Annotated in this window: 46 protein-coding genes; 30 read left to right on the top strand and 16 right to left on the bottom strand. The window is 73.6% G+C overall.

Translation table 11 applies throughout. The features are described from left to right. Complete coding sequence (locus ACFQTY_RS00230; protein ID WP_378095586.1) at positions 1–2436, top strand: heavy metal translocating P-type ATPase; 2436 nt, start codon at positions 1–3, stop codon at positions 2434–2436. A gap of 203 nt (positions 2437–2639) precedes the next feature. Here ACFQTY_RS00230 and ACFQTY_RS00225 read toward each other — a convergent pair whose 3' ends face one another. Together ACFQTY_RS00225 and ACFQTY_RS00220 are read right to left on the bottom strand one after the other, a co-directional pair. Then, the gene (locus tag ACFQTY_RS00225) at positions 2640–3764 is read right to left on the bottom strand and encodes a sensor histidine kinase (RefSeq protein ID WP_378095583.1); all 1125 of its coding nucleotides are present in this window, start codon (positions 3762–3764) and stop codon (positions 2640–2642) included. Next, positions 3761–4486: a response regulator gene (locus ACFQTY_RS00220; RefSeq protein ID WP_378095580.1), complete on the bottom strand. Its 726-nt coding sequence runs from the start codon at positions 4484–4486 to the stop codon at positions 3761–3763. The genes ACFQTY_RS00225 and ACFQTY_RS00220 overlap by 4 nt, the downstream gene beginning before the upstream one ends. Positions 4487–4675: 189 nt before the next feature. Here ACFQTY_RS00220 and ACFQTY_RS00215 point away from each other — a divergent pair, with 189 nt between their 5' ends. The 4 genes from ACFQTY_RS00215 (at position 4676) to ACFQTY_RS00200 (ending at position 7475) form a co-directional block, all read left to right on the top strand. After that, on the top strand, positions 4676–5014 hold the full coding sequence (locus ACFQTY_RS00215; protein WP_378095577.1) for a glutaredoxin: 339 nt from the start codon (positions 4676–4678) through the stop codon (positions 5012–5014). Continuing rightward, on the top strand, positions 5007–6005 hold the full coding sequence (locus ACFQTY_RS00210) for a cytochrome c biogenesis CcdA family protein (protein ID WP_378095574.1): 999 nt from the start codon (positions 5007–5009) through the stop codon (positions 6003–6005). The genes ACFQTY_RS00215 and ACFQTY_RS00210 overlap by 8 nt, the downstream gene beginning before the upstream one ends. Next, positions 6002–6628, top strand: coding sequence for a peroxiredoxin family protein (locus ACFQTY_RS00205; protein ID WP_378095571.1), 627 nt, complete (start codon positions 6002–6004; stop codon positions 6626–6628). Before ACFQTY_RS00210 ends, ACFQTY_RS00205 begins: the two co-directional genes overlap by 4 nt. A gap of 103 nt (positions 6629–6731) precedes the next feature. After that, positions 6732–7475 (top strand): TetR/AcrR family transcriptional regulator, encoded by a 744-nt coding sequence (locus ACFQTY_RS00200; protein WP_378095567.1) that lies wholly within the window; start codon positions 6732–6734, stop codon positions 7473–7475. Here ACFQTY_RS00200 and ACFQTY_RS00195 read toward each other — a convergent pair. From ACFQTY_RS00195 to ACFQTY_RS00175, 5 genes are read right to left on the bottom strand one after another with little or no spacing between them, the layout of a single operon-like run. Then, positions 7456–7731 (bottom strand): ferredoxin family protein, encoded by a 276-nt coding sequence (locus ACFQTY_RS00195; protein WP_291760752.1) that lies wholly within the window; start codon positions 7729–7731, stop codon positions 7456–7458. The genes ACFQTY_RS00200 and ACFQTY_RS00195 overlap by 20 nt on opposite strands. Positions 7732–7736: 5 nt before the next feature. Beyond that, positions 7737–9053: an FAD-dependent oxidoreductase gene (locus ACFQTY_RS00190; protein ID WP_378095564.1), complete on the bottom strand. Its 1317-nt coding sequence runs from the start codon at positions 9051–9053 to the stop codon at positions 7737–7739. Next, on the bottom strand, positions 9050–9985 hold the full coding sequence (locus tag ACFQTY_RS00185; protein ID WP_378095561.1) for an electron transfer flavoprotein subunit alpha/FixB family protein: 936 nt from the start codon (positions 9983–9985) through the stop codon (positions 9050–9052). The genes ACFQTY_RS00190 and ACFQTY_RS00185 overlap by 4 nt, the downstream gene beginning before the upstream one ends. A gap of 19 nt (positions 9986–10004) precedes the next feature. Next, a complete protein-coding gene (locus ACFQTY_RS00180) occupies positions 10005–10790 on the bottom strand; it encodes an electron transfer flavoprotein subunit beta/FixA family protein (protein ID WP_378095558.1) in 786 nt (261 codons plus the stop codon). 33 nt (positions 10791–10823) lie between these two features. Next, a complete protein-coding gene (locus ACFQTY_RS00175; protein ID WP_337974217.1) occupies positions 10824–11966 on the bottom strand; it encodes an acyl-CoA dehydrogenase family protein in 1143 nt (380 codons plus the stop codon). A 248-nt stretch (positions 11967–12214) separates the two neighbouring features. Here ACFQTY_RS00175 and ACFQTY_RS00170 point away from each other — a divergent pair, with 248 nt between their 5' ends. The 3 genes from ACFQTY_RS00170 to ACFQTY_RS00160 all read left to right on the top strand — a co-directional run bounded on the left by ACFQTY_RS00170 (position 12215) and on the right by ACFQTY_RS00160 (position 16717). Then, entirely contained in the window at positions 12215–13792 is a 1578-nt protein-coding gene (locus ACFQTY_RS00170; RefSeq protein WP_378095554.1) for an acyl CoA:acetate/3-ketoacid CoA transferase, read from the top strand. A gap of 68 nt (positions 13793–13860) precedes the next feature. Then, the gene (locus tag ACFQTY_RS00165) at positions 13861–15141 is read left to right on the top strand and encodes an OFA family MFS transporter (protein WP_378095552.1); all 1281 of its coding nucleotides are present in this window, start codon (positions 13861–13863) and stop codon (positions 15139–15141) included. Positions 15142–15217: 76 nt separating this feature from the next. Beyond that, a complete protein-coding gene (locus ACFQTY_RS00160; protein ID WP_378095549.1) occupies positions 15218–16717 on the top strand; it encodes a class I adenylate-forming enzyme family protein in 1500 nt (499 codons plus the stop codon). Between the two features lie 50 nt (positions 16718–16767). On the opposite strand, the gene ACFQTY_RS00155 is transcribed toward ACFQTY_RS00160, so the two are convergent. After that, on the bottom strand, positions 16768–17268 hold the full coding sequence (locus ACFQTY_RS00155; RefSeq protein ID WP_378095547.1) for an FBP domain-containing protein: 501 nt from the start codon (positions 17266–17268) through the stop codon (positions 16768–16770). A gap of 747 nt (positions 17269–18015) precedes the next feature. Here ACFQTY_RS00155 and ACFQTY_RS00150 point away from each other — a divergent pair. From ACFQTY_RS00150 to ACFQTY_RS00140, 3 genes are read left to right on the top strand one after another with little or no spacing between them, the layout of a single operon-like run. Next, on the top strand, positions 18016–19371 hold the full coding sequence (locus tag ACFQTY_RS00150) for a magnesium transporter MgtE N-terminal domain-containing protein (RefSeq protein WP_378095544.1): 1356 nt from the start codon (positions 18016–18018) through the stop codon (positions 19369–19371). After that, positions 19368–20681, top strand: a complete 1314-nt coding sequence (locus tag ACFQTY_RS00145) for an Nramp family divalent metal transporter (RefSeq protein WP_378095540.1) — start codon at positions 19368–19370, stop codon at positions 20679–20681. Before ACFQTY_RS00150 ends, ACFQTY_RS00145 begins: the two co-directional genes overlap by 4 nt. Positions 20682–20727: 46 nt before the next feature. Further along, positions 20728–21324, top strand: a complete 597-nt coding sequence (locus ACFQTY_RS00140) for a GNAT family N-acetyltransferase (RefSeq protein ID WP_378095537.1) — start codon at positions 20728–20730, stop codon at positions 21322–21324. A 98-nt stretch (positions 21325–21422) separates the two neighbouring features. On the opposite strand, the gene ACFQTY_RS00135 is transcribed toward ACFQTY_RS00140, so the two are convergent. After that, positions 21423–23891, bottom strand: coding sequence for a GH36-type glycosyl hydrolase domain-containing protein (locus ACFQTY_RS00135; protein ID WP_378095534.1), 2469 nt, complete (start codon positions 23889–23891; stop codon positions 21423–21425). Positions 23892–24159: 268 nt separating this feature from the next. Here ACFQTY_RS00135 and dcd point away from each other — a divergent pair, with 268 nt between their 5' ends. The 3 genes from dcd to ACFQTY_RS00120 all read left to right on the top strand — a co-directional run bounded on the left by dcd (position 24160) and on the right by ACFQTY_RS00120 (position 26409). Continuing rightward, positions 24160–24735, top strand: a complete 576-nt coding sequence (gene dcd, locus ACFQTY_RS00130) for a dCTP deaminase (RefSeq protein WP_291760780.1) — start codon at positions 24160–24162, stop codon at positions 24733–24735. Positions 24736–24751: 16 nt separating this feature from the next. Beyond that, on the top strand, positions 24752–25861 hold the full coding sequence (locus ACFQTY_RS00125) for a hypothetical protein (protein WP_378095531.1): 1110 nt from the start codon (positions 24752–24754) through the stop codon (positions 25859–25861). A gap of 71 nt (positions 25862–25932) precedes the next feature. Next, entirely contained in the window at positions 25933–26409 is a 477-nt protein-coding gene (locus ACFQTY_RS00120) for a hypothetical protein (protein ID WP_378095528.1), read from the top strand. Positions 26410–26474: 65 nt separating this feature from the next. Here the strand turns inward: ACFQTY_RS00120 and ACFQTY_RS00115 are convergent, their stop codons facing one another. Then, positions 26475–26855 (bottom strand): TfoX/Sxy family protein, encoded by a 381-nt coding sequence (locus ACFQTY_RS00115; protein ID WP_378095525.1) that lies wholly within the window; start codon positions 26853–26855, stop codon positions 26475–26477. Positions 26856–26933: 78 nt separating this feature from the next. On the opposite strand from ACFQTY_RS00115, the gene ACFQTY_RS00110 reads away from it, so the two are divergent. Beyond that, complete coding sequence (locus ACFQTY_RS00110; RefSeq protein WP_378095522.1) at positions 26934–27518, top strand: NUDIX domain-containing protein; 585 nt, start codon at positions 26934–26936, stop codon at positions 27516–27518. Between the two features lie 73 nt (positions 27519–27591). Here the strand turns inward: ACFQTY_RS00110 and ACFQTY_RS00105 are convergent, their stop codons facing one another. After that, positions 27592–29484 carry an ABC transporter ATP-binding protein gene (locus ACFQTY_RS00105; protein ID WP_378095518.1) on the bottom strand — a complete coding sequence of 631 codons (1893 nt, stop codon included), beginning with the start codon at positions 29482–29484 and terminating at the stop codon, positions 27592–27594. A 119-nt stretch (positions 29485–29603) separates the two neighbouring features. Here ACFQTY_RS00105 and ACFQTY_RS00100 point away from each other — a divergent pair, with 119 nt between their 5' ends. Continuing rightward, a complete protein-coding gene (locus ACFQTY_RS00100) occupies positions 29604–30131 on the top strand; it encodes a MarR family winged helix-turn-helix transcriptional regulator (RefSeq protein ID WP_378095515.1) in 528 nt (175 codons plus the stop codon). A gap of 405 nt (positions 30132–30536) precedes the next feature. Beyond that, positions 30537–31301 (top strand): alpha/beta hydrolase, encoded by a 765-nt coding sequence (locus tag ACFQTY_RS00095; RefSeq protein ID WP_378095512.1) that lies wholly within the window; start codon positions 30537–30539, stop codon positions 31299–31301. Positions 31302–31316: 15 nt separating this feature from the next. Here ACFQTY_RS00095 and ACFQTY_RS00090 read toward each other — a convergent pair whose 3' ends face one another. Next, positions 31317–31769 (bottom strand): MarR family winged helix-turn-helix transcriptional regulator, encoded by a 453-nt coding sequence (locus tag ACFQTY_RS00090; RefSeq protein WP_378095509.1) that lies wholly within the window; start codon positions 31767–31769, stop codon positions 31317–31319. Positions 31770–31836: 67 nt separating this feature from the next. Here ACFQTY_RS00090 and ACFQTY_RS00085 point away from each other — a divergent pair, with 67 nt between their 5' ends. Then, positions 31837–32205: a VOC family protein gene (locus ACFQTY_RS00085; protein ID WP_378095506.1), complete on the top strand. Its 369-nt coding sequence runs from the start codon at positions 31837–31839 to the stop codon at positions 32203–32205. Between the two features lie 115 nt (positions 32206–32320). Beyond that, on the top strand, positions 32321–33766 hold the full coding sequence (locus ACFQTY_RS00080) for a DUF222 domain-containing protein (RefSeq protein WP_378095503.1): 1446 nt from the start codon (positions 32321–32323) through the stop codon (positions 33764–33766). 137 nt (positions 33767–33903) lie between these two features. Here the strand turns inward: ACFQTY_RS00080 and ACFQTY_RS00075 are convergent, their stop codons facing one another. Continuing rightward, on the bottom strand, positions 33904–34641 hold the full coding sequence (locus ACFQTY_RS00075) for a TetR/AcrR family transcriptional regulator C-terminal domain-containing protein (protein ID WP_378095500.1): 738 nt from the start codon (positions 34639–34641) through the stop codon (positions 33904–33906). A 300-nt stretch (positions 34642–34941) separates the two neighbouring features. Between ACFQTY_RS00075 and ACFQTY_RS00070 the strand changes: the two genes are divergently transcribed. Beyond that, a complete protein-coding gene (locus ACFQTY_RS00070) occupies positions 34942–35664 on the top strand; it encodes a DUF4386 domain-containing protein (RefSeq protein WP_378095497.1) in 723 nt (240 codons plus the stop codon). A 199-nt stretch (positions 35665–35863) separates the two neighbouring features. On the opposite strand, the gene ACFQTY_RS00065 is transcribed toward ACFQTY_RS00070, so the two are convergent. Continuing rightward, positions 35864–38401 (bottom strand): (Fe-S)-binding protein, encoded by a 2538-nt coding sequence (locus ACFQTY_RS00065; RefSeq protein ID WP_378095492.1) that lies wholly within the window; start codon positions 38399–38401, stop codon positions 35864–35866. Between the two features lie 200 nt (positions 38402–38601). On the opposite strand from ACFQTY_RS00065, the gene ACFQTY_RS00060 reads away from it, so the two are divergent. Genes ACFQTY_RS00060 through mnhG form a run of 6 tightly spaced genes read left to right on the top strand, consistent with a single transcriptional unit; the run spans position 38602 to position 45339 of the window. Then, the gene (locus tag ACFQTY_RS00060) at positions 38602–41721 is read left to right on the top strand and encodes a Na+/H+ antiporter subunit A (protein ID WP_378095489.1); all 3120 of its coding nucleotides are present in this window, start codon (positions 38602–38604) and stop codon (positions 41719–41721) included. Further along, on the top strand, positions 41718–42341 hold the full coding sequence (locus ACFQTY_RS00055) for a Na(+)/H(+) antiporter subunit C (RefSeq protein WP_378095486.1): 624 nt from the start codon (positions 41718–41720) through the stop codon (positions 42339–42341). Before ACFQTY_RS00060 ends, ACFQTY_RS00055 begins: the two co-directional genes overlap by 4 nt. Further along, on the top strand, positions 42338–43891 hold the full coding sequence (locus ACFQTY_RS00050; RefSeq protein WP_378095483.1) for a Na+/H+ antiporter subunit D: 1554 nt from the start codon (positions 42338–42340) through the stop codon (positions 43889–43891). Before ACFQTY_RS00055 ends, ACFQTY_RS00050 begins: the two co-directional genes overlap by 4 nt. Then, a complete protein-coding gene (locus ACFQTY_RS00045) occupies positions 43888–44415 on the top strand; it encodes a Na+/H+ antiporter subunit E (RefSeq protein WP_378095480.1) in 528 nt (175 codons plus the stop codon). The genes ACFQTY_RS00050 and ACFQTY_RS00045 overlap by 4 nt, the downstream gene beginning before the upstream one ends. A gap of 46 nt (positions 44416–44461) precedes the next feature. Next, positions 44462–44935 (top strand): monovalent cation/H+ antiporter complex subunit F, encoded by a 474-nt coding sequence (locus tag ACFQTY_RS00040; RefSeq protein WP_378095477.1) that lies wholly within the window; start codon positions 44462–44464, stop codon positions 44933–44935. Next, positions 44932–45339, top strand: coding sequence for a monovalent cation/H(+) antiporter subunit G (mnhG, locus tag ACFQTY_RS00035; RefSeq protein WP_378095474.1), 408 nt, complete (start codon positions 44932–44934; stop codon positions 45337–45339). Before ACFQTY_RS00040 ends, mnhG begins: the two co-directional genes overlap by 4 nt. Position 45340: 1 nt before the next feature. Here mnhG and ACFQTY_RS00030 read toward each other — a convergent pair whose 3' ends face one another. Continuing rightward, on the bottom strand, positions 45341–45628 hold the full coding sequence (locus ACFQTY_RS00030; protein ID WP_378095471.1) for a DUF4235 domain-containing protein: 288 nt from the start codon (positions 45626–45628) through the stop codon (positions 45341–45343). Between the two features lie 171 nt (positions 45629–45799). On the opposite strand from ACFQTY_RS00030, the gene ACFQTY_RS00025 reads away from it, so the two are divergent. Then, complete coding sequence (locus ACFQTY_RS00025) at positions 45800–46705, top strand: hypothetical protein (RefSeq protein ID WP_378095468.1); 906 nt, start codon at positions 45800–45802, stop codon at positions 46703–46705. Between the two features lie 72 nt (positions 46706–46777). On the opposite strand, the gene ACFQTY_RS00020 is transcribed toward ACFQTY_RS00025, so the two are convergent. After that, the gene (locus ACFQTY_RS00020) at positions 46778–47908 is read right to left on the bottom strand and encodes a GNAT family N-acetyltransferase (protein ID WP_378095465.1); all 1131 of its coding nucleotides are present in this window, start codon (positions 47906–47908) and stop codon (positions 46778–46780) included. Between the two features lie 112 nt (positions 47909–48020). Here ACFQTY_RS00020 and ACFQTY_RS00015 point away from each other — a divergent pair, with 112 nt between their 5' ends. From ACFQTY_RS00015 to ACFQTY_RS00005, 3 genes are all read left to right on the top strand, one after another. Then, positions 48021–49382: an Nramp family divalent metal transporter gene (locus ACFQTY_RS00015; protein WP_378095462.1), complete on the top strand. Its 1362-nt coding sequence runs from the start codon at positions 48021–48023 to the stop codon at positions 49380–49382. Positions 49383–49645: 263 nt separating this feature from the next. Next, complete coding sequence (locus ACFQTY_RS00010) at positions 49646–54685, top strand: 2-oxoacid:acceptor oxidoreductase family protein (RefSeq protein ID WP_378095459.1); 5040 nt, start codon at positions 49646–49648, stop codon at positions 54683–54685. After that, on the top strand, positions 54682–57534 hold the full coding sequence (locus ACFQTY_RS00005) for a sulfide/dihydroorotate dehydrogenase-like FAD/NAD-binding protein (protein WP_378095456.1): 2853 nt from the start codon (positions 54682–54684) through the stop codon (positions 57532–57534). Before ACFQTY_RS00010 ends, ACFQTY_RS00005 begins: the two co-directional genes overlap by 4 nt. Positions 57535–57671: the final 137 nt, after the last annotated feature.

Here is a 57671-nt window from a genome sequence, read left to right as displayed (position 1 = left end):
ATGCCGGATCGGACGATCACCCTGCAGGTGACCGGGATGCACCCGAGCGGCTCGGCCGGCGCGGTCGAACGGCGGCTGGCCGCCGGGCCCGGGGTGCGGGCGGTGACCGCCAACGCGGTCGCCCAGACGGCGACGGTGACCTACGACCCGAGCGCCACCACGGCCACCGACCTCGAGCGGTGGGTCGAGGAGTGCGGCTACCACTGTGCGGGCCAGTCCGTGCCGGCGCACGTGTGCGACCCGCACGCCGAGCCTGGCCAGCCGGGTGGTCGGCCGATGCGGGACGACCACGCGGTGCACGAGGACCACACGGTGCACGAGGACCACGCGGTGCACGAGGACCACGCGGTGCACGAGGACCACGCGGTGCACGAGGACCACGCGGTGCACGGCGGTCATGGCGCGCCGGCCATGTCCCCGCACGAGGCGATGGGCCACGGCGGCCACCACGGCGGCATGTCGATGGCCGCGATGGTCGCCGACATGCGCCGCAGGTTCCTGGTCGCCGCGGTGCTCTCGGTGCCGATCGTGCTGTTCTCGCCGATCGGGCGGGACGTGCTCGGGTTCACGGCGGCGGCGCCGTTCGGCCTGCGGGACGACGTGCTGGCCCTGGTGCTGTCCCTGCCGGTGATCTTCTACTCGGCCTGGATCTTCTTCGACGGTGCGGTGCAGGCGCTGCGCTCCCGGACGCTGGACATGATGGTGCTGGTCGCCGTCGGGGTCGGCACCGGGTGGCTCTACTCCGTCGTCGTGACCCTGACCGGCGGCGGCGACGTGTTCTACGAGGCGTCCACCGTGCTGGCCGCGTTCGTCCTGCTCGGTCACTGGCTCGAGATGCGGGCCCGCGGCGGCGCCAACGACGCGGTGCGCACCCTGCTCGAGCTCGCCCCACCCAAGGCGGTCGTGCTGCGCGGTGACCAGGAGGTCGAGGTCCCCACCGACCAGGTGCAGGTCGGCGACCTCCTGCTGATCCGCCCCGGCGCCAAGGTGCCGGTGGACGCCGTCGTGGAGCAGGGCCAGTCCGAGCTCGACGAGTCGATGGTCACCGGGGAGAGCCTCCCGGTGGCCAAGGGCCCCGGCGACGAGCTGGTGGGTGCGTCGATCAACACCACAGGCGCCCTGCGCGCGCGGGCCACCAAGGTCGGGGCGGACACCGCTCTGGCGCAGATCGTCAAGCTGGTCCAGGAGGCGCAGAACTCGAAGGCGCCAGGTCAGCGGCTGGCGGACCGTGCGGCGTTCTGGCTGGTGCTGGTCGCCCTCGTCGGCGGCGGCCTGACGTTCGTCGTCTGGCTCGCGACGGGCGCCAGCCTCCAGACCGCGCTGCTGTTCGCGATCACGGTCGTGGTGATCACCTGCCCCGACGCGCTCGGCCTCGCCACACCGACCGCGATCATGGTCGGGACCGGACTCGGTGCGCACCGGGGCGTGCTCTTCAAGAGCGCAGGTGCGCTGGAGGAAGCCGCACGCGTGCAGGCGGTCGTGATGGACAAGACGGGCACCCTCACCATGGGTGCGCCGGCCGTCACCGACGTGCGCGCGCACGTCATCGACGCGGAGGAGGTCCTCCGGCTCGCGGCTGCCGTGGAACGCGAGTCCGAGCACCCGCTCGCGCGTGCGGTCGTGGCCGAGGCGGGACGCCGTGGGTTGACCGTCCCGGCCGCGGCCGAGTTCCGGGCGGTGCCCGGGCACGGAGCGGCGGGGCAGGTCGACGGGCACGCGGTGCTGGTCGGCAGCCGCAAGCTGCTCGCCGACGAGGGGGTCGACCCGGGCCCCGCCGCCGCCGAGCAGGACGAGCTGGCCGGAGCCGGGCGTACGGCCGTGCTGGTTGCGGTCGACGGGCGCGCTGCCGGCGTCATCGCCCTGGCCGACGCGGTGCGCCCGACGTCGGCCGCGGCCGTGCAGGCCCTGCACGACCTCGGGGTGCGCGTGGTGATGCTCACCGGCGACAACCAGGCCACCGCCGACCGGATCGCCACCGAGCTCGGCATCGACACGGTCATCGCCGAGGTGCTGCCGGGGGACAAGGCGGCGGTCGTGGCGCGGCTGCAGGCGGACGGCACGCGGGTGGCCATGGTGGGGGACGGCGTCAACGACGCCCCGGCGCTCGCCGGCGCCGACGTCGGCATCGCGATCGGGGCCGGCACGGACGTGGCCATCGAGACCGCCGACGTCGTGCTGATGCGGTCCGACCCCATGGACGTTCCCGTGGCCCTCCGGGTCGGACGCGGCACGTTGCGCAAGATGCGGCAGAACCTCGGGTGGGCGATCGGCTACAACACGGTGGCCCTTCCGATCGCCGCCGGCGTGTTCGCACCGGCGTTCGGCCTGGTGCTGCGACCGGAGATCGCCGCCCTGTCGATGTCCGGCTCGTCGCTGATCGTCGCCACCAACGCCCTGCTGCTCAAGCGGCTGAGGCTGCCGCGCGACGGCGCCTGAGGAGCCCAGTCCGGTCACGGACGCGGAACGGCTTCATCACGTCGTGATCGAACGTTCGGCAGACCGTCGTACGTGCACCCCCCATGGGTACCGGCGACGCGAGATGGAGAAGGCGATGCGCACATCAACGATCGACCCGGTCTGCGGCGCTGACGCCGTGGAGAGCCCGAGTCGTGCGACCGCCGACGCGGGCCTGGCCGCTTTCAGGGCGCCGGCGGCAGCTCGATCTCGAACCGGGCACCGCGACCGGGGCCGTCGCTGGCGGCGGTGACCCGCCCGCCGTGCGCCTCGACCAGCGCGCGCACGATCGCCAGCCCGATGCCCGACCCGCCGTCGGTGCGTGAGCGGGCGGTGTCCACCCGGTAGAACCGCTCGAAGACGTGGGGCAGGTGCTCGGACGGGATGCCGGAGCCGGTGTCGGCCACGGTCAGGCGAACGGCGCCGTCGGACGCCCGCCCGGTGGCCAGCGTGATGGTCCCGCCGGCCGGCGTGTGGCGCAGTGCGTTGTCCAGCAGGTTGCCCAGCACCTGCCCGAGGCGGTCCGGGTCGACGAGGACCTGCGGCAGCCCGGCCTCGGGGTCGACCCGGACGACCACCCCGGCCGCGGCCGCGCGGTCGGTGACGGCAGCCGCTGCGCTGCCCACCAGGTCGTTCGGGTCCGTGGGGACGCGCGCGAGCTGCACGCCGGGCGCCTCTGCCCGGGTCACCGCGGCCAGGTCGTCGGCCAGCCGGGTCAGCCGGGCGCCCTGGTCACGCAGCACCGTGATGGTCGCCGGCTCCAGGTCGACGACTCCGTCCTCCAGACCGTCCAGGTAGGCACCCAGCGTCGCGACCGGGGTGCGCAGCTCGTGCGCGACGTCGGCCAGCAGCCGGCGGCGCAGCTGCTCGCTCTCGGCCAGCCGGCCGGCCATCGCGTTGAACGAGGTGGCGAGTGCGTCGAACTCGGCGCCGAGCCGCGGCTGCGGCACCCGGGCGTCGAACCGGCCACCGGCCAGCAGCGCGGCGGCCGTCGCGACGGCGTTCAGCGATCGTCCGACCCGACGCGCCAGCACCACGGCGACCCCCAGCGACATCGCAAGCCCGACCGCCAGGGCGAGCCCGACGGACAGGGCCGACGCCGACCGGAACGCCTCCTCGGCATGCACCACGGCGGCCGGGTCGGCGACCCCGGTGCCCACCAGGTGCCGGTGGAAGAGCACCGGTCCCGCGAGCCCCGCCACCAGCCAGGCCGTCACCCCCGCCACGCCCATCACCAGCGTGAATGCCAGCAGCAGCCGCGCCGCCAGCCCCGACCGACCCCCGCCGGGCGTCCGGGCGTCGGTGCTCACTCGCCGGTGCCCATCCGGTAGCCGACGCCACGCACGGTCCGCACGAACCGTTGGGCGTCGACCGTGTCGCCGAGCTTCTGCCGCAGGTGCAGCACGTGCACGTCGACCAGGTGCTCGTCGCCCACCCAGCCGTCACCCCACACCGCCTCGATCAGCTGCCGCCGGGTCAGCACCGCGGCCGGGCGCCGGGCCAGCGCCGCGAGCACGTCGAACTCGGTGCGGGTCAGCGGCACCGGCTCACCGTCGAGCTCCACCTCTCGGCCGGCGAGGTCCAGGCGCAGCGGACCGATGACGAGAGGCGGGACCGACCCGTCCTCGGGGCGCCCGGTCGCGGCCGACGACCGTCGCGGCCGGCGCTGCATCGCCGCGATCCGCGCCACCAGCTCACGCGGCCGGAACGGCTTGGTCATGTAGTCGTCGGCGCCGACCGACAGGCCGATCAGGGTGTCCACCTCGTCCGTGCGGGCGGTCAGCATCACCACGTAGCAGTCGGAGAAGGTGCGCAGCTGCCGGCACACCTCCACCCCGTCGAGCCCGGGCAGGCCCAGGTCCAGGACGACCACGTCGGGGTCCAGCTCGCGCGCGGCGTCGAGGGCGGCAGGGCCGTCGAAGGCCAGCCGGACCTCGTACCCCTCCCGACGCAGGTACCCGGCGACGACCTCGGCCAGCGCGCGTTCGTCGTCCACGACGAGTGCGCGGCGGGCGGCGGGAGGGGTGCTCACCGGGCCATTGTGATCGCGTCCTCCGCTCGGACCCGGCGCCCCACGGGCACCTGACCGGCGTCTTCATCGAACCTTGATCGGTTCGCGACAGCCCCTGAACCCGCCGCCGCCACGCTGAGGAGGTCCGGCCCGCCGACCGGACGTCGATCGCGCTGGGCATCACCCCGGCGCCGTCCCGAGGAGCACCCGTTGGGGCCCCAGCCAAGCCCGCTGCCGGTCGTGGTGGTCACCGCGCCGGCGTGCCACCTGTGCGACGACGCCCTGCACCGGCTGCGTGCCGTCGCCGGACAGGCGCGCCTCGACGTGCGCGTCGTGGAGCTCGAGGCCGAGGAGGGCCGGGCGCTGGTCGCGGAGCACCGCCCCCCGATGAGCCCGCTGGTCCTGGTCGACGGGGTCTTCTTCAGCTCGGGCCGGCTGCCGCAGCGCAAGGTCGACGCGCTGCTGCGCGTGCGCGGCGGCCTCCCGGTGCCGCTGGACGACGTGCCGCTGGACGACGTGTGGGACGGGCCGGTGAACGTCCGTGGGTAGCCAGCTGCTGGCCACGGGCAGCGTGCTCGCGGCGTTCTTCGCCGGCGGCGTGGCGCTCTTCGCGCCGTGCTGCATCGTGTTCCTCGCCCCGTCGTACCTGGCCGGCGCCGTCAAGAGCGCGCGGTGGCGGCTGCTGCCCCTGACCTTCGTCTTCACCGCCGGGCTGGCCCTGGTGATGGTGCCCCTCACGCTCGGCGCCAGCCTGCTGTCCGGCGCGATCGCCCGCTACCACCAGCCTCTCTACTACGCGGGCGGCGTCCTCTTCCTCGTGCTGGCGTGGCTGGCGCTGTCGGGCCGGATGTGGTCGCTGCCGGCGGCGCTGAGGGCGCCGGACACCACCCGCGGCGACAGCGCCAGCTTCTTCGCCCTCGGCGTGTTCTCCGGCATCGCCTCCTCCTGCTGCGCACCGGTGCTGGCCGGCGTGATGACCCTGTCGGTGCTGTCCGGCTCCGTGGCCGGAGGGCTGGCGCTCGGCCTGGCCTACGTGTTCGGCATGGTGTTCCCCCTGTTCGTCATGGCGCTGGTCTGGGACCGCGCCAAGCTGGGGGAGCGGCGCTGGCTGCGGCCGCGCACCGTCCGCTTCACCGTGGCCGGCCACCGGGTGGTCACGACGACGCTGAACGTCGGCGTCGCCGTGGCCTTCGCCGTGATGGGCGGGTTCGTGATCGCCCTGGCCAACAGCCGGAGCATGACCGGCGGCACCGCCGCCCAGGACGCCGCCGCACGGGGCCTGACCAGCGCGTTCCTCACCGTCGAACGCTGGCTGGCGCCGCTGCCGGAGGTGCTGCTCGGGCTCGGGCTGCTCGCCGTCGCCGTCGGCTTCGTCTGGTTCACCCTCGCCGACCGCCGCCGGCGTCCCGGCGCCCCCGTGGACGCAGCCACCGCGCATCCGTCGTCCGCACCTGATGACGAGGCTCCGTCCTGCCACGGCCCGGCCGCCGGCACCCCGCACGAGCACCAGCAGCACGAGCAGAACAGGACCGCACGATGACCTCCGGATCCGCAGTCAAGCGCGACCAGCACCGCGAGGAGGTGGTGGCCGCCGCGCGCAAGACGCACGAGGACGCTGCCCGCCGGCGCCGGCTCATCCGCGTCGTCGCCAGCATCCTGGGCGTGCTCGTGGTCGCCGGGGTGATCACCGCCGGGCTGCTGTCCGCGCGCCCCACCCAGCAGGTCGCCGTCCGCGCCGCGCCCGACTTCACGCTGCCCGGCTCCGACGGCTCCTCCGTCACGCTGTCCGCGCTGCGCGGCAAGCCCGTGCTGCTCTACTTCTCCGAGGGCGCCGGCTGCGACGCGTGCCTGGTGCAGATGCAGAAGATCGAGCAGGACCCGGCCTTCGCGGCCAAGGGCATCACCGTGGTGCCGATCGTGATGAACACGGCCGACCAGATCAACGCCGACCGGCAGCGCCTCGAGGTCAGGTCGGCGTTCTACCTGGACAAGGGCACCGTGTCCCAGGAGTACGGCGTGCTGGGCAAGGGCATGCACGCCGGCCTGCCCGGCCACGGGTTCGTCCTGGTCGACGCGGCCGGCCAGCAGGTCTGGGCCGCCGAGTACCCGTCCATGTGGCTCGCCCCGGACCAGCTGCTCAAGGAAGTCGCGTCGCGCATCTGACGACGCCGCGCCCCCCGCGCGCGGAGCGGCCCCTGGCGTCCGTGCTCCCGGCATGAGCCCCGCCACGCAGGGGACCCCACGCCCGGCCACTAGGCTGGCCGCCGTGGTCGACGCGTCAGGCACGGTGGCGTCGTCCCGAGCCGCACGTCGTGGCACAGGCGCTCGCGGACGAGGCCGTCCGCGCGACCCGGGCCTCGAGGAGCGGACCCGCCTCGTCGCGCTGGAGCTGTTCGGCAAGCGCGGCTTCTCCGGCCTGACGATCGACGAGGTGGCGGCGACCGCCAAGATCGGCAAGTCGTCCATCTACCTGCGCTGGCCCGACAAGCAGACGCTGCTGGCCGACGCGCTGCGCGGCATCCAGGGTGCCGACCCCTCGCAGGCGAGCACCGGCACGGACCACGACGCCAACGAGCAGACCACCCCCGAGCCGCAGACGCTGCGCGACTACCTGCTCGCGCACGTGCACCGCCGGGCGGACCTCTACCTCGGCCCGTACGGCCTGGCGATGCTGCGCCTGTACGTGGAGGCCCGCGCCTACCCGGAGCTGTTCGGCGCGATCCGCGAGCAGGCGATCTCCCGGCTGGTGCTCGACGAGCGCGAGCGGGTGACCCAGGCAGTGCGCGCCGGTGTGCTGCCACCGGACGCGGCACCGGTGCGCATCCTCGACGCGGTGGAGGGTGCGATCTTCATGCACCTGCTGGTCACCCCGCCGGAGCTGCTGGACCGCGTCCGCGCCGGCCTGGACGACTACGTCGAGCGGATGGTCGACGACCAGCTGCGCGCGGCGGGGTACGACGCGCAGGCGGACGCCGAGCGCGTCCGGCGGCTCAGCCCTCCCGGAAGCTGACCCCGAACCCACCGCGCGGGTAGTGCCACCGCAGCGCACCGGGGGCCGCGACGGCGAGGCACGTGCCGCACTCCAGGCAGGCGGCGTGGTCGGCCACGATGCGGCCGTCCTGCTCGCTGTACACGCCGGCCGGGCACACCGCGATGATCCGGGCGCCGGTGCCGGTGGTCCGGCACAGCTCCTGGTCGATCTCGATGTGCGACTCCTCCTCGTCGAGCACCACCCGGTTCTTCGCCAGGCGCTCGGGGACCGACATCGCCCTCACAGTGCACGCACCCCCGCCCATCCGTCGCTGACCAGGTCACGCACGGACACCGCGGACCTCCTGAAGCTGTCCCGCGCCACCGCCACCAGGTGCTTGCGCGGCGTGCCGTCGAGGCTGAACACGTCGCGGAACAGGCCGGCGGCGAGCTCCCCGTAGGCGGCGTACATCCGCGGGCGCTCCAGGAACTTGGGTGCACGCGCGTAGGTGCGCAGGTCCTTGACGACGAAGCTCTCGTCGAGGTGGCGCCGGTAGGCGGCCAGGCCGATCGCGGTCACGTCCTGCGCCGCGATCGCCTCGCCGATCCCCTTGGCCGCCGCGACGGCGGAGCCGATGGCGAGGTCCATGCCGCGCACCGTCAGGCCGGAGTTGATCGTCAGGCCGGCGGCCTCGCCGACCACCACCATGCCGCCGGTGACGATCTGCCCGAGCATCTCCAGGCCGCCCTCGGCGACCAGGTGGGACCCGTACTCGACGATCTCGCCGCCGCGCAGGTACGGCTCCAGCACGGGGTGGCTCAGGTAGTGCTCGAACACCTCGGGCGCCGTGCGCCCCTGCTTGACCAGGTCATCCAGGCGCAGCACCACGCCGACGGACAGCGACTCGGTGTTGGTGTACAGGAAGCCGCCGCCACCGATGCCCAGCGTGCAGTCGCCGACGATGGCGTGCGCCGCACCCTGGTCGGCGCTGACCGCGAAGCGGTCCTCGATGACGGTGCGCGGCAGGGACACCACCGCCTTGACGCCCACCGCGAGGTGGTGGGTGGCGGGCTGGGGCCGCAGCCCGATGCTGCGGGCCAGGAAGGAGTTGACCCCGTCGGCCGCGACCACCACGCGCGCGCGCAACTCGTCGTCGCCGGCGCGGACGCCGACCACCTGGGGTCCGGCCGGCGTGTCCTCCCGCAGCAACGAGTCGACGCGGACGCCGGGCATCAGGAAGACGCCGGCCTCCTCGGCACGCTCGGCGAGCCACGGGTCGAACCGCGCCCGGAGCACCGTGACGGCGTTGACGGGCTCGGCCAGCGGTCCGCCGGCGTAGTCGAGGGACACCGAGGAGTCGCCGGTGAGGAACGTGGTGACGTGCCGCGTGATGCGACGCTCGACCGGTGCGGACTGGGCGAAGCCGGGGAACACCTCGTCGAGCACGCGCCCGTAGAGCACTCCGCCCGACAGGTTCTTCGCGCCCGGCGCCTCGCCACGCTCGATCAGCACCACCGACAGGCCCTGCTGGGCCAGCAGGTAGGCGGTGACGGATCCGGCCGGCCCGCCGCCGACGACGATGACGTCGAAGTCGGGCTCGGCGGCGGCGCTGCTCATGCCGTCCTGCCGAGGGCGGCCGTCAGCGCCGGCACCACCTGGTACAGGTCGCCGACGATGCCGTAGTCGCACTGGGCGAACACCGGCGCGGCCTTGTCGCTGTTCACCGCGACGATCACCTTCGCCTCGCGGACGCCCACCATGTGCTGCAGCTGCCCGGAGATGCCCACGGCGACGTACAGCTCGGGGGAGACCCGCTGGCCGGAGATACCGATGTAGCGGTCCTTCGGCAGCCAGTCGACACCCTCCGCGAGCGGCCGCGAGCAGGCCACCTCACCGCCGAGCGCGCCGGCCAGCCCGCTGATCAGGGCCACGTCCTCACGGGCCTTCAGCCCACGACCGACGCCGACCACCACGCGCGCGGCGCCCAGGTCGACACCGGCGACCGTGGTGGGCCGCACCTCGACGACCTGTGCGGGCAGCGGGGTCGCGGCGACCTCCTCGACGGGGGTTGAGCCGGCCACGGGGGACGTGACGACCGCACCCGCGTCGACCGCCAGGACGGCCGGTCCGCCGGCCACCGCGGTGCGGTGCTGGCTGATCCCGCCGAGCACCGACCGGGTCACCACGACGTCGTCGCCGGCGAGCTCCACCCGCTCGACGCCGGCGAGCACCGGGCTGCGGAGGGCCGCGCCGACCGCCCCGAGCAGCGCGCGGCCGCCGGGCGTCGTCGCGCCGACGACCACCCGCGGTGCCGCCTCGGCGACCAGCCGGGCGACGTCCGGTGCGAAGGCCTCGACGGGTGCGGTGCCGGGCTCACCGAGCCAGAGCACGCGGTCGACGACGCCGGCGACGGCCTCGGCCACCGCGCGGCGGCCCGCCACCACGGCGACCACCTCGGTGCCCAGGGTCCGGGCCACCTCGACCAGGCCCGTGGCTGCGGCGTCGTCGGCGACGACGATCCACGACTGTGCTGTCTGTGCTGCGTTCACGTTCGTCCTCCTCAGGGCTCTACAGGGCGCCGGACTGACGCAGCGCGCCCACCAGCTCGGTGGCGGCGGCAGCGGCGTCGGACCCGTCGAAGATCCGCGCGGTGCGCTCGGCACCACCGGGCTTGGCGGTGGCGAGCGTGGTGAGCACGGCGCCGGGCTCGGCGACGGACAGCTCCGCGAGGCTCAGCACCTCGACCGGCTTCTTGGCCGCCGCGAGGATGTCCTTCATCCCGGCGACGCGCGGCACCACGGCGTCCGCCGTCGCGGCGAGCACCACCGGGGTGGGCACCGAGACGACGGCGGTGCCGGCGGGCAGCTCGCGCTCGACGACCAGCCCGGCCGTCCCGGCGTCGGCCACCCGCACGGCGCTGACCGCCGCCAGGCCCAGCCACCCGAGCGTGCCGGCGAGGGTGAGCGCCACCTGCCCGGCGGCCACGTCGACCGACGAGTCCCCGGCCAGCACCACGTCCACGTCACCGATGCTGCGGACGGCCGCCGCCAGCACGGCTGCGATGCGCGTGCCGTCGGCACCGTCCAGCGCGTCGTCGGCCACCAGCACCAGCCGGTCCAGGCCGCGGGACAGCGCCGCCTTGCGGGCCAGCGGGGTGTCGATGCCGGCGGCGCCGACGGTCAGGCCGATCACCTCGCCACCGGTCGCGTCCGCCAGCTGACGGGCCAGCTCGAGCGCCACCGGGTCGTACTCGCTGACGGCCCACTTCGCGCGGCCCAGGTCGACGGACCCGTCCGCCGCGACGTCCGCGTCCTGCGGGTTGGGCGCCCACTTGTAGGCGACGACGATCTTCATCGCAGCTCCTTCACGTAGCAGCCGAGCGCGGGCTCAGCTGTGGTCCTTGACGATCTGGCGGCCGGCGATGTGCACCATGATCTCGTCGGTGCCGCCGCCGAACCGGTGGCCGCGGATGTCCCGCCACAGGCGCGAGACCCGGGTGCCGACGGTCACGCCGACCCCGCCGAAGATCTGCATCGCCTCGTCCGCGACCTCGAACGCGGCCATCGCGCAGTACCGCTTGCACAGCGCGCCCTGGCTCTTCAGCGGCACCTGCTGGTCGAGCATCCAGGCCGTGCGGAACACGAAGTTGCGCATGTTCTCGACCTTGATTGCCATGTCCGTCAGCTTCTGCTGGATCAGCTGGAACTCACCGATCGGCCGGCCGAACTGCACGCGCTGCGCGGCGTAGCTCGCCGCGTCCTCGAACGCGCACTCGGCCAGGCCCAGGCACTGCGAGGCGATGACCAGGCGCTCCATCTCGAAGTTGCGCATCAGCTGCTTGAAGCCGTTGCCCTTGACGCCCACCAGGCAGGACTCGGGCAGCGTCACGTCGTCGAGGAAGATCTCGCAGGAGTCCGAGATGTGCCAGACGATCTTGTCCAGCCGGTTCGTCGTGACCCCGGGCGCGTCCATCGGCACCAGGTACATCGAGATCGCCTTGCGCGGGTCCTCGACGGCCGGGTCCTTGGCCATCAGCAGCAGGTACTTGGACTGCAGCGCGTTGGTGATCAGCGTCTTGGTGCCGTTGAACGTCACCAGGCCGTCGTGGTGCACCGCGCTGGTCGTCATCGCGGAGTTGTCCGACCCGGCGCCCGGCTCGGTGAACCCGAGCGCGAACGGCACGTCGCCGCTGCTGAGCAGGCCCAGCACCTCGGCCTTCTGCTCCTCGGAGCCGAACTCGATGATGTCCATCGCCTGCAGCAGCTCGAGGCCGTAGCCGTTGTTCAGCCCCTGGCGGGCGGTGCGGGCGGCCAGCAGCACCAGCGTGATCGCGTCGACCGGCGTGCCGCCGTACTCCTCGGGGAAGCCGAGGGACATGAAGCCCGCCTCGTGCATCGCCTTGCGGAACGACGTCGGCGGCTGGTGGTGCAGGTCGAGGTCCGCGATGTACGACTCGGGGCACTCTCGCTCGAGCAGCTCGTCGAGGCTCTCGAGGAGCAGCTGCTGCTCGTCGGTCAGTCCGAAGTCCATGGTCTGCCTTCCGCCGTCGGCGCGTCTGGGGGTGGTCGGGCGACCCTCACCGGGTGCCGCACGGCGATCGTCGGCCCGGCCCACGGGCGCGCACCAAGGACGATGGTCCCCGTTACGGACGAGACGGGTCCGAATTTAGGGCCGGTGTGACGCGCGGAAGGACGATGGTCCTTTTTGCCGACGATCCGCGTCCGGAATCGTGATCCGCGTCCGGCGGGACCGTCCGCGGGTTGACGAAGGAGTGCGACGTGGCACAGGTGATCACGGCAGCGCAGGCAGCCGCGCTGCTGAAGGACGGCGACACCGTCGCGCTGAGCGGGTTCGGCCTGGCCTGCGTCAACGAGGAGACGATGTCCGCCGTCGAGGCCCGGTTCCTGGCCGAGGCGCATCCCCGCGACCTGACGGTGATCCACGCGAGCGCCGTCGGCAACCGTCGCGACAAGGGCATGAGCCACTGGGCGCACCAGGGCCTGATCAAGCGCTGGATGGGCGGCATCGCCATCGCCTCGCCCGCGCTGGCGAACCTGATCGGCGCCGACGGCTGCGAGGCCTACAACCTGCCGCAGGGCGTGATCTGCCAGCTGTACCGCGAGGTCGCGGCGAAGCGTCCGGGCGTGATCACCAAGGTGGGCCTCGGCACGTTCGTCGACCCGCGCGTCGAGGGTGCGCGGATGTCCCCGTCCTCGACGGACGACTACGTCCAGCTGCTCGAGCTGGGCGGCGAGGAGTGGCTGTTCTACCCGTCGTTCCCCATCACCGTGGGGCTGATCCGCGGCACGGTGGCCGACGAGCGCGGCAACCTGACCCTCGAGCACGAGGGCCTGAAGATGGAGGTGCTGCCCATCGCGCAGGCCGTGCGCAACAGCGGCGGCATCGTGATCGCCCAGGTGGAGTCGATCGCGCAGGCGGGCAGCCTCGACCCGAACCTGGTCAAGGTGCCGGGCATCCTGGTCGACTACCTCGTCGTCTCCGAGCCGGAGAACCACTTCCAGACGGAGAACACCCACTACAACCCCTCGTTCTCCGGTCAGCTGCGCGTGCCGCTGTCCGGCGTCGAGTCGATCCCGCTGAGCGAGCGCAAGGTGATCGCCCGGCGCTGCGCGATGGAGCTGCGTCCCGGTGCGGTGCTGAACCTCGGCGTCGGCATCCCGTGCGACGTCGGCACGGTGGTGGCCGAGGAGGGCCTGAGCGACCAGATCATGCTCACCACGGAGGCCGGCGCGATCGGCGGTGTGCCGGCCGGCCTGAAGGACTTCGGCCACGCGTACAACCCCGAGGCGCTGGTCGACATGCACGCGCAGTTCGACTTCTACGACGGCGGCGGCCTCGACTGCGCGGTGCTGGGCCTGGCCCAGACCGACCAGCACGGCAACGTCAACGTCTCCAAGTTCGGCGTGCGGGTGGCCGGCTGCGGCGGGTTCATCAACATCTGCCAGTCCGCCAAGACGCTGATCTTCGCGGGGACGTTCACCGCCGGCGGGCTCGACGTCGCCGTCGCCGACGGCCGGCTGGAGATCCGCACCGAGGGCAAGGCGCGCAAGTTCCTCGCCGACGTCGAGCAGATCACCTTCTCCGGCCCGTACTCCCGCGAGCGCGACCAGCGGGTGCTGTACGTCACCGAGCGGGCGGTGTTCGAGCTGCTCGACGGCGTGATGACGCTCATCGAGATCGCGCCGGGCGTCGACCTGCAGCGCGACGTGCTCGACCTCATGGACTTCGCCCCGGCGGTGTCCCCGGACCTGGCCGAGATGCCCGCCGGGCTGTTCGCCGAGGTGTGGGGCGGTCTGGGCGCCACCGCGGGCGTCCCCGAGCCCGCCCTCGGCTGAGCCCCCACAGCTTCGAACCGACCCCATCGTGCGGGCGCCGTCGCCCGCACCTCTCGAAAGGGCACGTGATGTCCAACCAACCGGCGCCCACCCTGAACAGGTGGACCGTCCTGACCGGCTCGGTGCTGGTCCTGCTGTGCACAGGCGCCATCTACGCGTTCTCGGTGTTCGCCGGCCCCCTGACCGCCGGGCACGGCTGGACGATGTCCCAGGTGATGCTGGCGTTCACCATCAACGGCGCGGTCGCACCGATCCCCATGATCCTGGGCGGCTACATCATCGACCGCGGAGGCGCCCGGTGGGCGATCCTCTTCGGCGCGATCCTGTTCGCGCTCGGGTTCGTGCTCACCGGCACGGCCACCACCCTGACGCAGCTGTACCTGTACTACGGCCTGGTCGCCGGGCTGGGCCAGGGCTTCGCGTACTCCGGCTGCCTGAACAACACGATCAAGTTGTTCCCGGACCGCCGCGGCTTCGCGGCCGGCGTCATCACCGCCGGCATGGGTGCCGGCTCGGTGATCGCCGCACCGGTGGCGCAGTCGATCGTCAAGAGCAGCGGTCCCGGCGCCGCCTTCGTGCGGATGGGCCTGGTGTACGCGGTCGTCGTGGTGATCGGTGCGCTGCTGGTCCGGCCGGCCCCCGTCGGCTACAAGCCCGCGGGGTGGACGCCGCCGGCCGGCGCTCCCGCGGTGGAGAACCGGACGTGGCGGGACATGCTCAGCAAGCCGACGTTCTACCTGATCTTCGTGATGCTCGGTGCCGGCGCGTTCTCCGGCCTGATGATCGCCTCGCAGCTGTCGCCGATCGCGCAGACCAGCATGTTCGGCATCACGGCCGGCACCGCGGCGGTGCTCGTCTCGGTCTACTCCGTCTGCAACGCCCTGGGCCGCTTCGGCTGGGGCGCCGTGTCCGACCGGCTGGGCTACACCACGGCGGTGGCGTTCATCTACGGCCTGGTCGCCGTGTCGTTCCTGGTGATGCTGACGGTGCACTCGACCGTCGGGTTCGTCATCGGCATCGTCGGTCTGGGCCTGTGCTTCGGCGGCGTGATGGGCGTGTTCCCCGCGCTGACGATGAAGACCTACGGCCCGCGGTTCCAGGGGGTCAACTACGGGATCATGTTCACGGCGTACTCGATCGCCGCGTACTTCGGGCCGAAGATCGGCGCGAGCCTCGGCAAGTGGAACCCCAAGCACCCCGGCAGCGGTGACTACACGCAGCCGTTCGTCATCGCGATCGTCGTGACGCTGGTGGGCCTGGGACTGACCCTGGCGCTCGCACGGATGACGGCGTCGAAGGCCACGGCCGTGGCTGCCGCAGAGCCGAACCGCGTCGGCGCGGGCTCCTGAGCCGGCGCGCGCCGAACGAAGACGTCGGGGTGCGCGGAGTCTCCCCCCGCGCACCCCGATGACCGACGGAGGACAGATGGGCCCGGACCTGAGCCTTGCGGCGGCGGTGGCCGCCCGGGCGCTCGACGGTCCGCACCGCGTCGCCACGGTGGACGACCAGGACGCGACGCTCACCTTCGCGGAGCTGGACCGGGCCGCGGCCGGCCTCGCCGCCACCCTCGCTGACGCCGGGGTGGCGGCGGGCGACCGCGTCGCTTGGGCGGGCCGCAACCATCCCGGTCTGCTGATCACGCTGCTGGCGGCGCAGCGGCTCGGTGCCGTGCTCGTCCCGCTCAGCTTCCGCGCGGCACCCGGCGAGACCGCCGAGATGGTGCAGTGGTGCGGCGCCCGCGTCGTCGTCGGGCTCGAGGCCGCGGCGGAGCAGCTGGCGGACCTCCCGCCGTCCGTCACCACGCTGCGCTGGGGCGCGGAGCTGGTGAGCCGGCCGGGACCGGCGCGACCGCGGCCCGCCGCGCCGGACGACCTCGCGGTGCTGCTGCACTCGTCCGGCACGTCCGGCAGGCCCAAGGCCGTGATGCTGAGCCACGCCAACCTCTGGTGGAGCGCCCGCAACCTCGAGGCGGTCCTGGACCTGCACCGGACGGACGTGACGCTGGCCGTCGCCCCGCTGTTCCACGTCGGCGGCCTGAACTGCTTCACCCTCGGGACGCTCGCGCGGGGCGGCACGGTGCTGCTGCGCGCCAGCTTCGACCCGGCGCGCACGCTGGCCGACCTCACGTCGCGCGTGACCACCGTGTTCGGCGTCCCGGCGATGTACGAGGCGATCGCGCGGCAACCCGGCTTCGCCACGGCCGACCTCTCCGGCGTCCGGGCGGCCATCGTCGGCGGGGCCGCCGTCCGCCCGCAGCTCCTCGAGGCCTACCGATCGCGCGGCCTGACGCTGCTGCCGTCCTGGGGCATGACGGAGGCGGCGCCGTGCGGCACGGTGCTGCCGGCGGCCTGGGTGGCCGCCAAGCCGACCTCCGTGGGACTGCCGCTGCCCTACCTCCGCGTCGAGCTGCACCACCCGGACACCGAGCAGCCGGTGACGGGCGTCGGCTGCCCCGGTGAGATCTGGCTGAGCGGCCCGCAGGTGACCGCCGGCTACTGGGCCGATCCCGAGGCGACGGCCCGTGCCGTCCGCGGCGGCTGGTTCCGCACCGGCGACCTCGCCGCGTGGGACGACGACGGGTGCCTGCGGCTGGTGGGACGGCTGTCCGAGGTGGTGAACTCCGGCGGCGAGAAGATCTGCCCCGGCGAGGTCGAGGCCGCGCTGGTGCCGCTGGCCGAGGCTCGCGACTGCGAGCTCGTGGTGCTCGGCGTCCCCGACGCGACGTGGGGCGAGGTGGTGGTCGTCGTCGCGGAGTGCCGCTCGCAGCCGGCGCCCACGCTCGACGAGGTGCGCGCGGCGGCCGGTGCCTCGGTCGCCCGGTTCAAGCTGCCGAAGCACCTGCTGGTCGTCGACGCGCTGCCCCGCACGCCGACCGGCAAGGTGGACCGCCGCGCGCTGACCGAGCTGGCGCAGCGCCGGCTCTGAGCCGGACCGGCGGCCGGTCCCGCATCGCACGGGACCGGCCAGCCGAGGCGTCACACCTCCCGCAGCACCTCGCGGGCGAACCGCAGCGACCGCTCGCGCAGCCCCTCGATCCGCCGCCGCACCACTCCGGCGGGGTCCTGCCCGGCCTCGATGATCGTCGGACGCCGCCGCACGTTGCGCGAGCACTCGAACCGGGTGCAGATCAGCGTGCCGACGGTGTCCCCCTTGCGGCCGGCGGCACCGGCCCGGCGGGCGACGTACAGCGACACGTCGTCGGTGGCGGTGACGTCCTCGCACCACGCGCAGACGGCGCGGCGGCGGGAGCCGGGGTCGTCGGGCGCCCGCAGCGCGATGCCGACCAGCGCGTCGTCGACGGTGAGCACCACGTAGGCGCGCAGCGGTGCCTTGCGGTCCACCCAGCCCAGGTAGTCGAGGCGGTCCCAGGCCTCGGGGGTCAGGGCGGACAGGTCGGGGAGGGTCATCTGCGCGGCCTCGCGGCGCGAGCAGTTGACGAAGGACGACCGGATCTGGGACTCGGTCAGAGGGTTCATGGCTCTCGGCTCTCGTGCGACGGGGAGCCGCCGACACCGGCTGCCGCACGACGAGGCGGTCGCGGGGCGCGCGGGACGACGGCGAAGGACGAGGGCCCGCCGGGGGTGCGCCGAGCGCGCCGGACCGTGGTCCGACGGGGGTGCTGCCGTGAGGCGTCAGGCGTTCCGGGCGGGCGTCCGGCCCAGGCCCGAGCAGGCCGCGACGGCCGCCCCGCTTCCCCGCTGCATCGTGATGCGCTCCGTGCTCACCGGCCGCCGGCTGCTCCTGCGGCACATCCGCCCGCCATGGTGCGACACCGCCCGGCGCCGGGGCAAGCCGATTCGTCCTATGCCTAGGTTCCGGGTGGCGCCTGCGGCCGTCTGCTGCGACTAGCCTTGACTCGGGCCGCCGTGCGGCGTGCCCTCGGACCCCGACCGGGGAGGTGAGCCCTCGTGGACCCAGGCAGTACTCGACGGGCTCGCCTCGCAGCGGTCGCTCCCCGCACCTCCCGGATCTGATCCCGGACGGCCGGGCGCCGTCGCACGTGGCGGGCTCACGCGCTCGTCGACGTCGTCGAGCGGGTCGGAGCGCCGGCAGCATCGCCGCGCCCCGTCGTCGTGCCCTCCCGCGGCACCCGTGACACGCGTCCCGTCACCTGTCAGCACAGCCCCGCCCTGCGTGAACGCGGCCTGCGTGCCTGCACGCCTGCCCGCGCACGGCACGCACCCACGCCGCTCGGCCGGGCTGCCGAACGTTCGGAGTGCCCCATGTCCGTCTCTGCCATGCACCCGGCGCCGCCAGGCCGCGCCGGCCTGCGGTCCCGTGCCGCCCGCAGCACCCAGTCCCTCGCCCTGCGCCGTGAGGTCGCCGGCGCCCTCGTCTCCGTCGCCGGTCTGCACAACCGTCCGGTGCGCGACGCCGACGGCAACGAGGTCGGCCGCGTCGACGACGTCGTCGTCCACTGGGACAGCGGCTACTCGCCCCTGACCGGCCTGATCGTCCGCGTCGGCGCCCGTCGCACCTGGGTGCACGCCCAGGACGTCATCACGATCGAGCAGCAACAGGTCCTGCTCCGCTCCACCCGCTTCGACCTTCGGGACGTGGTGCGGCGCGAGCGGGAGCTGCAGCTGCTCGGGGACGTGATCGACCACCAGCTGGTGGACGTCGCCGGGATCCGAGTGGTCCGCGCCTCCGACCTGTACCTGACGCAGGTGTACGGCGTGTGGCGGCTGGTGGGGGTGGACGTCTCCCTCGCCTCGCTGCTGCGTCGCGTGCTGCCCGGCGGGTGGGGCCGGCGGCCGAGCCCGAGCCAGGTGCTCGACTGGTCGAGCATCCAGCCCTTCGGCGTGCCGGGGGAGTCGGTACGGCTGCGTCGCGGGCACACCGAGCTCCACCGGATGCGGGCGGCCGACCTGGCCGACCTGCTGGAGAGCCTGGGACGTGCCGAGCGGCGGGAGCTGCTCGAGGGCCTGGAGCCGGAGACGGCGGCCGACGCCCTCGAGGAGATGAACCCGCGCGACCTGAACGACCTGCTGCGGGACGCCCCCGTCCAGCAGGCCGCGGACCTGGTCGCGGCCATGGAGTCGGACGAGGCGGTCGAGGCGCTGCGCGAGATGCCGGAGGAGGAGCGCAGCGAGCTACTCGACGCGATGTCCGAGGTGCGCGGTGCCGAGCTCGGTGCCCTGCTCGAGTACGACGAGGAGACGGCCGGCGGCTACATGACGTCGCGGCTGGTGCGGCTGCACTCCGAGCGGACGGTGGCGGACGCGATCGCCGCGGTCCGGGCGGACGCCGCCCGGGGCGAGACGCCGGCCGGCGTGGTGGTGGTCGACGACGACGGCGCGCTGGTGGACGACGTGTCCCTGGTCGAGCTGCTCGGCGTCGACCCGTCCACGCCGCTCGGTCGCGTGGTCGGCGCACCGTGGCCGGTCACCGTGCCGCTGGGCGCGGGACTGGAGGACGTCGTCGAGCGGATGACGGACAACCGGGGGTCGTCGGTGCTGGTGGTCGACGACCGCAACCGGCCGGTGGGCCGCATCCTGGCCGACGACGTGGTGGACGCCCTGGTGCACCAGGACGACCGCCGGTGGCCGTGGCAGCGTCGTGCGGGGAGCGCGTCGTGAGCGCCCGGACGCAGGGCGCCCCGACGCACGGTGTCCAGACGACGAGCGAGGCCGACGCCCTCGACCAGCGGGTGCCACGCCGGATGCGGATGAAGGTCGCGCTCGCGGCGCTCGGGGCGGTGGTCGGCCCGGGCCTGATCGCCGGCCTGTCCGACGACGACCCCGCCGGCATCACCACGTACTCCGTGCTCGGCACCAACTACGGCTACCGCCTGCTGTGGGTGCTCACGGTGTCGACCGTGGCCCTGATCCTGTTCCAGGACCTGGGCGCCCGCATCGGCGTCGTCACCGGTCAGGGCCTGGCCGGCCTGATCCGGCAGCGGTACGGCGCGCGCGCCGGTGTGCTGTCGATGGCGGCGCTGCTGCTGGCGAACATCGGCACCACCACGGCGGAGTTCGCGGGCATCGCAGCCGGGTTCCAGATCTTCGGGGTGAGCCGGTACATCTCCGTGCCGATCGCCGCGGTCATCGTGTCCACGCTGGTGCTCCGGGGCGGGTTCCGCGGCGTGGAGCGGGTGCTGCTGGCGCTGTCCGCGGTGTTCGTCGCCTACATCGCGGCCGGGATCCTCGCCAAGCCGGACTGGGGTGCGGCGCTGACCGGCTCGGTGGTGCCCTCGATGCCGACCGGGCGGGACGCGATCCTGATCGCCACCGCCACGCTCGGCACCACGCTCGCGCCGTGGGGGCTGGCGTTCATCCAGTCCTACGCGGTGGACAAGCGGCTCACCCCCCGCGAGCTGGGGCTGCTGCGGTGGGACGTGGTCACCGGTGCGGTGCTCACGGGCGTGATCGGCTTCTTCGTCGTCATCGCGACCGCCGCCACCCTGCACAAGCGGGGCCTGACCATCCAGGACGCCTCGGACGCCGCCGTCGCCCTGGAACCGCTCGCCGGCCGCCTGGCCTCCCAGCTGTTCGCGGCCGGGCTGATCGGCGCCGCCCTGCTCGCGGCGTCGATCCTGCCGCTGTCCACCGCCTACTCGGTGGCGGACATCGCGGGACGCCCGGCGGCGCTGGACGACTCGATCGCGGAGGCGCCGCTGTTCTACGGCACGTTCGCGTTCGTCACCGTCACCGGTGTGGTGCTGGTGCTGCTGCCGGGCGTCTCCCTGGTGCCGGTGCTGGTGGGCACGCAGGTGATCAACGCGGTGCTGCTGCTGCCGCTGCTGGGCTACATGTCCGGCATCGCGCGGGACAAGCGGCTGATGGGCGAGTACGCGGCGCGGCCGTGGGTGAGCGGCATCTACTGGGTGGCGATCGCCCTGATCACCGTCTGCATCGTGGCGCTCGGGGTGCTGTCGCTGCCGCACTGAGCGGGTCTTCGCAGGACGCGTGGGCGGGCACCGGCACACTGGGCCGGTGCCCGCCCTGCTGCGTCGTTACCACCCGTCCGACCTGCCCGGCATGTACCGGCTGTGCCTGCTCACCGGCGAGGCCGGCGGCGACGCCACCGCGCTGTACCGCAACCCGGACCTGCTGGCCCACCTGTACTGCGGGCCGTACCCGGTGGCGGACCCGGGCCTGACCTTCGTGGTGGCCGACGAGCAGGGCGTCGGCGGGTACGTCGTGGCGACGGCGGACACGGAGGCGTTCGACGAGTGGCTCGACGCGAGCTGGTGGCCCTCCCTGCGCGCGCAGTACCCGCTGCTGCCCGACGCCGGCGACGGCACGGCCGACCACGTGCTGGTCGAGCGGATCCACCACTGGCAGCACGTCACGCCGCCGGCCGGATTCCCGGCGCACCTGCACATCGACCTGCTGCCGCGGCTGCAGGGGCAGGGCTGGGGGCGACGGCTGATCGGCGCGCTGTCCGACGAGCTGCGCTCGCGTGGCGTGCCGGGCGTGCACCTCGGCGTCGACGCCCGCAACACCGGCGCGATCGCGTTCTACCACCGGCTCGGTTTCCAGCCCGAGGAGTCCTACGAGTGGGGGCACCGGCTGGTGCTGCCGCTCTGAGAGCGGGGCCGCGCGGGTGGTGCGGCGTCGCGCGACCGTGCACCGACCGGGCCGCGTCCGAGGGGGCATGATGACGCGGCCCGGCCGGGGACGGTCCGTCAGAGAGTGACCTCGACCTGGACCGTCGCGCCGGCGGGGGCGTAGGGGACGAGGTTGCCCTCGACCGGACGGCCGTCCACCACCAGCCGGCCGCGCGCCCCGCGGGCGCCCGAGTTGGTCACGTGCACGACGTACGTCGCGCCGCGCGCCACCCGGGTCACGGTGAACTCCGGGACGTCCGGCCCGATCTGCGGGTCGACGACGAGCCCGTCGTAGTCCGGCCGCACGCCCAGCAGGTGCTGGGAGACGGCGACGAAGTTCCACGCCGCCGTGCCGGTCAGCCAGCTGTTCTTCGCCTCACCGGCGCGGACGGCCTCCTTGCCGGCGATCATCTGCGCGTAGACGTACGGCTCGAGGCGGTGCACCTCGCTGATGTCCTCGCGGTAGGCCGGCGCGATGCGGCGGTAGTGGTCGAACGCCTTGTCACCACGGCCCAGCACCGTCTCGGCGATGACCACCCACGGGTTGTTGTGGCAGAAGATGCCGCCGTTCTCCTTGTACCCGGGCGGGTACGTCGACACCTCGCCGAGCTCGATCTGGTAGGTGGTGTACGCCGGGTGCTGCAGCACCATGCCGTGCGGCGTGCCCAGCAGCTCCTCGACCGAGTCCAGCGCCTGGACGGCCGGCGCCGTCTCGTCGTCCGGCCCCTCGCCCACGCCGATCCCGGCCATCACCGCGAACCCCTGCGGCTCGATCCAGATCTTGCCCTCGGGCTTGGCGTCGGTGCCGACGGGGTTGCCGAAGTAGTCGTACGCGCGCAGGAACCACCGGCCGTCCCAGCCGTCGCTCAGCACGGCCTGGCGCATCTCCTCGACCAGCCCGCGGGCTCGCTCGGCCACGTCGGCCAGCCCGCGCCGGGCGGCCAGCTCCGCGTACTCGCGCCCGTACAGCACGAACTGCGCGGCGATGAACACCGACTCGGCGGCGCCCCCGGCCTTGTTCTCCGTCGTCTGGAACGGCTCGCCCGGCTCGGTCGAGAAGCAGTTGAGGTTGAGGCAGTCGTTCCAGTCGGCGCGGCCGATCAGCGGCAGCCCGTGCGGCCCGCGGTGGGTGACCGTGAACTCGAACGACCTGGTGAGGTGCTCGAACAGCGGCACCTCGGTGCCCGGCTCGTTGTCGAACGGCACGGGCTCGTCGAGGATCGAGACGTCGCCCGTCTCCTTGACGTAGGCCGCGACACCGGCGATCAGCCACAGCGGGTCGTCGTTGAAGCCGGAGCCGATGTCGTTGTTCCCGCGCTTGGTCAGCGGCTGGTACTGGTGGTACGCCGACCCGTCGGGGAACTGCGTCGCGGCGATGTCGAGGATGCGCTCGCGGGCTCGCGCCGGGATCAGGTGCACGAAGCCCAGCAGGTCCTGGTTGGAGTCGCGGAAGCCCATCCCGCGCCCGATGCCGGTCTCGAAGTACGAGGCCGAGCGGGACATGTTGAACGTGACCATGCACTGGTACTGGTTCCAGATGTTGACCATCCGGTCGAGCTTCTCGTCACCGCTGCGCACCGAGTAGCTGGACAGCAGGCCGGTCCAGTAGGCCCGCAGCCCGTCGAACGCCAGGTCCGTCTGCTCGGTGGTGGCGAACCGGGAGAGCAGCGCGTGCGCCCGCTGCTTGTTGATCACCTGGTGGGCGTCGTCCTCCCACTTCTGCTCGTCGGGGTTCTCCACGTAGCCGAGCACGTAGGTCAGCACGCGCGACTCGCCCGGCTCCAGGGACACGTGCACCGAGTGCGACCCGATCGGGTACCAGCCGGACGCCACCGAGTTGGCCGACTCGCCGGCCAGCGGGACCGCGGCCTCGCCGAGCCCGTTGTACGCGCCGACGAACGTGTCCCGGTCCGTGTCGAACCCGTCCGCGTGGGTGTTGACGGCGAAGACTGCGTAGTGGTCCCGGCGCTCGCGGTACTCGGTGCGGTGGTAGATCGCCGAGCCGTGCGGCCCGTCCTGCTCCACCTCGACCTCGCCGATCGACAGGTTGCGCTGGTAGTTCGTCTGGTCGTCCTGCGCGTTCCACAGGCAGAACTCGACGAAGCTGAACAGCGTCACGTCCTTGTGCTGGTCGGAGGTGTTGGTCACCTCGACGCGCTGCACCTCGGCGTCCTCGCCGACCGGCACGAACACCAGCGTCTCCACCTTGACGCCGCGCCGCTCGCCCGTGATGCGGGTGTAGCCCATGCCGTGCCGCGTCTCGAAGTGGTCCAGCTCGGCCTTGACCGGCATCCACGACGGCGTCCACACGTCGCCGCCGTCGTTGACGTACAGGTACCGGCCGCCCGCGTCGGCGGGGACGTTGTTGTAGCGGTACCGGGTGAGGCGCCGCATCTTGGCGTCCCGGTAGAAGGAGTAGCCGCCGGCCTGGTGCGAGATCAGCGAGAAGAAGCGCTCGGAGCCGAGGTAGTTGATCCACGGGTACGGCGTGCGCGGGGTGGTGATGACGTACTCGCGTGCGTCGTCGTCGAAGTGGCCGTAGCGCATGCCGATGCCTCTCGTGGTGCCGGCGCGTGCGCCGCGGGTCCGCTGCTGTGCGGTCGCCGCGGCCACCTGGCGCCGGGGAACGTGGTCGCAAGTGTGGGCTGAGTGCGTGCGAGAGCGCTCCCACGCTCTCGCGGCAGACGATAGTGCCTCCGGTGCCGGGGTGGCGAACCCCCTGGCGGGGGTGCCCGGATCGGCGTCCGCTCGGCGTCCGAGCGCCGGTGGCCGGAAGGCTCAGGAGCCGCCGGGGTCCGACGACTACCGTGTCCCCGTGCTGCTCTCCGACCGTGACATCCGGACCGAGCTCGCCTCCGGCCGCGTGGTGCTCGACCCGTTCGACCCTGCGATGGTGCAGCCGTCGAGCGTGGACGTGCGGCTGGACAAGTGGTTCCGGCTGTTCGACAACCACAAGTACGCCGTGATCGACCCTGCCGAGGAGCAGCCGGAGCTGACGCGGCTGGTCGAGGTGGCGCCGAACGAGCCGTTCGTGCTGCACCCCGGCGAGTTCGTGCTCGGCTCGACGTTCGAGCAGGTCAGCCTGCCCGACGACGTGGCGGCGCGGCTCGAGGGCAAGTCGTCGCTGGGGCGGCTCGGGCTGCTGACGCACTCCACCGCCGGGTTCGTCGACCCCGGGTTCAGCGGTCACGTGACGCTCGAGCTGTCCAACGTGGCGACGCTGCCGATCAAGCTGTGGCCCGGCATGAAGGTGGGCCAGCTGTGCTTCTTCCGGCTGTCCTCGGCAGCGGAGCGCCCGTACGGCTCGACGGCGGCCGGCTCCCGGTACCAGGGTCAGCGCGGGCCGACGGCCTCGCGGTCGTGGCTGAACTTCCACCGCACGCCGGTGTGACGGAGCGGGTGACCGCATGAGCGACGAGCAGCTGCCCCCGCTCGACACCCAGGACCCGCAGGTGCGGGCCCGCCACCTGCTCGCACTGCCGGCCGGGGTGGGCACCGACGAGGTGGAGGTGCTGGCGCAGAGCCGCTTCACCGCCGCGCGCTGGGAGGAGCCGACCGACACCGGCGCCGTCCGGACGGGGCTGCGGCCCGCCGTCACCGCCGCGTTCGGCATCCGGGCGGTGCCTGCCGGCGCCCAGCCGGCCCACGCCCTTCGGCTGGGCCGCATGTCCCGGTTGGTCGGCCCGTACTCGGTCACCCCCGAGGACGCGATGGCGCTCCGGCTGCCCGCCACCACCCGCACGGTGTGGTCCCTCGACTGCCCGGCGGAGCGCGGCGAGCCGCCGTGGCCGGGTGGCGATCGCGACGGCCTGAAGCGGGCGTTCCCCAACGGTGTGCCGGTGCGGGACGAGGAGCGGGCGCTCGTCTGGCTGGTCGCCACGGCCCGGCGGCTCCAGGGTGCGGTGCGGATCGCCGACTCCGGCGTGGTGCTGACACCGGACGTCGACCAGGCGATCGACCTGACCGTGCTGACCGACCGCTGGCTCGAGCCGGACGAGGCGGTGGCGGTGGTGCGCCGGGTGCTGCCGCGCGCCCACCGGTCCGGCGAGCGGGTGCATCAGCCCTGGTCGGGGCCGCCGCACCCGGACGATGCGGCGGTACGTGCGGCGCTGGGCCCGTTCGGCGTGCAGGACGCCGCCGAACGGGCGCGGCTGGCCGCCGAGGCGGACGCCTACGACCGGTGGATGATGGCGCACCCGCCGGCCGCCGAGGCGTTCGGCGTCGAGGCGGACCTCGGTGTGGACGGCATCCTGGTGGTCGAGGTCAGCGAGCGGCAGGAGGTGCCGCCGCTGCTGCGCGACCTGCCGTGGGCGGCCAACGGCGTGGTGGCCTACCGCGTGCACTGGGAACCGGCGGACGTCACCGAGCTCGAGGCCGAGCGGCCGTCGCTGGAGCACCGGGTGGCTCGGGGGCGGACGTCGCCCCGCATCCAGGCGATCGCCAAGGCGCTGCACGAGGCGGTGGGCGGCGAGGTGGCCGACGAGGCCGACTTCCTGGTGGACCCCGCCGACCTCTGAGCGCGCGCGTGGGTCGGCGACGCGGGTGGCCAGGGGATGCCATGCGGGGCGGCAGCGACTAGACACGGGGCATGGGAACCCTGGTGCGGTCGACGGTGCTCGGTCTGGCGGTCGGGGGCAGGACCTCGACGTCGTTCGCGGTGCCGGTGATGGTGGGCACGCGCGGCCGGACCGGCCTGGGGGCCGCGCTGCTGCGGCTGCTGGCCCGTGCCGCGGTGGTCGGTGAGCTGGTGGGGGACAAGCTGCCCAGCACACCGTCCCGCACCGACGGACCCGTGCTGTACGGCCGCACGGCGGCCGGGGCGCTCGGCGCGCTGGCCCTGTCGGTGCTGGAGCGGCGGCGGGTCGGCTCGCACCTCGTCGCGGTCGTGGCGGGCGGCGCGGGCGCGTTCGTCGGGTCGATCGCCGGGCGGGAGTGGCGGCGCTGGGCGGACGAGGACGGTCCCGACGGCCTGCGCCCCGACTGGAAGGCCGCCGTGATGGAGGACGGGCTGGTGCTGGGCAGCGCGGCCTGCCTGGTGGGGACGTCGCGCGACCCACGGTTCTGAGGCTCGCTGGCCGGCGCGTCGCGCGGTGCGGGGGCCGGCGGTCCGGCCACGGCCGTGCGTGTCGGTCAGCCGCGCGGGGCTCGCAGCCTGCGGGGCTTGGACGCCTTCGGCTCCTTGGCCGGCAGGGCGGCGACCTCGTCGTACGCGCGGCGCACCCAGGCCTCTGCGCGCTCGTCGTCCCAGGCCGTCGGGAGCGAGAGGTACCCGCCCATCGGGCGTTCGGCCGGACCGAACGGACCCGTGCCCTCGGTCGCCGCAAGCTCGGCCTGGCTCGTCGGGTCCTGCAGGCGCAGCCCGACGTCGCTGCCGAGCAGACCCGCGAACATGTTGCCGTGGACGAAGGCGCCGAGGTTGCCGAACATCGGCTTCACCTCCACCTCCGGCAGGTGCTCGACCAGCGCGCGGAAGCGCTCCTTGTCCGCATCGGTGGGGCGGGGGATCTGCACCAGGACCCCTTCCGGGCGGCTTCGGGCGGGTCGGTGCCAGGGTAGGGCGGTGCCCGCCGCGCGCCTAGGCTCGGCCGGGTGACCAGGGAGGACGGGACGGCGGACGACGACGCGACGGGCTGGCGGACCACCGGGTCGCGCGTGGTGTACGAGAACCGGTGGATCCGGGTGCGCGAGGACGCGGTCCAGCACCCGGACGGGAAGCCCGGCGTGTACGGCGTGGTCGAGGTGCGGCAGCCGGCGGTGTTCGTGGTGGCCGTCACCGACGACGACGAGGTGGTGCTGATCAACCAGCACCGGTACACCACCGGACCGGGGTCGGTGGAGGTGCCGGCGGGCGGCTCGGACGGTCAGGAGCCTCTGGTCGCCGCGCAGCGGGAGCTGGCCGAGGAGACGGGGCTGGCCGCGTCGCGATGGACCGCGGTGGGGGACGTCGAGTCGCTGAACGGGGTGGCCGACGCACCGGGCCACGTGTTCGTCGCGCAGGGGTTGTCCCGGCTGCCCGGGTCGGCGGCGGAGCACCAGGCCGAGGAGGGGATCAGCGCCGTGCGGCTGGTGCCGTTCGGTCAGGTGCTGGCCATGGCCGCGGCGGGGGAGATCCGCGACGGGGAGTCGCTGGCGGCGCTGGCGCTCGCGGGGATCCACCTGGGGCGGTTCCGCTGAGGTCGGCCGCCGAGCGTCCGGCCCGCGTCCGGCGTCCGGCGACGCCCGTCTGCAACCAGGCGCTCGCTCGGCGTCAGGCGGCAGCCGCCGGGGCGAACTGCGTGCGGTAGAGGTCGGCGTACAGGCCGCCAGCGGCGATCAGCTCGTCGTGCGTGCCGGACTGCACCACGCGGCCCTCGTCGAGCACCACGATCAGGTCCGCCGCGCGGATGGTGGACAGCCGGTGGGCGATCACCAGGGACGTGCGCCCGACGAGCGCCGCGTCCAGCGCCGCCTGCACGGCGGCCTCGGACTCGGAGTCGAGGTGGGCGGTCGCCTCGTCGAGCACCACCACGTCGGGCGCCTTGAGCAGCAGCCGCGCGATCGCCAGCCGCTGCCGCTCGCCGCCGGACAGCCGGTAGCCGCGATCGCCGACCACGGTGTCGATGCCCTCCGGCAGGGAGTGCACCAGCTCCCACACCTGCGCCTGCCGCAGCGCGGCCTCGATGTCGCCGTCGGACGCGTCGGGCCGGACGAACCGCAGGTTGCCCGCGATCGTGTCGTGGAACAGGTGCGCCTCCTGGCTGACCACGCCGACCGTGGCACGCAGCGACGCGGCGGTGACGTCCCGCAGGTCGAGACCGGCGACCGACACCGAGCCCTCCGTCGGGTCGTACATGCGGGTGACCAGCTGGGAGATCGTCGTCTTGCCGGCGCCCGACGGGCCGACCAGCGCGACCATCGACCCGGCCGGGACCGTGAACGAGACGTCGTGCAGGGTGTCGGCCACCGGGTCGTGCCGCAGCTGGGCGACCGACTCGAGCGACGCAAGGGACACCTCGTCGGCGGACGGGTACCGGAACCGCACGTGGTCGAGGCGGACCTCGGCACCGCCGGCCGCCACGGCCGCCCGCAGGTCCACCGCCTCCGGCTTCTCGGCGACCGTCGGCTTGAGGTCCAGCACCTCGAGCACCCGCTCGAAGCTGACCAGGGCCGTCATCACGTCCACCTGCACGTTCGACATGGCGGTCAGCGGCCCGTACAGCCGGGTGAGGTACGACGCCAGGGCCACCACCACGCCGACGGTCAGCTGCTGCCGCACGGCCAGCACGCCGCCGTAGCCGTAGATGATCGCCACGGCCACCGACGCCACGGTGGTGAGCCCCACCCGGAACCACGTCGCGTACAGCGCCTGCCGCACGCCGATGTCGCGGACCCGACCGGCCTGCGCCGCGTACGCCGCCGACTCGCGGTCCGGGTCGCCGAACACCTTCACCAGGTGCGCGCCGGCCACGTTGAACCGCTCGGTCATCGTCTGCGACGCCTCGGCGTTGAGCTCGTAGCTCTCGCGCGTGATCGCCGAGATCTTGCGGCCGAACCACCGGGCCGGGAACACGAAGGCCGGCAGCAGCACCAGGGACAGCAGCGTCAGCTGCCAGGACATCGACAGCATGGCGCCCAGCACGAACGCGACCGTCAGGGCGTTGGCCACGACGTTCTGCAGCGTCGAGGTGAACGCCTGCTGCGCGCCGAGCACGTCACCGTTGAGCCGCTGCACCAGAGCGCCGGTCTTGGCGCGCGAGAAGAACGCGAGCGGCATGCGCTGCACGTGGTCGAACACGGCGGTGCGCAGGTCGAGGATCAACCCCTCGCCGACGGTCGCGGACAGCCAGCGCTCGGCGACCGAGAGGGCGGCCGAGGCGACGGCGAGCAGCGCGACGGCTGCCGCGATGCCGATCACCACGTTGGCGCGGCCCTTGGCGATGCCGTCGTCGATCAGGTGCTTGAGCAGCAGCGGGGTCGCGGCGCCGACGCCCGCGTCGACGGCCAGGAGGATGACGAACAGGGTCAGCCGGGCCCGGTAGGGGGCGGCGAAGCTCAGGATGCGGCGCAGGGTGCCGGGGGCGAGGTGCTGCTCGGTGACGGAGCGGTCGCGGCCGAAGGTGCGCAGCATGGGGCCGCCGTGCATGGGTGACGGGGTGGACATGGGCGCCTCCGGGGTCGGACTGGTGCTGCTGCGGTCGTCGTGGGCTCGGGTACGGCGTCGCTCGACGACCGATGCTGAGGTTACCTCACAATGTGTGTGGTTCCGGTAGCCTCCTGCTCATGAGCACCGCGAACGGCCGCGACATTCCCGCGCGGGAGAGCGCCGTGGGCGCGCCCGGTGCCGGGGTCCCGGACCACCACGCCGGTCACGCCCCGGCCGACGACGCCGGCGAGGCGCTCGAGCTGGTGCACGGGCTGATGCACTCCCTGCGCCGCGAGGCGGCCGACCGCAACGGACCCGTCGGCACCATGCCCGGCCAGGTTCGGCTGCTGCGGATGCTCAACCGCTGCGACCGGCCGCGGCGACTCGGTGAGCTCGCCCAGGCCATGGACGTCGCCCCGCGGTCGATGACCAGCAAGGTCGACCAGGCCGAGGCAGACGGGCTGGTGCGGCGGGTGCCGGACCCGGCCGACCGGCGCGCGACGCTCGTCGAGCTGACCGAGCACGGGCGGCAGGTCCTCTCCGACGTGTGGGCGCAGCGGGACGTCGGGATGCGCCGCCGGCTCGAGCGGCTGACGGAGGCGGAGCGCGGCGAGCTGCTCGCGCTGCTGCGCCGGGTGGCCGGGTCGGACGGGCCGTGGGCCTGACGCGGCCGGGGGCCTGTGCACGGCGGGGCGGCGGCGGGTTCTGGGCCGGTCCGATACCTCACCCGTCCCGTCTGGTGAGATCTGTGAGAGGATGGCTGGCAGCAGAAGCCCGATGGGCGCCTGTCAGCATGAGACTCCGCCAGGTGGTAGCGGAGCGAGCCACGCACATGGACGTGGCCGCAGGGGACCTGCGATGCGACCCTGGGTCCACAGCCGGAACCACTGCAGGGTTCCGACGAAAGACGAGCCCCGGTACTCGCCCCACGGCGGGACCGGGGCTTCGTGCATCCCGGGACCGGTCGTCGACCCTTCGGCGGGCGTCGCGCGCGAGCTGCGTGGCAGGGTGGGGCGGCTGCACCGACCACGCGCCGGGCGAGCCTGCCGGAACGACCAAGGAGACGCCTGATGGCCCGGATCACCTGCAACTTCTTCTCGACGACCCTGCGGGTGAGCACGGCGATCACGGTGCTGCTCCCGGAGCCGGCGGACGGGCAGATCGGGGTGACGGGGTCCGGGTCGGACGCGCCGCCGCCCGTGCTCTACCTGCTGCACGGGCTCTCGGACGACGAGACGATCTGGACGCGTCACACGTCGGTCGAGCGGTACGTCTCGAAGCTGGGCCTGGCCGTCGTGATGCCGCGGGCCGGGCGCTCGTTCTACCAGGACGAGGCCTACGGCTCCGCGTACTGGAGCTTTCTCACCGAGGAGCTGCCGGAGATGGTGCAGCGCTTCTTCAGGGTGTCCGACCGACCGGAGGACACCTTCGTCGCCGGCCTGTCGATGGGGGGCTACGGGGCGTTCCGGATGGCGCTGACGCACCCTGACCGGTTCGGTGCCGCCGCGTCGCTGTCCGGGGCGCTGGACGTGGCGCACCCCGACCAGGCGGCGCTGTGGGCCGACGAGGTGCCGCAGGTGCTGGCCGGCGCGCCCGTTCCTGCCGACGTGGACCTGATGGCGCTGCTGCGCGGTGCCGATCGGGACGCGCTGCCGCCGCTCTACCTCGCGTGCGGCACCGAGGACTTCCTGTACCCGTCGAACGAGCGCTTCCTGGCGCTCGCCGAAGAGCTGGACGTGCCCGTGCGGACGGAGCTGCGGCCCGGGACGCACGAGTGGGGCTTCTGGGACGAGTCGATCCAGCGCGTGCTGGAGTGGCTGCCCCTGCACCGGTAGCGGGCGAGTTCGGGGCTAGCGGCCGGCGTCGTCCCCCTCGAGCGCGTCGATGCACTTCTCGAGGTAGCGCAGCAGGTCACGGGTCTCCGCCGACGTCAGACCGGCCACCATCTGGGCGTCCACGGCGTCCGCGCGCGCCTGCGCCAGGGCGAGCAGGCGCGCGCCCTCGGGGGAGAGCGCGGTGGGCCGGGCGCGGCCGGACGGGGCCTGCTCGGGGCGCTCGACCAGGCCGCGGTCCTGGAGGCCGCGCAGCAGGGTGCTCATCGTCTGCCGCGTGACGAAGGCGTTCCGGGCCAGGTCGGAGCTGGAGATCCCCGGTGCCCGCGACAGCAGCTCCATGCAGACGTACTGCGGCGTGCTGAGGCCCAGGGGCCGGAGCGTGTCGTCCATCCGCGTGCGCAGCGAGGCCTGGGCGTGCTTGAGCACGTACCCGACGACGTGTGCGAGGTCGTCCGGCCTTTGACGCATGTCAGTAGTCTGACATACCGTCTGCATGTCAGAACACTGACATCCACTCGGACGACAGGTGAGCGCCATGGCAGTGACCGGACCCGACTTCATCGCCCTGCAGGTGCGTGACCTGGAGAAGGCGGCGGCCTTCTACGAGGAGCACCTCGGCCTCACCCGCGCGCCCGCCTCGCCCCCGGGCGCAGTGGTGTTCACGACGAGCCCGGTCGCCTTCGCGGTGCGTGAGCCGTTGCCGGGCGTCGACCTGGACGGCATGCCGCAGCCGGGCGTCGGCGTGGCGCTGTGGCTGCACGCCGACGACGCGCAGCAGCTGCACGACTCGCTGGTCGCCGCGGGGGTGCGGGTGGTGCAGGCGCCGGTGCCGACCGCGTTCGGGCTCACGTTCACGCTGCTGGACCTGGACGGGTACGCCATCACCATCCACGACCGGCACTGAAGGCGAAACGCAGGGCGGCGTCCTCGATGTAGCCCTGTGCATGGGACCTGCGGGATGTCGGTGGGCGTCGATAGCATACGAACATGCGTTCGAACCGGGTCGTGGCGGTGGCGGCATGACGGCGGCCGTCGTCGACCGCCCTGTGGCGGCGCGCGGCGACGTGGCAGCGGCGGCCGACGTGCTGAGGGTGGCGCAGGTGTTCCTTGCGGCGGTCGGCGCTGCGGAGTCGTGGTCGGCCGGTGAGCGTCGCGCGGCACTGGAGGACGTGGACCGCACGGCCGGCCTGCTCGCCGCGGTTCGGGCGCGGCTGCTGGCTGCCGAGCGAGCCGCGGGGACGTGGGCGCTGCACGGCGACCGGGACCTGGCAGCCTGGCGCGCCCGGACCTCGCACGCCGGGGTTCGGGAAGCGGTCGGCCAGCTGCGGCAGGCCGATGCGATCACGACGATGCCGCAGGTGCGCGACGCGCTGACCACGGGTGCGATCACCACCACGCATGTCGACGCCATCGCCCGGTTCACCGCCACGGCATCGCCGCAGGTCGCCGAGCTCGCGCGGTCCGGTGCAGGGCAGGCGGAGATCGTGGCACTGGCCACCCGGGTGGACGGCGCAGGCCTGGGAAAGGCGCTGACGCGGTGGCAGGCCGAGCTCGACCCGACCGCTCGGCAGCGCGCGCACGACCAGCAGCAGGCTGCGCGCTACCTCAACCTCTCCGAGACCCCCGGCGGCACCTACGTCAAAGGTCTGCTCGACTCCGTCGCCGGTCACCGGTTGCGGCTCGCCCTGGAGGCGGTGAGCCCGCGGCCGGGCCTCGACGACGAGCGCGCTCCGGAGCAGCGGCGGGCCGACGCCCTCGTCCAGCTGGCAGACCGGGCGCTCGACGACACCGGCCCGGCGACGGGTCCTGCCGGCAGGCCGCACGTCAGCCTGGTCCTGAGCGAGTCGACGTGGCGCGCCCTGCGCGCGGGCGGTCGCCGATCGGTCGGTGAACGAGGTCTGGCCGGCGAGCGGGAGGCCGCCGATGCGCGGGGTGTGGCCGGCCGGCGGGCTGCGGCGGACGAACGGGCTTCGGGCGGCAGGTCGGATCCGGCTCGGCCGGGCGCGGGGAGTGCCGTGGCGACGGGTCGATCTCTCGTCGGCGTGCCACCGGTGTGCGACGAGGACGGGAACCCGTGGCCGGCCTCCGAGGTGGGGCGGGTGCTGTGCGACTGCCACGTGACCCGTGTCGTCGTCGACGCCGACTCTGGTGCCGCTGGACCTCGGCCGGACGCAGCGCCTGTTCAGCGCCCATCAGCGGCGTGCGGCGACCGTCCGCGACGGTGGGTGCGGATGGCCTGGGTGCGGCACGCCGGCGCGGTGGTGCGAGCTACACCATCTGACGTGGTGGGAGCGCGACGGCGGTCCGACGGACCTGAGAAATGCAGTGATGCTCTGCTCGTTCCACCACCACCAGGTCCACCGGCGAGATCTCACCGTGCACCGCCAACCGCCCGACCCGGCGGAGGAGTCGCCAGGCGGCCGACGGCTCAGTCGCTACCGGTTCACCACGCCGCACGGGCGTGACGCGATCAGCCTGCGGGTCAGTGGCCCTGGGGGCCCATGACCTGCACGGTGGTGCCCTGGTGCCCTGGTGCCCTGGTGCCCTGGTGCCCTGGTGCCCTGGTGCCCTGGTGCCGTGGTGCTCATGAGGTCGTCGGGCGTCAGTGGCCGCCGGGCGGGCTCCAGCCAGTGCTACGGAGGCGCTCGAAGCCGTCGAGCATCAGGTCGAGGGCGAACTCGAACTCCGCCTGGTCGTCGCAGCCGCGGGCGACCACGGTGCCGTCGTCGTGCGTGGCGGTCAGCACGGTCGCGGCGATGTTGGGGAAGTGCTCCGCGAGCGCCTGCAGCATCGCCTGCTGGACCTCCGGCGATGCGTCCTCGGCCGCCCCACCGCCATCGGCAGCGGACGTGTCGGGACCGGCGGGCTCGTCGAACAGCTCCTGCGTGAACCCCCACATGCGGCTGCCGAGGGCGTGCATCACGTGGTGAGTCAGCTCGTCGCTGAACCCGCCGGTGCGGAACGTACCGATCACCGAGTCGATGTAGCCGAGCACCGCCGGGGTGCGGGAGGTGCGCGACTCGAGCACGGAGCGGCCCCACGGGTGCCGCAGCAGCACCCGCCGTGCCGACAGGACCCGCAACCGGATCGCCGTGCGCCAGTCGACGCCTGTGGCTGGCGGGTCGATCTCGGCGACCAGCAGCTCGACCATGCCGTCGAGCAGCTGCTCCTTGTTGGCGACGTGCTTGTAGAGCGCCATCGGGACGACGTCGAGCTCCTGGGCCAGCCGGCGCATGCTCAGCGCCTCGATGCCGATCCGGTCGGCGAGCGCCACGGCCCCCGCGAGCACCCGGTGTCGGTTGAGACGCGGACGCGTGGCGGCGGCCGACGGGCGGGCCATGGGCGGCTCCGATCCTTGACAGGCGTACGCCGTACACCCTAGCGTCCGAGGCATCAGGTGTACGGCGTACACCACGAGGGACCTGCAACGGCTTCTCGGCCGAAAGGTGAGTGCCCGAGCCGTCGTCTCACCGCGCCAACGCCACCCCCGACGCCCGCCCTCGATGCCAACCCCGACGCCCGCTTCGATGCCCACCCCCGACGCCCACCCTCGACGCCCATCCCCGACGCCACACCTGGCGCCACGCCCATGCCACGCGCGGTCCTCGTGCCGCTGCCCCACCCACCGAAGGAGCCCGCCATGGACTCGAACCGACGCACGGCCTTCGTCGCCGGCGCCCTCTACCTGTTGACGTTCGTCTCGTCGATCCCGGCCGTCGGGCTGCTCGCGCCGGTGCTGCACGACCCGCGGTACGTGCTCGCTGCGGGGGCCGACGCCCGCGTCCTCACCGGTGGCCTGCTCGACCTGGTCAACGCCGCCGCGTGCATCGGCACGGCAGTGGTGCTGTTCCCCGTGGTCCGCCGTCAGCACCAGGCTGCGGCGCTCGGCTTCGTCGCCGCGCGGCTGATGGAGGCGGCGATCATCGCCATCGGCGTCGTCAGCCTGTTCACCGTGGTCACGCTCCGCCGCTCGTACGCGGCCGGGCACGCCGGCGACCCGGCGACCCTGGTCGCCGTGAGCTCGGCCCTGGTCGGCGTGCGCGACTGGACCTTCCTGCTGGGGCCGAGCCTGGTACCCGGCATCAACGCCCTGCTGCTCGGCACCCTCCTGCTGCGCTCGGGGCTGGTGCCGCGCGCGATCCCGGTGCTGGGGTTGGTCGGTGCCCCGCTGCAGATCTCTGCCGTGCTCGGGACGGTCCTCGGGGTGAACAGCCAGGTGTCGGTGTGGTCGGCGGTCGGTGTGGCGCCGATCTTCTTCTGGGAGCTGTCGCTCGGTGTCTGGCTGGTGGCGAAGGGCTTCCGTCCGTCGCCGGTGATCGGCGTGCAGGCGCGGACGGCGGCGGCGCTCCCGGTCGCTCCCTGACGGGTGACGTCCCGGTCGTGACGGTTGGCGTCCCGCTCCCGGCCGGTGGCGAGCTGGTCCTGACGGGTCGTCGCCCAGTCGTGGCCGCGGCGAGCTGGTGCTGACGGTGACGCCGCGGTGCTGACCGGCGGCTGAGCCGGTCCCGATGGTGAGCGGGTCCTGACCGGTGGCGAGTCCGCCCGGGAGGGTGGGGCGCCGGTCAGTCGGTCGACGCCGGACGGATGCGCTCGAGCAGCAGGACGGCGATGTCGGCCACCTCAGGGACGCCGACGGCAGCGGAGCGGCCTGCCGACCCCCGCGCGTTGGCCCCGGCGGGTGCGCCCGACGGGTCTGCGGTGCCGGGCGCCGGGTCACCGCTCGACGGCGTGGACGGGGTGGACGACGCCACCGCGGCGACGCCGTCGGACAGCATGACCGTGCAGTAGGGGCACGCCGTCGCGATCGCATCCGCGCCGGTGGCGACCGCCTCCTCCGCACGGGCGGTGCCGATGCGGGTGCCGATCGTCTCCTCCATCCACATGCGCGCGCCGCCGGCGCCGCAGCAGAACGACGTGGACCCGGACCGCGGCATCTCGGCGAGCTCGATGCCGGGGATCGCGGCGATCAGCTCGCGGGGCGGTGCGTAGACCTGGTTGTGCCGGCCGAGGAAGCACGGGTCGTGGTAGGTGATCCGCAGCGGGCGGGTGGATCCGGTGGTCGCGGGCGACGACCCCGTTGCGGGCGACGGCTCGGTCGCCGCTGACGACGCCGTTGCGGCCGAGGGCTCGGTGGCGGGTGGTGACCCGGGTGCGGCCGACGGCCTCGTTGCAGCAAGGGCCGCCTCGTCGTCGGCCGACCGCTCGACCGGCGTCAGGCGGCCCTCTGCGACCAGGCGGTTGAGCAGCTCGGTGTGGTGCACCACGTCGTACCGGCCGCCGGCCTGCGGGTACTCGCGCGCGAGCGTGTTGAAGCAGTGGGCGCACGTCACGACGACCTTCGTCGCCCTCGCCTCGGAGAGCGTCTCGACGTTCTGGGCGGCGAGCGTCTGGAACAGCAGCTCGTTACCGGCTCGCCGGGCGGGGTCGCCGGTGCACGACTCGCCCTCGCCGAGCACCGCGAACGACACCCCGGCGGTGTGCAGCAGCTCGGCGACGGCCCTCGTCGTGCGCTTGGCCCGGTCCTCGTAGGCGCCCGCGCAGCCGACCCAGAACAGGTACTCGACGTCGGCCGCGCTCTCCACGTCCACGCCGACCACCGGCACCTCGAACGGCAGGCCCTTCGCCCAGTCCAGCCGGCCGCGCGCCGGCATGCCCCACGGGTTGCCGCGCCGCTCCAGCTTGGTGAAGGTGCCGGTCAGCTCGGCGGGGAACGCCGACTCCATCAGCACCTGGTAGCGCCGCAGGTCGGCGATGGTGTCGACGTGCTCGATGTCCACCGGGCACTGCTGCACGCACGCGCCGCACATGGTGCAGCTCCACAGCACGTCGGGGTCGATCACGCCCGAGCCGACCAGGTCCATGCCGAGGTGCGGGTCCGTGACGGTGGGGTAGCGGCCGTCCGCGGTGCGGTGGACGGAAGGGGTGGCGTCGGACGTGGAGCCCGCCGACGAGGCCGACGAGCGCGACGAGGCCGACGGGCCCGCCGACCCCGCGGCTCCGGCCGCCCCGGCCACGGCCGCAGCCCGGGCCGCCCGCACGTAGGGAGCGGTCGCCGCGGCCTGGTCCCGCAGCGCCAGCACCAGCAGCTTGGGGCTGAGCGGCTTGCCGGTGGCCCACGCCGGGCACTGCTCCTGGCAGCGCCCGCACTCGGTGCACGTGGCGACGTCCAGCAGCCCCTTCCACGTCAGGTCCTCGACGGCACCGACCCCGAGCCGGGCGTCGTCGGGGAGCTCCTCGATCGCGGCCAGGTCCAGCGCGGAGCCGTCGGGCGCACGCATCGGCGCGAGCGGACCCAGCGCCGGGCCGCCGGACGGACGGCGCCGCGCGTACACGTTCACCAGCGCGAGGAACCGGTGCCAGGCGACGCCCATGGTCGGCTGCACGCCGACCACCACGAACCAGGACATCGAGCCGAGGATCTTCACGGTCGCGGTCAGCGTCACGGCCGTCTGCAGGCTCGTCGTCCCCGCCCCGGCCCAGGCCGAGCCGTACCAGGACGTCAGCGGGAAGTGCACCGCCGACGCGATCGGCGACCCGGTACGGGCCGCGAGCGCGTACTCCAGCCCGCGCAGCACCAGCACCGCGGCGACCACCAGCAGCACGGTCGCCTCGACGAACACCGCCTGCGCCTGCGACGAGCCGAAGAAGCGCGACGCCTTCTGCTCGGCGGTCTCCTCGCCCCGCCGCGGCCGGACCACCTGGCGCAGCGCGACCAGGTAGACGATCCCGACCAACGACGCCCAGGCGATCCCCTCGGTCAGCCACTCGACCGGCGGCAGGTGCCCGATCACGGGCAGCGAGTACGACGGGTCCACCACCTGCCCGTACCCGGACACCAGCGTGAGGAACAGGACGGGGAACGAGACCATCACCGCCCAGTGGGCGATGCCGACCCAGACCCGCCGCTGGAACCGCAGGTGGAACACCACCTCACGCAGCAGGGTCGCCAGCCGCGGGCCGACGGGACGCCACCGGCCCGGCAGGGGCCGGCCGATGCGGATGGTCCCGACGATCCGGGCCACGCCCCACGCGAAGACGGCCACCCCGACCACCGTCGCGACGAGGACCAGGACGAGGCACGTCACCTGCAGCGGCGTCACCGGGACACGGTAACCGCTCGCCTCGCAGCGGCCGGGGCCGGTTCGCGCCACGGGACCACGGGACGGCTCAGCACCGCTCCGTGCCGCGCCGGGCACGCCGCGGCGATGGCGCGGCCGGTGCACGTTCGGCTCCCCGGGGCCCGACGGGCCTCCCGGTACCATGGCCGCAGCCCCCGCCCTCGACAGGACGGAGCGGACCGATGCTCTGGCTGCTGGCCACCCACCTGGCCGCAGCCCTCGTCGCGCCCGCACTGGTGGGACGCCTCGGACGTCGGGCGTTCTGGGTCTTGGCCCTGGTCCCGGCATCGGCGGCGGTCTGGGCGCTGAGCTGGACGGAGCGCGTCCGCGGCGGTGCGACCCCGCAGGTGACGGTCAGCTGGATCCCTGCCCTGGGGCTGGACCTCGACCTTCGTCTGGACACCCTGTCCTGGCTGATGACGCTGATCGTCGGTGGCGTCGGGGCCCTCGTGCTCGTCTACTGCCGGGCGTACTTCAAGGCAGACGCCCAGGGCCTGGGACGGTTCGCCGGGGTGTTCCTGGCCTTCGCCGGCTCGATGCTCGGGCTGGTGCTCAGCGACGACCTGCTGCTGCTCTTCGTCTTCTGGGAGCTCACCACGGTGATGAGCTACCTGCTGATCGGCCACTACGCGGAGAGCCGCAAGGCGAGCCGCCGGGCGGCGATGCAGGCGATCGTCGTCACCACGGCGGGCGGGCTGACGATGCTGGTCGGGCTGGTGATCCTGCAGCACGCGGCCGGCACCTCCCGGCTGAGCGAGCTGCTGGCGCACCCGCCGCACGGGCCTGCCGTCACGGCCGCGGTGGTGTGCCTGCTGGTCGGCGCCGCGACCAAGTCGGCGCTGATCCCGTTCCACTTCTGGCTGCCGGCGGCGATGGCCGCACCTACGCCGGTGAGCGCCTACCTGCACGCCGCCGCCATGGTGAAGGCGGGTGTGTACCTGGTGGCCCGGTTCGCGCCGGCCTACGCCGACCTGCCGGTGTGGCGTTGGCTGGTGCTGATCGGTGGCGGCGGGACGCTGCTGCTCGGCGGCTACCGGTCGCTGCGGCAGCACGACCTGAAGCTGGTGCTGGCCTTCGGCACGGTCAGCCAGCTGGGGCTGATCGTGCTGCTGGTGGGCCTGGGTACCCCGGCGGCGGCGCTGGCCGGGCTGGCGATGCTGGGCGCCCACGCGCTCTTCAAGGCGGCGTTGTTCCTGGTGGTGGGCACGGTGGACGCCGCGGCCGGCACGCGCGACCTGCGCCGGTTGTCCGGCGTGGGCCGCGAGCTGCCGTGGGTGGCGGGCGCGGGTGCGCTGGCCGTCGCGTCGATGATCGGGCTGCCGCCGTTCGCGGGGTTCGTCGCCAAGGAGGCGGGGCTCGAGGCGGTCGCCGGGCTCGGCGGGGCCACCGGTGCGGTGGTGCTGGCCGTGGTGGCCGTCGGGTCGGTGCTGACCGTGGCGTACGGGTTGCGGCTGTGGTGGGGGGCGTTCGCGACGAAACCGGCGGTGCTGTCCGCCTCGGCGGTCGAGCACGCGGACGGCAGCGCGACGACGACGCCGATCAGCGCGGCCGCGTCCGGGGCCCCCGGGACACCGGCCACCGTCCGACCGTCCTCACCGGTCCTGGTCGTCCCCGCGCTGGTGCTGGCCGCCCTCGGCCTGGTGGTCGCGCTGGTGCCCGGCTACGGGGAGGGCCTGCTGCGGCCCTACGCCGACGCGTTCACCGCGGGCCACGCCGCGTCGGGCGGTGCCGACGCCGGTGCGCGCGTGGGCCACCTGACCCTCTGGGCCGGGCTCAGCCCCACGCTCGTCGTCACCCTCGCCGTGCTGCTCGCCGGTGCGCTCGCCTTCCGCGCCCGTGACGGCGTCGAGCGCGCCCAGGGCATGCTGCGGCTGCCGCCCCGGGTCGACGCCGACCACCTCTACCGCCGCTCGATGCGCCGGCTGGACGACGCCGCCGCCGACGTGACGGCGTTCACCCAGCGCGGTTCGCTGCCGGTGTACCTGGGCCTGATCCTCGGCGTCTTCGTGGTCGGCGTCGGCACCGCCCTGCTGACCGGCACCCGCCTGCCGACCCGCGTCGTGCCGTACCAGGCGCTGACCGAGGTGGCGTTCGCCCTGGTCAGCATCGTGGCCGCGGTGCTGGCGGCCCGGGCCCGGCGCCGGCTGAAGGCCGTGATCCTCACCGGCATCGGCGGGTACGCGGTGGCCGGGCTGTTCCTGCTGCAGGGTGCACCGGACCTGGCGCTGACGCAGGTGCTGGTGGAGACCGTGACGCTGGTGGTGTTCGTGCTGGTGCTGCGGCGGCTGCCGCCGTACTTCTCCGACCGGCCGCTGGCCGGGTCCCGCTGGCTGCGGCTGGGGATCGGGGTGGCCGTCGGGCTGGTGGTGGCCGGCATCGGGCTGATCGCGCCGGGCGCGCGGGTGCACCTGCCGGTGTCGGAGGCGTACGCGCAGGAGGCGTACGCGTTCGGCGGCGGCAAGAACGTGGTCAACGTGACCCTGGTCGACATCCGCGCGTGGGACACCATGGGCGAGATCTCGGTGCTGCTGGTCGCGGCGACCGGCGTCGCGTCCCTCGTCTTCGTCTCCCGGCGCACCGGCCGCATCTTCCGCGCGCACGACGCGCCGGCCGACCGCGCGGTCTGGGGCGGCGCCGCCCACCCGCGGGCTGTCGAGGTGCGCGGCGGCGAGGGAGACCCGACCCGCGGTCCCGTGCCAGGTCCGACGACGAGGCCCGGCCCGTCCGCCCCGGGATCCGGTCGGGCTCGTGAGTGGCTGCGCGCCGGGCGGACGCTGGCGCCGGTGCGCCGGTCGGTCATCTTCGAGGTGGTCGTCCGGCTGCTGTTCCACACCATGGTCATGTACTCGCTCTTCCTCCTGTTCAGCGGGCACAACAACCCCGGCGGCGGGTTCGCGGCGGGCCTGGTGACCGGGATCGCCCTGACGGTGCGGTACCTCGCCGGAGGCCGGTACGAGCTGGGGGAGGCCGCGCCGGTGCAGCCCGGGGTGCTGCTCGGCACCGGCCTGTTCCTGGCCACGGGCGTGGCGGTGGCGCCGCTGCTGCTGGGGGGCTCGGTGCTGGAGTCGGCGATCGTCGACCTGCACCTGCCGCTGGTCGGTGACGTGCACCTGGTGACCAGCCTGGGGTTCGACGTCGGCGTGTACCTGGTGGTGGTCGGGCTGGTGCTCGACGTGCTGCGCAGCCTCGGTGCCGAGCTGGACCGGCGCGCCGAGTTCGGCGAGGACGACGTCGAGGAGTCCGTGCCGGACCTGCGCCGCACGCCGCATCCCGCCGGGTTCCACCAGGGGGCGTCGCGATGATCGACATGACGCCCGACCTGACGCTCGTGATCACCGCCGCCGTGCTGGTGACCGTGGGCGTGTACCTGCTGCTGGAGCGCAGCCTCTCGCGGGTGGTCGTCGGGATCATCCTGATCGGCAACGGCCTGAACCTGCTGATCCTGGGCGCCGGCGGCCGCGCGGGCCGGCCGCCGATCCTGGGCGGCCCGCCGGGAGCGACCTCCGACCCGCTGCCGCAGGCGATGGTGCTGACGGCCATCGTCATCACCCTCGGCCTCACCGCGTTCCTGCTGGCCATGGCCTACCGCTCGTGGCAGCTGAACCGGCACGACGAGGTGCAGGACGACGTCGAGGACCGCCGCATCGCCCGCCTCGCGGCGCGCGACCGGCTGGCTGTTGCCGACCTGGACGCCGACGACACCGCCACCCTCGAGCAGGAGGCGGAGGAGGCGCGCGACGAGACGGACCGTGCGGTGGCGCTGGTCCTCGCCGAGCCGGGGGCCGACGACGACGGACCCGCCGCGGCCGGCGCGCCCGCTCCCGCCGACCGCCCCCTCGTCGACGGTCGCGCCGCCGCCGACGGCCCGGCCCCCGACCGGTCCGCCGACAGCCCCGCCGATCGGCCGGAGGACCGCCCGTGAACGACTGGTCCTGGCTGGTCCCGCTGCCCGTCGTCCTCCCGCTGTCCGGCGCCGGACTGACGCTCGCGCTCTACCGCCGACCGCGCGTCCAGCGGATCGTCTCGGTGACGGTGCTGGTCGCCGTCCTGGTGGCCGCCGCGACCCTGGCCGTGCTGGCCGACCGCGGCCCGCTGGTCGCCGAGATGGGCAGCTGGGCGACGCCGGTCGGCATCAGCCTGGTGGCGGACCGCCTGTCGACCCTGATGCTCACGGTGTCCGCCGTCGTGGTGCTGTGCGTGCTCGTCTACTCCCTGGCGCAGGACCAGGGTGCCGGCGAGGAGTCCGCGCCGACGTCGATCTACCACCCCACCTACCTGGTGCTGGTGGCGGGGGTGGCCAACGCGTTCCTGTCCGGCGACCTGTTCAACGTGTACGTCGGGTTCGAGATCCTGCTCGCGGCGTCCTACGTGCTGCTGACCCTCGGCGGCAGCCGGGAACGGCTGCGCGCCGGCAGCATCTACGTGGTCGTCGCCATCGTCAGCTCGTTCCTGTTCCTCGCCGCGATCGCCGCCGTCTACGCCGCCACCGGCACGCTGAACCTGGCGCACCTGGCGCAGCGGCTGCCGCAGATCGACCCCGGCGTCCGGCTGACGCTGCAGGTGATGCTGCTGGTCGCGTTCGCCATCAAGGCGGCCGTCTTCCCGCTGTCCGCCTGGCTGCCGGACTCCTACCCGACGGCGCCCGCCCCGGTCACCGCCGTGTTCGCCGGCCTGCTCACCAAGGTCGGCATCTACGCGATGATCCGCACCCAGTCGCTGCTGTTCCCCGGCGGGGCGGTGGACACGGTGCTGATGTGGGCGGCGCTGGCCACGATGCTGGTCGGCATCCTCGGCGCGGTGGCGCAGGACGACATCAAACGTCTGCTGTCGTTCACGCTGGTCAGCCACATCGGCTTCATGGTGTTCGGCATCGCCCTGTCCACCCACGCCGGCTGGACGGCGGCCATCTACTACGTGGTGCACCACATCACGGTGCAGACAGCGTTGTTCCTGGTCACCGGCCTGATGGAGCGGTACGGCGGCACGCTGTCGCTGTCCCGGCTCGGCGGCCTGGCCCGGCTCTCACCGGTGGTGGCGGTGCTGTTCTTCGTCCCCGCCATGAACCTCGCCGGCATCCCGCCGATGTCCGGGTTCCTGGGCAAGCTCGGGCTGCTGCAGGCCGGCGTCGCGAACGGCACGCCGCTCGCGTGGACCCTGGTGGTCGGCAGCGTCGTGACGTCGCTGCTCACCCTGTACGCGCTGGTCAAGGCGTGGAACAAGGCCTTCTGGCAGACGCCGCCCGAGCCGCTGCCGGCCGGTCACGTGCCGCCGGGCATGATCGGCGCCACCGGCGCCCTGGTCACCGCCAGCCTGGCGCTGACCGTGTTCGCCGGCCCGCTGTACGCCTACACCGGCCGTGCGGCACAGGCGCTGGCCGACCGGACGCCGTACATCCAGGCCGTCCTGCCCGAGGGTGACCGCGGCACCGGCCGCTCGGCCCATCTGGCCTCCGCACCGGGGGGTGCCGGATGAGGCGGCGCTCGCAGTGGCTGGGGATCGTGTGGCTCGGCGCCGTGTGGGTGCTGCTGTGGGGCGACCTGACCTGGGGCAACGTGCTGGCGGGCCTGCTGCTGGGCGCCGTGGTCACCTGGGGCCTGCGGATGGTGGCGGTCGACTTCCACGGGCGGGTGCACCCGTGGCGGGTGCTGGTGCTGCTGGTCCGCTTCGCCGTCGACGTGGTGCGCGCCTCGATCGAGGTCGCGACCATCGCCCTCACCCCGGGGTACACGCCCCGCGGCGCGGTGATCGGCGTCCAGCTGCGCAGCCACTCGGACCTGTACCTGACGCTCACCGCCGAGCTGGTGTCCCTGGTGCCCGGCTCGCTGGTGGTCGAGGCGCACCGCCTCACCGGGATGCTCTACCTGCACGTGCTGGACCTGGACCGGTCCGGTGGCGTCGAGGCGGTGCGGGCGGACGTGCTGGCGCAGGAGGAGCGGCTGCTGCGCGCCCTCGCGTCGCCGCAGGAGCAGGCCGCGGCGGGGATGGTGCCGGCATGAGCGCGACGACGGGCCGGTCGGCCTCGCGGCGTCGGGTGGTGCCGGCGTGAGCGCCGCGCTGGGGGTCGCCGTGGCGGTCGCGGCGGTGCTGATCCTGGTCGGTGCCGTGCTGGCGATCGTCCGCGCCGAGCGCGGACCGTCGATGCTCGACCGGACGATCGCCCTGGACATCGTGGTGACGTGCCTGGTCGCGGCCGTGGCGCTGTACGCCTCGCTCGAGCGGCGGGCCGACGTGGTGCCGATCCTGGTGGTGCTCTCGCTGGTCGGCTTCATCGGGTCGGTGACCATCGCGCGGTTCGCGGCCGTCGAACCGGAGGACGCGCGGCGGGTGCGCACCCGCGAGGAGGTCGCGGCGGAGGACGAGGCCCGGCTGCGCGCCGAGCTGGCGGAGGCGAAGGCGCGGGAGGTGCCGGACGCGACAGAGGACGACGAGCAGGTGGGCGACCCGGGGGCGAGCGAGGACGACCAGCCCGCGGGCGACCCGGCGGCGCCCGGGTCCGACGACGGAGGTGCCCGATGACCGCCGCCGCCTGGACCACCGTCGCCGACGTCGCGTCGATCGTGCTCATGCTCGGCGGGGCGTTCCTCTGCTTCGCCGCCGGCGTCGGGGTGCTGCGCTTCCGCGACCTGCTGGCGCGCATGCACGCCGCGACCAAGCCGCAGGTGCTGGGCCTGGTGCTGGTGCTGGCCGGGCTGGCGCTGCGGCTGCGCAGCGGCGGTGCGGTGTGGGCGCTGGTGCTCGTCGTGGTGTTCCAGCTGCTCACCGCACCGGTTGCGGCGCACCTCGTCGGACGCGCGGGCTACCGCACGGGCAAGGTGAGCCCGGGCGTGCTGGCGGTCGACGAGCTGACCGCCGAGCTGGACCGGCGGCACGGGGTGCCCGCCGACGACGAGGACGGCGGCTCCGGGGCCGACATCGGCTGAGCTACGCCGGCAGCTCGGGCCGCTTGCTGCTGACCTTCGCCGTCAGCCGCGCGGTGCCCCGGCTGGCCAGCGCGCGGGCCAGCGCCACGACGGCCCCGGTGATCGCCGCGGCCAGAAGCACCTCGCGCAGGCTGATGTCGTCGTCCTGCGACTCGGGCGCCGGCGGCTGGTGCCCGGCCGCGGCCACCCACGCGCGGTCCAGCAGCTTCTGCGCCACCCACGCGGCGCCGACGGCCACGCCGGCGCCCACCAGCTTGGCCAGCATCGACTGGGACTGCTTCTCGGGCATGCGGGCCTCCGGTGTGCGGCGGGACGACGAGCACCGACGCTAGCGCCGTCCCTGCCGGGCCGCTGCCCGCGCGGCCGCGGCTCACCCGACGCGCGGTCGTCCCAGGGCTGCGCCGGGCGGCCGTGAGGGTTACCGTCGAGGGCATCCACTCGATGGATGAGGTGACCGGCGATGACGCGTGAACCCCCGCTCGAGCATCGGCTCGACCGCCGTCCGGAGCCCCACGGTGACCAGCTGACCAGCGTCGGCCACCACCGCTCCGACCGCCTGACGAACCTGCGGACGGAGCACCCCGTGGACCATCGTGTCGAGCCGCACCACACCCCGGCGGTCCTGCACCGCGAGGTGGTGTCCGTCGACGTGCCGCTGCCGGCGGACGTCGTCTGGGAGCACGTCCGCAAGCCCGAGCTGATCCACCGCTGGTACGGCTGGGACCGGGACGACCTGGCGGACGACATCGAGCGGATCTTCCTCGAGCACGCCGAGGTGGAGCACGACCACGTGCCCGGCACGTCCATCCGGCGGCTGCGCTGGCACCACCACGAGGACCTCGAGCTGCGCTGCCGGGACGACAACCCCGGTCACACCCTGGTCACGGTGCACCGTGCCGCCCGCGACCTTTCCGTGTCGTTCGACGGCGCCCGGGACGTGGTCGACGAGAACTGGATCAGCTCCGTCCACCAGCTGCACTTCGCGCTGACCGTGCACCGCGGGGAGGACCGCCGCACGTTCGCCGTGCACGGTCTGGACGCCGGCCCGCACCAGAACCCGTTGATGTACCGGGCGGGGCTGCACGGCGCGCGCGGCGTGCCGATCGGCGGTCACGTCGAGGCGACCCGCCCTGACGGCACCAAGGTGGGCGGGACGGTGGTGTACCGGACCGACCTGCAGTTCGGGGTGTGGCTGCACGGCATCGCCGAGTCGCTGCTGGTGATCCAGGAGGTGCCGGTGGCCAGCCACCCGCCGCACGGCGCCGTGAACGCGATCCTCAACACGTACGGCCTGTCCGACGAGCTGCGCGCCGAGGCGCAGCGCCGCTGGGCCGGCTGGTGGGACGGTCACCGGCACCACGCCTGACGGACCCGCGCCCGACGGACCCGCACCCGACGGAAGCGCGCCCGACGGCCGCAGCGACCGCCGCGGCACGGGCTACAGCGGTCGCTGCCAGGTGCCGCTGACGCCGGCCGGCCGGAAGCCGAGCGCGACGTTGATCGCCAGCATCCAGCGGTTCTCCTGCGCGTTCCACGTGCCGACGCGGTGGACCGACGGCCGCTGCAGGGCCAGCGCTTCGAGGTTGGCCGTCTTGACCAGCATCCCGAGCCGGTGCCCCCGGTGGGCCGCCACCACCAAGGTGTCGCCCTGGTGCACGTACTCGTCGGTGTGCGACGGCATCCAGAAGTTGGTGAACGCCGCGAGCCGTCCCGTCGGCACGTGCTCCGCCGCCGTCACCAGGAGCTCGTAGCCCGCGTCGTGCAGCATCCGCTCCTGCGCCCGGACTCGCTCGCCGTCCCACACCTCGGGGCGCCAGTCGACGTCGCCGAGCGGTGCGTCCGTGCTCATCTGCGCCAGCAGACCGGCGTACTCCTCCAGCCACTGCTCCGGCACGTCGGTTCCCCAGGTGTGCAGGCGGTAGTCGGCGCCGGCCGCCGCGGCGGCGTCGTCCGCGTGCCGGCGCAGCAGCGTGGGGTCGACGGGCAGGTCGAGCTGCGACCGGCGGTCCACCTGCGCCAGCGTCCAGCCGGTGCGCCGCAGCCAGACGACCGCGGGGTTGTCGAGGTCGACACGGCCCGCGCCGGTCGGTGACTCGAGCGCACCGGGGCCGGCGGGCGGCTCGACGCGGTCGCCGGTGTGGGCCATCAGCAGCGTGCGGCCGTCCGCGCGCGCCACGGCTGCGGCCGCGTCGAGCAGGGCGGTGCCGATGCCGCGACGGCGGTGCTCGGCAGACACGTTCACCTCGACGAGCGCGCTGTGCCGGTTGTCCCGCAGGGGCAGGCCGACGGAGGCCTCGCCGATGACCGCGGCGGCTGGGTCGCCGGCGTCGGAGCCCGGCGTCGGCGACTCGTCGGCGACGGCCACCAGCCGCACGGTCCGCTCGGCGTGCGAGTCGCGGAGCTCGGCCAGCTCCGCCTGCGGCGAGTCGGCGCGGTCGGCGTTGCCCCACACGTCGATGGTGCCGGCGGTGCGGACGCGGTTGGCCCCGAGCAGCAGCCAGGCATCCGGGGCGTCGAGCGTGGTCGGCACCGGCACCTCGCGCACGGTCCACGTGGTGGTGGTCGTCATGCACCCAGGGTCGACGCCGGGCCCCGGTCCGGTCGAGGGAATTGAGGCCGCCGCGGCCCAATATCCGGTGCTGCCTACACTGTGTTTCGGACATCCGAACTTTCGGAGGGACATGAGCGTGGACCCGGCCGTCGGACTCGGTACCGACGCGCCCGAACCCGCGTCGGCGCCCCTCGACGTGCCCCACGCGGCTGGGCCGCCCCGCGCCGTGCCGACGGCAGCGGCCCCGTCGTCGACCGGTTCACCGCGGCTGCCCCGCCGCCCGATCCGTGCCCGCGGGGGCCTGCTGCACCTGCTCGGTCCTGCGTTCGTCGCCTCGATCGCCTACGTCGACCCGGGCAACGTCGCCGCCAACCTCACCGCCGGTTCCCGTTACGGCTACCTGCTGCTGTGGGTGCTGGTCGCAGCGGACGTGATCGCCGTGCTGGTGCAGTACCAGTCGGCACGGCTCGGCCTGGTGACCGGCCGGTCGCTGCCGGAGGTGCTGGGCGACCGGATGCCGCGCGGCGGTCGCCTGGCGTTCTGGGTGCAGGCCGAGGTGGTCGCGGGCGCCACCGACCTGGCCGAGGTGGTGGGTGGTGCGCTCGCCCTGCAGCTGCTGTTCGACCTCCCGCTGGCTCTCGGCGGGCTGATCGTCGGCGTCGTGTCGCTGGTGCTCCTCGCCACCCAGGACCGGTACGGCCAGCGCCGGTTCGAGCTGGTGGTCGCCGCCCTGCTCGCGGTGATCGGGCTCGGGTTCCTCGCCGGTCTGGCGGTACGTCCGCCGGATGCCGCCGGCGTGCTGCACGGCCTGGTGCCGCACTTCGCGGGAACCGACTCGGTGCTGCTCGCGGCGAGCATGCTCGGCGCCACCGTCATGCCGCACGCGATCTACGTGCACTCGGCACTGGCGCGGGACCGGCACGGGCACCTCGGCACCGGCGCGGCCCGGACCCGGCTGCTGCGCGCCACCCGGTGGGACGTCGGCGGCGCGCTCGCGGCCGCCGGTGTGGTCAACATCGGCCTGCTGCTGCTCGCCGCCACCGGCCTGCGGCACGTCCCGGGCACCGACTCGATCCCCGGTGCGCACGCCGCGATCGTCGCCTCCCTCGGCACCGCCGTCGGCCTGGCGTTCGCCATCGGCCTGCTGGCCAGCGGCCTGGCGTCGACGTCGGTCGGTGCCTACGCCGGGTCGGTGGTGATGGACGGGCTGCTGCACCGGCGGGTGCCGCCGCTGGTCCGCCGCACGGTCACGCTGGTGCCGGCCGTGGTGCTGCTGGCCCTCGGCGCCGACCCGACGTGGACGCTGGTGGTCAGCCAGGTGGTGCTCAGCTTCGGCATCCCGTTCGCCCTGGTGCCGCTGGTGCGGCTGACGCGCGACGAGCGGCTGATGGGTGCGGAACGCACCGGGCCGTGGCTCAACGCGGTGCTGCTGACCGTCGTCGGGCTCGTCGTCGCGCTCAACGTCGCCCTGCTGGTGCTCCTCCTGCGGTAGCCCGAGCGGGGCCGTCGGCGGCCCCGTCGGCCCAGCCCAGCGAGGGAGTGCCGGGGTAGGGCCCTCGGTCCCAGGGGCCCGGAAATCGCCGTGCCTACCCTGACGGTGTCCATCTCTGGACCCGTGAGGAATGCAATGTCGCACCTCCAGACCCGGCCTCGTGCCGGCACCGACGCCGCCGCCGACGGCGCGCACCGCAGCGCGCCCGCACCTCGACCGGCCACCGTCGGACTTCCATCCCTGCGCGTGTTCGGACGGGCATCGTGACCACTTCGCACCCATTCCCTGGCATCCCCGACGTCATCAACGGCAACGGCGCCGTCGCCCACGTGATGAAGCACGTGTGCGGCGGGGTGATCGGCTACCCGATCACGCCGTCCACCGAGATCTCCGAGACCTTCGAGGCGGCCCGCGCCGAGGGCCAGCTGAACGTCTGGGGCAAGCACCCGTTCTTCGTCGAGACGGAGGGTGAGCACTCCGCCCAGTCCGGCGCGCTCGGTGCGGCGCTGACCGGCGGCAGCTACGTGTCCAACGCGTCGTCCAGCCAGGGCATCCTCTACGCGCTCGAGTCGCACTACGTGACGGTCGGCAAGAAGATCGGCGGCTTCGTGCTGCAGGTCGCCGCGCGCGTGGTGTCCAAGCACTCCCTCAACGTGATGGCGGGTCACGACGACGTGTACGCCCTGCTGCCCGCGGGCTACACCATCCTGTTCGGCGCCAACCCGCAGGAGGCGGCGGACCTCGCGGCGATCTCCTACCGCGCCTCGGCGCTCTCGCTGATCCCCGTCGCCAACGTGATGGACGGGTTCGCCACCAGCCACGTGATGAGCGAGGTGCTGCTGCCGGAGCCCGACCTGCTGCGCACGTACCTGGGCGACCCGGCCGGTCGCATCCCGTGCCCGACGGTTGCGCAGGAGATGCTGTTCGGCGCCAAGGGCCGGGTGTTCTCCCTCAACCAGTACCTCGACCGGCACGTCGAGGACCTGGCTCCGGAGGACCTGGCGGCCGTGCGGGCGCACCTCGCGGCGATCGCCGAGAAGGTCGAGGCGGACGACGCGGGTGACCTGGTGGCCGAGACGGCGGCGTGGCTGCCGGCCGACCTGCAGGGGCAGTGGCGGCGCGCCTGGGTGAACGCCTGGCCGCTCGGCACGCGGCAGCGGGTCCCCGCCCTGGTGGACGTGCACAACCCCGGGCTGACCGGGCCGGTGCAGAACCAGCCGGACTTCCAGGCCGGTGCCGTCGACCACCGCACGCACTTCGTCTCCGCCGTGCCGGCGCTGGTGCGCCAGGCCATGGCCGAGTACACCGAGCTGACCGGCCGCGAGTACGCGCCGGTGCGCGCCTACGACTGCGAGGACGCGGACTACATCGTCGTCGGCCTCGGCTCCATCACCGACGACGCGCGCGCGGTGATCCCGTACCTGCGCTCCCGCGGCGTCAAGGTCGGCGTCCTCAACATCACGCTGCTGCAGCCGTTCCCCGAGGCCGAGGTGGTCGAGGCGCTGCGCAACGCGCAGGCCGTCACGGTGCTGGAGCGGTCCGACGACACCGCGCTGACGCGCATGGTGACGCAGGCGCTGTTCCGTGCCCGCGCCAACGGCGAGGGCGGCGTGGCCCACCCCGGCATCCCGGCGATCACCCGCAGCCCGCGGCTGACGACGGCGATCTTCGGCCTCGGCGGTCACGACGTGCAGCCGCGGCACCTGGTGGCCGCGTTCCGCAACATGGCCGGCGGCGGCAGCGCGCCGCTGGTGTACCTCGGCTCGCAGTTCTTCTCGTCCGACGCCCCGCCGGCCGCCGCCGCGCTGCAGGACCGCCTGCGCGCCGCGTACCCGGAGACGGTGGCGATGGCCCTGACCACCGAGCCGAACCCGGCCCTGCTGCCCCCCGAGGCGCTGCGGATCCGGTTCCACTCGGTGGGCGGGTACGGCACCGTCGCCAGCGGCAAGCTGCTCACCGACGTGCTGGCCGGCGTGCTCGACATGCACAGCAAGTCGGCGCCGAAGTACGGCTCGGAGAAGAGCGGTGCGGCGACCAACTTCTACATCACGCTGAGCCCCGAGCCGGTGCTGCTGACCAACGCCGAGCTGGAGGACGTGGAGGTCGTCGTCTCCCCGGACCACCAGGCCTTCGTGCACACCAACCCGCTCAAGGGGCTGGTCGAGGGCGGCACGTTCATCATGCAGTCCGACCTCGCGCCGCTGGACCTGTGGCGGTCGCTGCCGGCGCACGCCCGCCGCACCATCCGCGAGCGGCACATCCGGTTCCTGGTGATCGACGCGTTCGCCGTCGCCCGCAAGCACGCGCCGACCCCGGAGCTCGAGACCCGCATGATGGGCATCGCCTTCATCGGGGCCGTCGCCGGTCACGTCGACCGGGTGTCCCACGGCGCCACCGCCGAGGCGATCGAGACCAAGATCCGCGCGCAGATCTCCAAGAAGTTCGGCCGCAAGGGCGACGCCGTCGTCGAGGCCAACATGTCGGTGATCCGCGACGGCGTGGCCGCGACGCACCTGGTGGCGTACGACGAGCCGGAGTTCCTCGCCGCCGAGCAGCAGCCCGCCGCGCGCAGCACGCGCACCCTGGCCCTGTCCGCGTCGATGTGCCCGACGGCCACCGGCGCCCGCGCCACGGCGCTGTTCGACCCGGCGTACTACGAGGACCTGATCGCCCGGCCGTTCCGCGAGGGCACCATCGGCGAGGCGCCGGTCCTGCCCGGCACCGGCCTGTTCATGCCGGTCGGCACCGGTGCAGCCAAGGACAAGGGCATCTTCCGGCGCACGGTGCCGGCGTTCGACCCCACGTCCTGCACCGGCTGCCTCGAGTGCTCGCTGGTCTGTCCCGACGCGGCGATCCCGACGCAGGTGCACGAGATCCACGACCTGCTGACCACGGCGATCGGCCAGATCGACGCACCGGAACCGCAGCGTGAGGCGCTGCGCGCCCAGGTGTACCCGTGGGCCGAGGCGATCCGGCGCAGCTATCGCGACGACTCGTCCGACCGGTCGTTCGCGGACGTCGCGGCCGCCGCGGCGAGCGCGCTCGACCCGAACCAGCGCGCGGTGATCCGCAACCTCGACGCGGTGGTGGCCCAGCTGGCGACCTTCCCGGTGGCCCGCACGCGGCCGTTCTTCGACGCGATGGAGAAGGAGCAGCCGGGCACCGGCGGCCTGTTCTCCGCCGTCGTCGACCCGTGGAAGTGCACGGGCTGCCTGCAGTGCGTCGACGTGTGCGGACCGGGCGCGCTGACGTCCGTGGACCAGGACGCCGACGTGCTGGAGACGCTCCAGCAGCGGTTCGAGACGATGACGCGGCTGCCGAACACGCCGTCGCGCTTCACCGCCGGCGCCACGTCACCGGACGGCGACACCAAGCGGCTGATGCTCGATCACACCGCGTACTACTCGACCACCGGCGGTCACGGCGCGTGCCGCGGCTGCGGCGAGGTGACCGCGATCCGCCTGGTCACGGCCCTGAGCCACGCGGTGGGCGAGGACAAGCGGCGCTCGCACCTGCGGGAGCTGGACGAGGTGCTCGACGGCCTGCACTCCACCCTGGAGGCGCTGGACGCTCGCGCGGACGACGAGCCGGACGAGGGTGCCGCCGATCCCGCCACCCGCGCGCGGATCGACCGGATCACCGGCGCGATCGAGCAGCTGGAGCACCGCCAGTACCTGTACGAGGGCGGCCCGACGGGCAACGGCCCGGCGCCGGTCGTCATCGCCAACTCCACCGGCTGCTCCAGCGTGTACGCGTCCACGATGCCGTTCACGCCGTACCTCGACCCGTGGGTCAACAGCCTGTTCCAGGACGCCCAGCCGCTGGCCGTCGGCCTGTTCGAGGGCATCGTCGCGCAGGTGATCCCGCAGGTGCGGGCGCTGCGCGTGGCCAAGCTCGAGCTGGCCGGCGAGTACGACCCGGCGGTGCACGACGCGGCGCTGCGGACGTTCGGCTGGCGGGACTTCACCGAGGAGGAGCTGGCGCTGCTGCCGACGTTCCTCACCATCGGCGGTGACGGCGCGAGCTACGACATCGGGTTCGGTGCGATGTCCCGCGTGCTGGCGGGCGGGACGCCGATCAAGGCCCTGGTGCTGGACACCGGCGCGTACTCCAACACCGGCGGGCAGGCGTCCACGGCCAGCTTCACCGGTCAGGACTCCGACCTGGCGCGGTACGGCAAGGCCCACCGCGGCAAGCGCGAGCACCGCAAGGAGCTGGGGCTGCTGGCGTCGTTCCACCCGAACGTCTTCGCCTGCACCACGTCGTCCGCGCTGCACGGGCACTTCCTGTCCACGGCGGCGGAGATGCTCGCCTACAGCGACGGCGCCGCCGTCATGGAGGTGTACGCCCCCTGCGGCACCGAGAACGGCATCGCGGAGAACCTCTCCAACGCCCGTTCACGGCTCGCGGTGGAGTCCCGGATGAGCCCGCTGTTCGTGCACGACCCCCGTCGCGGGGACACGCTGCCTGAGCGGTTCAGCCTGGACGGCAACCCGGACGTCGACGGCTTGTGGACCAGCTCCACGGTCGAGTACGTCGACGAGAGCGGCGCGCTGCAGCTGCTGAGCACCCCGCTGACCCCGGCCGAGTTCGCGCTCGGCGAGGTGCGGTTCTCCAAGCAGTTCCACCGGTTGCGTCCCGACGAGGAGGCCGGTGCGACGCCGATCGCCGAGTACGTCGAGCTGGCGCCGGAGGCCCGTGCGGGTCGAGTGCCGTTCGTGCAGGCGACCGACGCGGACCGGCACCTGATCAAGGTGGCCTGCTCCGCGGCGATCGTCGACCTGGTCGAGGACCGCAAGCACTACTGGCAGACGCTGCAGTTCCTGTCCGGACGGACCGGCGCGACGCTGTCGGCGGCGCACCGGGCGGAGATCGCCGAGCTGACCGCCCAGTACGAGCAGGCGGTGACGGCCCGGGAGTCGACGCTGGACGAGATCGCCGCGGCGATGGCCGAGCTGGCGGCGTCCAGCGCGGCACCGGCCGGCATGGGCGCGACGATCCAGCTGCGGCCCACCGGGTTCGCCGGTGCGGCTCCGGCGGCAGCGCCGGCGGGGACCGCGACGGCGGTGGCGGACCGGCCGATCTGGCTCGACCAGGCCGACGAGCACCTGTGCAACGACTGCGGCACCTGCTACCAGGAGCTCCCGCAGATCTTCGAGAAGGCGACGATCGTGGTCGACGGCGCCGCCCAGACGGTCGGTCGCATGAAGGCCGGCGCGCTGGACGGGCTCGACATCACGCCGGAGCTGGCCAAGCGGATCGCTCGGGTCAAGGCCACCTGCGACGCGGAGATCATCCGATGAGCACGCCGACCGTTCCTCGTACCGAGGGGACCGCCGGTTCGCCCGACGGCCGGGAGGACGTGCTGCGCTGGGCAGGCGCCCGCACGGCCCTCGAGCAGACGCAGGACGAGGTGGTCGCGCTCGGCGCCAGCCCCGCGGTCTCGTCGTTCCGCAACCAGCTCTCGCTGCTGGAGAAGCGGCTGGTCGCCGACCCGCGCTCGTTCCGCGACATGTTCGTCGCGGACGGCATGGCGGCCGTCGCCTGGGAGTTCCAGCAGCCGGAGCTGTCCGCCGGGTTCATCAACCGGCTGTGGGACATGTTGCTGCGCGGCGACGAGGTCAGCACCGTGCTCATGCGGTTCCTCTGGGACCTGCCGGTGGGCAAGAAGCGGGCGTTCATCCGCGGCATCGACAAGCACCTGTCCGACCGCTACCCGATGTTCGACGGCCTCTCGGTGGACTGGCCGGCGGGCAACACCATCCCGCCGTACGTGCGCTCGGCGGAGGACCGTGCGGTCGACTTCGGCCTGGTGAACAAGGGGTACCTCGGTTACATGGACCTGGGCTACACCGCCCGGGACGTGGACCTGTTCGTCTGGCTGGAGGCGCTGCGCGACAAGCAGTGCGCCGAGTCGCCGTGCGAGCTGGGCGTGCTGGTCGAGGGCCACAAGGAGCCGCAGGGCGGCTGCCCGGTGAAGATCCACATCCCGCAGATGATGGAGCTGATCGGCACCGGGCGGTTCCGCGAGGCGCTGGAGATGCTCGAGTCGTGCAACCCGCTGCCGGACGTCACCGGCCGGGTGTGCCCGCAGGAGCTGCAGTGCCAGGGCGTCTGCCTGCACAAGACGGCCATGTCGATCGGCCAGCTCGAGTGGTTCCTGCCCGAGCGGGAGAAGCTGGTGGACCCCGGTGCCGCCGCCCGGCGGTTCGCCGGTGTCCGGGACCCGTGGGTGGCGCAGGCCAAGCCGCCGGTCGCGATCGTCGGGTCGGGCCCGTCGGGCCTGATCAACGCCTACCTGCTGGCCGCCGAGGGCTTCCCGGTGACCGTGTTCGAGGCGTTCCACCAGCTCGGTGGCGTGCTGCGGTACGGCATCCCCGAGTTCCGGCTGCCCAACGAGCTGATCGACGACGTGGTCGCCAAGATCAAGCTGCTCGGCGGACGGTTCGTCACCAACTTCGTCGTCGGCAAGACGGCCACCCTGCAGGACCTGCGCGACGCGGGCTTCTGGAAGGTGTTCGTCGGCACCGGCGCCGGCCTGCCGCGGTTCATGAACGTGCCCGGCGAGCACCTGCTCGACGTGATGAGCGCCAACGAGTTCCTCACCCGCGTCAACCTGATGCAGGCGCTGCGCGAGGAGTACGAGACGCCTCTGCCGGCCACCGCCGGCAAGCAGGTGCTGGTGGTCGGTGGCGGCAACACCGCGATGGACGCCGCCCGCACAGCCCGACGGCTCGGCGGCAACGTGACGATCGTCTACCGCCGCACCCAGGCGGAGATGCCGGCGCGCGTCGAGGAGCTGGAGCACGCGCTGGAGGAGGGCATCGGCCTGTCGGTGCTCGTCTCGCCGACGGAGTTCCTGGGCGACCCGCAGACCGGGTTCGTCAAGGGCGCCGTCCTGGAGGAGATGGAGCTCGGTGAGCCGGACGCCTCCGGGCGTCGTCGTCCGGTCGCCACCGGCCGCACCCGCACCGTGCCCGCCGACCTGGTGATCATGGCGCTCGGCAATGCCGCGAACCCCCTGATCAAGGACTCGGAACCGAGGCTGCAGGTGTCCAAGTGGGGCACTATCGACCTCGGTCACGAGGGGTCGCAGGAGACGACGCTGCCCGGCATCTACACCGGCGGCGACGCGGCCCGCGGCGGGTCGACGGCAATCCGGGCCGCCGGTGACGGTCAGGCTGCCGCTCGGGAGATCCTCGGCTCGATCGACGTGCCGGACGAGCAGGTGGCCGCCATGGTCGCCACCGCCCGCCGGTACACCGAGGAGGCCGCCTCCCGTCCGGTGATCCTGGCCAAGCGCACGCTCAGCCCCGGCATCGAGGAGCTGACCGTGCACGCCCCGGTGATCGCCCGTGCGGCGCAGGCCGGCCAGTTCGTCCGCGTGCTGCCCACGTCGGACGGCGAGCTGGTGCCGCTGACGCTGGCCGACTGGGACGCCACCGCCGGGACGGTGTGCCTGGTGGTGCAGCAGGTGGGCGTCAGCAGCGCGCTGCTGAACGCGATGGCCCCGGGCGACGCGCTCGCGGGCATCGCGGGCCCGCTGGGCCGGCCCAGCGAGCTGCACCGATACGACGAGGGCTCGACGGTCGTCTTCACCGCCGGAGGCCTCGGCCTGCCGCCGGTGTACCCGATCGCCCGCGAGCACCTGCGGCTCGGCAACCACGTCACGCTGATCGCCGGGTTCCGCACCAAGGACCTGATGTTCTGGACGGCCGAGGACGAGCGGGTCGGACGGCTGCAGGCCGAGTTCGGCGACCTGCTCGACGTGGTCTACGCGACCAACGACGGCTCGTACGGCGTGCACGGGTTCGTCACCACGCCGCTGGAGGAGATGCTGAAGGTCGGCCGGCCGATCGCCGAGGTGGTCACCATCGGCCCGCCGCCGATGATGCGCGCGGTGTCCGACCTGACGGCCCCGTACGGCGTGCCGTGCGTGGCGAGCCTGAACTCGATCATGGTCGACGCGACGGGCATGTGCGGCGCCTGCATGGTGCCCGTGACGCTGGACGGCAAGCTGGTGCGCAAGCACGCGTGCATCGACGGGCCGGAGATCGACGCCCACACCATCGACTGGGACAAGTTCCTGCCGCGGTTCGGGCTGTTCAAGGCCCAGGAGCAGGCCAGCCGGGTTCGGCACGGGATGGGCTGAGCCCGGGTGAGGCGGGTCGACGTGACCCGCTCGAAGGACTGAAGGACCGACGGCGCCCCTGCGAACACCAGCGGGGGCGCCGTCCCACGTCCGCCGGCACGCCCTCCACCCCCCTTCCACCCACCCCTCCCCCCACC

Origin of the sequence: Cellulomonas sp. T2.31MG-18 (genome assembly GCF_964266755.1) — a bacterium.
Classification (GTDB): domain Bacteria; phylum Actinomycetota; class Actinomycetes; order Actinomycetales; family Cellulomonadaceae; genus Cellulomonas.
Note: the sequence above shows the minus strand (reverse complement) of the source record. Positions and strands in the feature narration are given on the sequence as shown.

What these genes read in the sequence shown, in the direction of transcription:
- ACFQTY_RS00080 (WP_378095503.1), top strand. Translation starts at nt 32,321, where the DNA reads ATGACGGCGGCCGTCGTCGACCGCCCTGTGGCGGCGCGCGGCGACGTG.
- ACFQTY_RS00100 (WP_378095515.1), top strand. Translation starts at nt 29,604, where the DNA reads ATGAGCACCGCGAACGGCCGCGACATTCCCGCGCGGGAGAGCGCCGTG.
- ACFQTY_RS00055 (WP_378095486.1), top strand. Translation starts at nt 41,718, where the DNA reads ATGATCGACATGACGCCCGACCTGACGCTCGTGATCACCGCCGCCGTG.
- ACFQTY_RS00175 (WP_337974217.1), bottom strand. Translation starts at nt 11,966, where the DNA reads ATGGACTTCGGACTGACCGACGAGCAGCAGCTGCTCCTCGAGAGCCTC.
- ACFQTY_RS00195 (WP_291760752.1), bottom strand. Translation starts at nt 7,731, where the DNA reads ATGTCGGTCCCCGAGCGCCTGGCGAAGAACCGGGTGGTGCTCGACGAG.
- ACFQTY_RS00160 (WP_378095549.1), top strand. Translation starts at nt 15,218, where the DNA reads ATGGGCCCGGACCTGAGCCTTGCGGCGGCGGTGGCCGCCCGGGCGCTC.
- ACFQTY_RS00030 (WP_378095471.1), bottom strand. Translation starts at nt 45,628, where the DNA reads ATGCCCGAGAAGCAGTCCCAGTCGATGCTGGCCAAGCTGGTGGGCGCC.
- ACFQTY_RS00015 (WP_378095462.1), top strand. Translation starts at nt 48,021, where the DNA reads ATGAGCGTGGACCCGGCCGTCGGACTCGGTACCGACGCGCCCGAACCC.
- ACFQTY_RS00190 (WP_378095564.1), bottom strand. Translation starts at nt 9,053, where the DNA reads ATGAGCAGCGCCGCCGCCGAGCCCGACTTCGACGTCATCGTCGTCGGC.
- ACFQTY_RS00025 (WP_378095468.1), top strand. Translation starts at nt 45,800, where the DNA reads ATGACGCGTGAACCCCCGCTCGAGCATCGGCTCGACCGCCGTCCGGAG.
- ACFQTY_RS00180 (WP_378095558.1), bottom strand. Translation starts at nt 10,790, where the DNA reads ATGAAGATCGTCGTCGCCTACAAGTGGGCGCCCAACCCGCAGGACGCG.
- ACFQTY_RS00120 (WP_378095528.1), top strand. Translation starts at nt 25,933, where the DNA reads ATGGGAACCCTGGTGCGGTCGACGGTGCTCGGTCTGGCGGTCGGGGGC.
- ACFQTY_RS00095 (WP_378095512.1), top strand. Translation starts at nt 30,537, where the DNA reads ATGGCCCGGATCACCTGCAACTTCTTCTCGACGACCCTGCGGGTGAGC.
- ACFQTY_RS00005 (WP_378095456.1), top strand. Translation starts at nt 54,682, where the DNA reads ATGAGCACGCCGACCGTTCCTCGTACCGAGGGGACCGCCGGTTCGCCC.
- ACFQTY_RS00085 (WP_378095506.1), top strand. Translation starts at nt 31,837, where the DNA reads ATGGCAGTGACCGGACCCGACTTCATCGCCCTGCAGGTGCGTGACCTG.
- ACFQTY_RS00125 (WP_378095531.1), top strand. Translation starts at nt 24,752, where the DNA reads ATGAGCGACGAGCAGCTGCCCCCGCTCGACACCCAGGACCCGCAGGTG.
- ACFQTY_RS00060 (WP_378095489.1), top strand. Translation starts at nt 38,602, where the DNA reads ATGCTCTGGCTGCTGGCCACCCACCTGGCCGCAGCCCTCGTCGCGCCC.
- mnhG (WP_378095474.1), top strand. Translation starts at nt 44,932, where the DNA reads ATGACCGCCGCCGCCTGGACCACCGTCGCCGACGTCGCGTCGATCGTG.
- ACFQTY_RS00075 (WP_378095500.1), bottom strand. Translation starts at nt 34,641, where the DNA reads ATGGCCCGCCCGTCGGCCGCCGCCACGCGTCCGCGTCTCAACCGACAC.
- ACFQTY_RS00165 (WP_378095552.1), top strand. Translation starts at nt 13,861, where the DNA reads ATGTCCAACCAACCGGCGCCCACCCTGAACAGGTGGACCGTCCTGACC.
- ACFQTY_RS00135 (WP_378095534.1), bottom strand. Translation starts at nt 23,891, where the DNA reads ATGCGCTACGGCCACTTCGACGACGACGCACGCGAGTACGTCATCACC.
- ACFQTY_RS00045 (WP_378095480.1), top strand. Translation starts at nt 43,888, where the DNA reads ATGAGGCGGCGCTCGCAGTGGCTGGGGATCGTGTGGCTCGGCGCCGTG.
- ACFQTY_RS00090 (WP_378095509.1), bottom strand. Translation starts at nt 31,769, where the DNA reads ATGCGTCAAAGGCCGGACGACCTCGCACACGTCGTCGGGTACGTGCTC.
- ACFQTY_RS00230 (WP_378095586.1), top strand. Translation starts at nt 1, where the DNA reads ATGCCGGATCGGACGATCACCCTGCAGGTGACCGGGATGCACCCGAGC.
- ACFQTY_RS00205 (WP_378095571.1), top strand. Translation starts at nt 6,002, where the DNA reads ATGACCTCCGGATCCGCAGTCAAGCGCGACCAGCACCGCGAGGAGGTG.
- ACFQTY_RS00070 (WP_378095497.1), top strand. Translation starts at nt 34,942, where the DNA reads ATGGACTCGAACCGACGCACGGCCTTCGTCGCCGGCGCCCTCTACCTG.
- ACFQTY_RS00155 (WP_378095547.1), bottom strand. Translation starts at nt 17,268, where the DNA reads ATGAACCCTCTGACCGAGTCCCAGATCCGGTCGTCCTTCGTCAACTGC.
- ACFQTY_RS00150 (WP_378095544.1), top strand. Translation starts at nt 18,016, where the DNA reads ATGTCCGTCTCTGCCATGCACCCGGCGCCGCCAGGCCGCGCCGGCCTG.
- ACFQTY_RS00020 (WP_378095465.1), bottom strand. Translation starts at nt 47,908, where the DNA reads ATGACGACCACCACCACGTGGACCGTGCGCGAGGTGCCGGTGCCGACC.
- ACFQTY_RS00105 (WP_378095518.1), bottom strand. Translation starts at nt 29,484, where the DNA reads ATGTCCACCCCGTCACCCATGCACGGCGGCCCCATGCTGCGCACCTTC.